The 57,671-nt window shown below is 39.5% G+C and carries 47 protein-coding genes (2 of these 47 cut by a window edge); 25 read left to right on the top strand and 22 right to left on the bottom strand.

Annotation, left to right across the window (positions count from 1 at the left end; all coding sequences use genetic code 11):
• On the bottom strand, positions 1 to 407 hold the start of the coding sequence (locus QNI15_RS15270; RefSeq protein WP_314003186.1) for an ATP-binding protein. It extends 1,702 nt beyond the left edge of the window; the window shows 407 of its 2,109 coding nt (coding positions 1-407); its start codon is at positions 405 to 407; its stop codon lies beyond the left edge, outside the window.
• Between the two features lie 218 nt (positions 408 to 625).
• On the opposite strand from QNI15_RS15270, the gene QNI15_RS15265 reads away from it, so the two are divergent.
• The gene (locus tag QNI15_RS15265; protein ID WP_313978196.1) at positions 626 to 1,321 is read left to right on the top strand and encodes a DUF4290 domain-containing protein; all 696 of its coding nucleotides are present in this window, start codon (positions 626 to 628) and stop codon (positions 1,319 to 1,321) included.
• A 194-nt stretch (positions 1,322 to 1,515) separates the two neighbouring features.
• A complete protein-coding gene (murA, locus tag QNI15_RS15260; RefSeq protein ID WP_314003188.1) occupies positions 1,516 to 2,832 on the top strand; it encodes a UDP-N-acetylglucosamine 1-carboxyvinyltransferase in 1,317 nt (438 codons plus the stop codon).
• A 37-nt stretch (positions 2,833 to 2,869) separates the two neighbouring features.
• Here murA and QNI15_RS15255 read toward each other — a convergent pair whose 3' ends face one another.
• Both QNI15_RS15255 and QNI15_RS15250 read right to left on the bottom strand, forming a co-directional pair.
• Positions 2,870 to 3,643 (bottom strand): SDR family NAD(P)-dependent oxidoreductase, encoded by a 774-nt coding sequence (locus QNI15_RS15255; protein WP_314003190.1) that lies wholly within the window; start codon positions 3,641 to 3,643, stop codon positions 2,870 to 2,872.
• 133 nt (positions 3,644 to 3,776) lie between these two features.
• Positions 3,777 to 4,607: a phytanoyl-CoA dioxygenase family protein gene (locus QNI15_RS15250; protein WP_313978205.1), complete on the bottom strand. Its 831-nt coding sequence runs from the start codon at positions 4,605 to 4,607 to the stop codon at positions 3,777 to 3,779.
• A gap of 113 nt (positions 4,608 to 4,720) precedes the next feature.
• Between QNI15_RS15250 and QNI15_RS15245 the strand changes: the two genes are divergently transcribed.
• The gene (locus QNI15_RS15245) at positions 4,721 to 5,842 is read left to right on the top strand and encodes a BamA/TamA family outer membrane protein (protein ID WP_314032411.1); all 1,122 of its coding nucleotides are present in this window, start codon (positions 4,721 to 4,723) and stop codon (positions 5,840 to 5,842) included.
• Between the two features lie 21 nt (positions 5,843 to 5,863).
• On the opposite strand, the gene QNI15_RS15240 is transcribed toward QNI15_RS15245, so the two are convergent.
• The 3 genes from QNI15_RS15240 to QNI15_RS15230 all read right to left on the bottom strand — a co-directional run bounded on the left by QNI15_RS15240 (position 5,864) and on the right by QNI15_RS15230 (position 9,101).
• Entirely contained in the window at positions 5,864 to 6,496 is a 633-nt protein-coding gene (locus QNI15_RS15240; protein ID WP_314032409.1) for a phosphatase PAP2-related protein, read from the bottom strand.
• Between the two features lie 102 nt (positions 6,497 to 6,598).
• Positions 6,599 to 7,603 carry an aspartate-semialdehyde dehydrogenase gene (locus QNI15_RS15235; protein WP_313978213.1) on the bottom strand — a complete coding sequence of 335 codons (1,005 nt, stop codon included), beginning with the start codon at positions 7,601 to 7,603 and terminating at the stop codon, positions 6,599 to 6,601.
• A 232-nt stretch (positions 7,604 to 7,835) separates the two neighbouring features.
• A complete protein-coding gene (locus tag QNI15_RS15230) occupies positions 7,836 to 9,101 on the bottom strand; it encodes an OmpA family protein (RefSeq protein WP_314032407.1) in 1,266 nt (421 codons plus the stop codon).
• Between the two features lie 179 nt (positions 9,102 to 9,280).
• Between QNI15_RS15230 and QNI15_RS15225 the strand changes: the two genes are divergently transcribed.
• The 3 genes from QNI15_RS15225 (at position 9,281) to QNI15_RS15215 (ending at position 13,360) form a co-directional block, all read left to right on the top strand.
• Complete coding sequence (locus QNI15_RS15225) at positions 9,281 to 11,596, top strand: lamin tail domain-containing protein (protein ID WP_314003198.1); 2,316 nt, start codon at positions 9,281 to 9,283, stop codon at positions 11,594 to 11,596.
• Positions 11,597 to 11,622: 26 nt separating this feature from the next.
• Positions 11,623 to 12,138, top strand: a complete 516-nt coding sequence (locus QNI15_RS15220) for a hypothetical protein (protein WP_314003200.1) — start codon at positions 11,623 to 11,625, stop codon at positions 12,136 to 12,138.
• 79 nt (positions 12,139 to 12,217) lie between these two features.
• On the top strand, positions 12,218 to 13,360 hold the full coding sequence (locus tag QNI15_RS15215) for a CapA family protein (protein WP_314003202.1): 1,143 nt from the start codon (positions 12,218 to 12,220) through the stop codon (positions 13,358 to 13,360).
• 102 nt (positions 13,361 to 13,462) lie between these two features.
• Here QNI15_RS15215 and gap read toward each other — a convergent pair whose 3' ends face one another.
• On the bottom strand, positions 13,463 to 14,470 hold the full coding sequence (gene gap, locus QNI15_RS15210) for a type I glyceraldehyde-3-phosphate dehydrogenase (protein WP_313978228.1): 1,008 nt from the start codon (positions 14,468 to 14,470) through the stop codon (positions 13,463 to 13,465).
• 577 nt (positions 14,471 to 15,047) lie between these two features.
• On the opposite strand from gap, the gene dprA reads away from it, so the two are divergent.
• The 4 genes from dprA (at position 15,048) to QNI15_RS15190 (ending at position 25,324) form a co-directional block, all read left to right on the top strand.
• A complete protein-coding gene (dprA, locus tag QNI15_RS15205; RefSeq protein WP_314032405.1) occupies positions 15,048 to 16,163 on the top strand; it encodes a DNA-processing protein DprA in 1,116 nt (371 codons plus the stop codon).
• A 121-nt stretch (positions 16,164 to 16,284) separates the two neighbouring features.
• Positions 16,285 to 17,934 carry an alkaline phosphatase PafA gene (gene pafA, locus QNI15_RS15200; RefSeq protein WP_314003205.1) on the top strand — a complete coding sequence of 550 codons (1,650 nt, stop codon included), beginning with the start codon at positions 16,285 to 16,287 and terminating at the stop codon, positions 17,932 to 17,934.
• Positions 17,935 to 18,038: 104 nt separating this feature from the next.
• The gene (locus tag QNI15_RS15195) at positions 18,039 to 24,053 is read left to right on the top strand and encodes an alpha-2-macroglobulin family protein (protein WP_314032403.1); all 6,015 of its coding nucleotides are present in this window, start codon (positions 18,039 to 18,041) and stop codon (positions 24,051 to 24,053) included.
• A 59-nt stretch (positions 24,054 to 24,112) separates the two neighbouring features.
• Positions 24,113 to 25,324, top strand: a complete 1,212-nt coding sequence (locus QNI15_RS15190; RefSeq protein WP_314032401.1) for a DUF2252 domain-containing protein — start codon at positions 24,113 to 24,115, stop codon at positions 25,322 to 25,324.
• 100 nt (positions 25,325 to 25,424) lie between these two features.
• Here the strand turns inward: QNI15_RS15190 and QNI15_RS15185 are convergent, their stop codons facing one another.
• The 4 genes from QNI15_RS15185 to QNI15_RS15170 form a co-directional block, all read right to left on the bottom strand.
• A complete protein-coding gene (locus QNI15_RS15185; RefSeq protein WP_313978241.1) occupies positions 25,425 to 26,195 on the bottom strand; it encodes an AMP nucleosidase in 771 nt (256 codons plus the stop codon).
• A 241-nt stretch (positions 26,196 to 26,436) separates the two neighbouring features.
• A complete protein-coding gene (locus QNI15_RS15180) occupies positions 26,437 to 28,155 on the bottom strand; it encodes a GMC family oxidoreductase (RefSeq protein ID WP_314003210.1) in 1,719 nt (572 codons plus the stop codon).
• Between the two features lie 106 nt (positions 28,156 to 28,261).
• Positions 28,262 to 29,983, bottom strand: a complete 1,722-nt coding sequence (locus tag QNI15_RS15175) for a GMC family oxidoreductase (RefSeq protein WP_314003212.1) — start codon at positions 29,981 to 29,983, stop codon at positions 28,262 to 28,264.
• Positions 29,984 to 30,068: 85 nt separating this feature from the next.
• Entirely contained in the window at positions 30,069 to 30,725 is a 657-nt protein-coding gene (locus QNI15_RS15170; protein WP_313978248.1) for a gluconate 2-dehydrogenase subunit 3 family protein, read from the bottom strand.
• A 370-nt stretch (positions 30,726 to 31,095) separates the two neighbouring features.
• Here QNI15_RS15170 and trxA point away from each other — a divergent pair, with 370 nt between their 5' ends.
• The 4 genes from trxA (at position 31,096) to ctlX (ending at position 34,423) form a co-directional block, all read left to right on the top strand.
• A complete protein-coding gene (gene trxA / locus QNI15_RS15165) occupies positions 31,096 to 31,389 on the top strand; it encodes a thioredoxin (RefSeq protein WP_314032399.1) in 294 nt (97 codons plus the stop codon).
• Positions 31,390 to 31,483: 94 nt separating this feature from the next.
• Complete coding sequence (locus tag QNI15_RS15160) at positions 31,484 to 31,753, top strand: hypothetical protein (protein ID WP_314003214.1); 270 nt, start codon at positions 31,484 to 31,486, stop codon at positions 31,751 to 31,753.
• A 176-nt stretch (positions 31,754 to 31,929) separates the two neighbouring features.
• A complete protein-coding gene (locus tag QNI15_RS15155) occupies positions 31,930 to 33,399 on the top strand; it encodes an arginine deiminase family protein (protein WP_313978258.1) in 1,470 nt (489 codons plus the stop codon).
• A 70-nt stretch (positions 33,400 to 33,469) separates the two neighbouring features.
• Positions 33,470 to 34,423 (top strand): citrulline utilization hydrolase CtlX, encoded by a 954-nt coding sequence (gene ctlX, locus QNI15_RS15150; RefSeq protein ID WP_314003215.1) that lies wholly within the window; start codon positions 33,470 to 33,472, stop codon positions 34,421 to 34,423.
• 44 nt (positions 34,424 to 34,467) lie between these two features.
• Here ctlX and QNI15_RS15145 read toward each other — a convergent pair whose 3' ends face one another.
• The 3 genes from QNI15_RS15145 to QNI15_RS15135 all read right to left on the bottom strand — a co-directional run bounded on the left by QNI15_RS15145 (position 34,468) and on the right by QNI15_RS15135 (position 38,356).
• Positions 34,468 to 35,745 carry an ATP-binding protein gene (locus QNI15_RS15145; RefSeq protein ID WP_314032397.1) on the bottom strand — a complete coding sequence of 426 codons (1,278 nt, stop codon included), beginning with the start codon at positions 35,743 to 35,745 and terminating at the stop codon, positions 34,468 to 34,470.
• A 66-nt stretch (positions 35,746 to 35,811) separates the two neighbouring features.
• On the bottom strand, positions 35,812 to 36,186 hold the full coding sequence (locus tag QNI15_RS15140; RefSeq protein ID WP_314003219.1) for a hypothetical protein: 375 nt from the start codon (positions 36,184 to 36,186) through the stop codon (positions 35,812 to 35,814).
• A 73-nt stretch (positions 36,187 to 36,259) separates the two neighbouring features.
• Positions 36,260 to 38,356, bottom strand: a complete 2,097-nt coding sequence (locus tag QNI15_RS15135; protein WP_314032395.1) for a ComEC/Rec2 family competence protein — start codon at positions 38,354 to 38,356, stop codon at positions 36,260 to 36,262.
• Positions 38,357 to 38,493: 137 nt separating this feature from the next.
• On the opposite strand from QNI15_RS15135, the gene QNI15_RS15130 reads away from it, so the two are divergent.
• The 6 genes from QNI15_RS15130 to QNI15_RS15105 all read left to right on the top strand — a co-directional run bounded on the left by QNI15_RS15130 (position 38,494) and on the right by QNI15_RS15105 (position 42,681).
• A complete protein-coding gene (locus tag QNI15_RS15130; protein WP_314032394.1) occupies positions 38,494 to 39,363 on the top strand; it encodes an SDR family oxidoreductase in 870 nt (289 codons plus the stop codon).
• Positions 39,364 to 39,444: 81 nt separating this feature from the next.
• On the top strand, positions 39,445 to 39,891 hold the full coding sequence (locus tag QNI15_RS15125; protein ID WP_313978272.1) for a type I restriction enzyme HsdR N-terminal domain-containing protein: 447 nt from the start codon (positions 39,445 to 39,447) through the stop codon (positions 39,889 to 39,891).
• A gap of 276 nt (positions 39,892 to 40,167) precedes the next feature.
• The gene (locus QNI15_RS15120; protein ID WP_314032393.1) at positions 40,168 to 40,683 is read left to right on the top strand and encodes a DUF1648 domain-containing protein; all 516 of its coding nucleotides are present in this window, start codon (positions 40,168 to 40,170) and stop codon (positions 40,681 to 40,683) included.
• A gap of 127 nt (positions 40,684 to 40,810) precedes the next feature.
• Positions 40,811 to 41,305: a hypothetical protein gene (locus QNI15_RS15115; RefSeq protein WP_314032391.1), complete on the top strand. Its 495-nt coding sequence runs from the start codon at positions 40,811 to 40,813 to the stop codon at positions 41,303 to 41,305.
• Between the two features lie 93 nt (positions 41,306 to 41,398).
• Positions 41,399 to 42,106, top strand: a complete 708-nt coding sequence (locus QNI15_RS15110; RefSeq protein WP_314032389.1) for a CAP domain-containing protein — start codon at positions 41,399 to 41,401, stop codon at positions 42,104 to 42,106.
• Positions 42,107 to 42,213: 107 nt separating this feature from the next.
• Positions 42,214 to 42,681 carry a GNAT family N-acetyltransferase gene (locus QNI15_RS15105; protein WP_314032387.1) on the top strand — a complete coding sequence of 156 codons (468 nt, stop codon included), beginning with the start codon at positions 42,214 to 42,216 and terminating at the stop codon, positions 42,679 to 42,681.
• A 49-nt stretch (positions 42,682 to 42,730) separates the two neighbouring features.
• On the opposite strand, the gene QNI15_RS15100 is transcribed toward QNI15_RS15105, so the two are convergent.
• Entirely contained in the window at positions 42,731 to 43,504 is a 774-nt protein-coding gene (locus QNI15_RS15100; RefSeq protein ID WP_314032385.1) for an enoyl-CoA hydratase/isomerase family protein, read from the bottom strand.
• A 100-nt stretch (positions 43,505 to 43,604) separates the two neighbouring features.
• On the opposite strand from QNI15_RS15100, the gene QNI15_RS15095 reads away from it, so the two are divergent.
• From QNI15_RS15095 to QNI15_RS15085, 3 genes are all read left to right on the top strand, one after another.
• Positions 43,605 to 43,997 carry a hypothetical protein gene (locus QNI15_RS15095; RefSeq protein ID WP_313978286.1) on the top strand — a complete coding sequence of 131 codons (393 nt, stop codon included), beginning with the start codon at positions 43,605 to 43,607 and terminating at the stop codon, positions 43,995 to 43,997.
• Positions 43,998 to 44,183: 186 nt separating this feature from the next.
• Positions 44,184 to 48,680, top strand: coding sequence for a CusA/CzcA family heavy metal efflux RND transporter (locus tag QNI15_RS15090; protein ID WP_314032384.1), 4,497 nt, complete (start codon positions 44,184 to 44,186; stop codon positions 48,678 to 48,680).
• 26 nt (positions 48,681 to 48,706) lie between these two features.
• Positions 48,707 to 49,891, top strand: coding sequence for an efflux RND transporter periplasmic adaptor subunit (locus QNI15_RS15085; RefSeq protein WP_314032383.1), 1,185 nt, complete (start codon positions 48,707 to 48,709; stop codon positions 49,889 to 49,891).
• Between the two features lie 334 nt (positions 49,892 to 50,225).
• Here the strand turns inward: QNI15_RS15085 and QNI15_RS15080 are convergent, their stop codons facing one another.
• Positions 50,226 to 50,975: a pseudouridine synthase gene (locus QNI15_RS15080; RefSeq protein WP_314003235.1), complete on the bottom strand. Its 750-nt coding sequence runs from the start codon at positions 50,973 to 50,975 to the stop codon at positions 50,226 to 50,228.
• A gap of 58 nt (positions 50,976 to 51,033) precedes the next feature.
• Positions 51,034 to 51,741 carry an NUDIX hydrolase gene (locus tag QNI15_RS15075; RefSeq protein WP_313978524.1) on the bottom strand — a complete coding sequence of 236 codons (708 nt, stop codon included), beginning with the start codon at positions 51,739 to 51,741 and terminating at the stop codon, positions 51,034 to 51,036.
• A gap of 221 nt (positions 51,742 to 51,962) precedes the next feature.
• Here QNI15_RS15075 and QNI15_RS15070 point away from each other — a divergent pair, with 221 nt between their 5' ends.
• Entirely contained in the window at positions 51,963 to 52,322 is a 360-nt protein-coding gene (locus QNI15_RS15070) for a hypothetical protein (protein ID WP_314032382.1), read from the top strand.
• Positions 52,323 to 52,434: 112 nt separating this feature from the next.
• On the opposite strand, the gene QNI15_RS15065 is transcribed toward QNI15_RS15070, so the two are convergent.
• Positions 52,435 to 53,331 carry an OmpA family protein gene (locus QNI15_RS15065; RefSeq protein WP_313978298.1) on the bottom strand — a complete coding sequence of 299 codons (897 nt, stop codon included), beginning with the start codon at positions 53,329 to 53,331 and terminating at the stop codon, positions 52,435 to 52,437.
• Positions 53,332 to 53,847: 516 nt separating this feature from the next.
• Here QNI15_RS15065 and QNI15_RS15060 point away from each other — a divergent pair.
• Positions 53,848 to 54,564 (top strand): YebC/PmpR family DNA-binding transcriptional regulator, encoded by a 717-nt coding sequence (locus QNI15_RS15060; protein WP_314032381.1) that lies wholly within the window; start codon positions 53,848 to 53,850, stop codon positions 54,562 to 54,564.
• 97 nt (positions 54,565 to 54,661) lie between these two features.
• Here QNI15_RS15060 and QNI15_RS15055 read toward each other — a convergent pair whose 3' ends face one another.
• The 4 genes from QNI15_RS15055 to QNI15_RS15040 form a co-directional block, all read right to left on the bottom strand.
• Positions 54,662 to 55,681: an aldo/keto reductase gene (locus QNI15_RS15055; RefSeq protein ID WP_314032380.1), complete on the bottom strand. Its 1,020-nt coding sequence runs from the start codon at positions 55,679 to 55,681 to the stop codon at positions 54,662 to 54,664.
• A gap of 136 nt (positions 55,682 to 55,817) precedes the next feature.
• Positions 55,818 to 56,690: a helix-turn-helix domain-containing protein gene (locus QNI15_RS15050; RefSeq protein WP_314032378.1), complete on the bottom strand. Its 873-nt coding sequence runs from the start codon at positions 56,688 to 56,690 to the stop codon at positions 55,818 to 55,820.
• Positions 56,691 to 56,747: 57 nt separating this feature from the next.
• Positions 56,748 to 57,485 (bottom strand): leucine-rich repeat domain-containing protein, encoded by a 738-nt coding sequence (locus QNI15_RS15045; RefSeq protein ID WP_314032375.1) that lies wholly within the window; start codon positions 57,483 to 57,485, stop codon positions 56,748 to 56,750.
• A 21-nt stretch (positions 57,486 to 57,506) separates the two neighbouring features.
• On the bottom strand, positions 57,507 to 57,671 hold the 3' portion of the coding sequence (locus tag QNI15_RS15040) for a leucine-rich repeat domain-containing protein (RefSeq protein WP_314002762.1). 126 nt of this gene lie beyond the right edge of the window; the window shows 165 of its 291 coding nt (coding positions 127-291); its start codon lies off the right edge, out of view; the stop codon is at positions 57,507 to 57,509.

Genomic DNA, 57,671 nt, shown 5'->3' with positions numbered 1-57,671 from the left:
TCAAAATCGCCCTCCCGGCGATAGGTATTACCCATATTATTGTATATGGTTGCAATACCTGGATAAAAATTCATTTCCTGAAATATTCGTAATCCTTTCAGAAAATTCTCTAAAGCAGCCGAGTAGTCGTTCTGGACATCATATCCAATCCCCACATTAGAATAACTGTTAGCCTCTCCTTTACAAAAATGTAACTTTTGAGATAACTGCAGTGCCGCCTGTGCATATGGCATAGCCTTTTTCACGTCGGATGCAAATAAGCTACGAAACATTGCAATATTTACATTGACACGGTTAGTATCCTGGGGCAGAGTTTTTAACAGATTCTGAAGGCTATCCAGTCTTCTGTTTTGTGCCATAACAGGCACAGATACCAGTAGTACAATTGGTAAGATCCGGAGATTCAAAGCAGTAATGTATAATTAGTAGCTCGTTGAGTCAAAGATACGAAAGGAAAATGTATGCACGTAAACCTCTTGGTACAATTTTCTCTTAAAAAGATGTCACTTTAACAGATAAAAACACAATTACAAAAATTACTATTGCTTTTATCCTATATCTTTTCTTTTATCTAATCTAAAAATAGTATCTTTGCATTGATACAAACCTGCCAATGGCACTTTGAATGGAGAACTTTGAGTATAACACCCAACTTGAGCCCCTTATTCAGAAAGAATATGGGCGTAATGTACAAAAACTAGCAGGTTATCTGCTTACCATAGATGATAAGAACAAACGTACTCGCCTGGCTCATGCACTGATTGAACTTATGCGGGAGATACATCCCAATATGCGGGAAGGTCAGGACTATACCATGAAGCTTTGGGATGATTTGTATATTCTTACAGGTTTCAATCTGGATGTGGATAGCCCATACCCACCACCAGAAAAGACCGCATTAGGAAAGAAACCTCAACGAGTACCTTATCCTACACACGAATTCAGATTCAAACAGTATGGGTATCAGGTAATTCAACTTGTGGACAAAGCAATTGCTATTACAAACCGGGAAGAACAAATCCGGGCAATTGCATATATTGGCCGTCTGATGAAGGCATTCAACCAAACCTGGACAGAAAAGAATATTGAAGATGAAGTGGTTATTCAGCAGATACAGGAAATGTCTAAGGGTAAACTAACTATTGATCTCCAAACGGTGAAGTCTGAAGGTTTATTTGAAGCAGAAGCTGTTCGCCGATTCGATAATCGCAATGACAGAAACGACCGTGATAAGAATCGGAATAATAACAATGGAAACCGCAACGATAAGAAAAACGATAAGTTCGGCAAGAAGAACAATAACAAAAAGCGTAAAAAATAATCGTCAAGGTATCAAAGTCTACATATATTCGTTCCCAATCCCCTCTCGCAGGGGATTTTTTATATATTCATACTCAACTTTTCAGGATTTTTCTTTAGTCTTGTAACCAGAAATAACCAAAGGCCGTTTGTTGAATAATAAATGGTCGCACTAGATTTTACCATTTTTACTATTCTTCATTCTTAACTTAAGATATGCTTTCTTTTCGCATTGAAGGAGGACATCGCCTCAAAGGAGATATTATACCACAGGGAGCTAAAAACGAAGCTTTACAGATTGTATGTGCCGTTTTATTAACTCCCGAACCTGTTACCATTCATAATATACCAGATATTCGGGATGTTAATAAACTGATAGAGTTATTAGGTGATATGGGAGTGGTGGTTGAAAAGTTAAGTTCGTCCTCTTATAGATTTACAGCCAAAGATATCGACCTGAACTATCTGGAGAGTGATGCCTATCGCTTAAAAGGGAGCGCACTGCGTGGTTCTATTATGGTACTGGGGCCTTTGCTTGCCCGTTTTGGAAAAAGCCGCATCCCTAAACCAGGTGGTGATAAAATAGGCAGAAGACGTCTTGATACCCACTTCCTTGGTTTTGAGAAGTTAGGAGCTAAATTTAATTATGATCCACAAAATGGGTTCTACAATATTGATGCAAGCAATTTGCAAGGCTGTTATATGTTATTGGATGAGGCATCTGTCACAGGGACAGCCAATATCCTGATGGCAGCTGTCCTATCCAAAGGCACTACAACCATCTATCATGCAGCCTGCGAGCCTTATATTCAGCAACTATGCAAGATGCTAAATCGCATGGGTGCAAAGATAAGTGGAATCGGCTCCAATTTACTGACTATTGAAGGGGTAGATTACCTGGAAGGAACTGAACATACTATGTTGCCCGATATGATTGAGATCGGTTCCTTCATTGGAATGGCAGCCATGACCCAGTCTGAAATCACCATTAAAAATGCTGGAGTTGAACATTTGGGTATTATTCCGGAAACTTTTCGCAGATTAGGTATCCGATTGGATATCAAAGGGGATGATATTTATATTCCGGCTCAGGAACATTACGAAATAGACACTTTTATTGATGGGTCTATTATGACAGTATCCGACCATCCGTGGCCAGGTTTTACACCTGATTTATTAAGTATTGTTTTAGTAACAGCAGTACAAGCGAAAGGAACAGTGCTTATTCATCAGAAAATGTTTGAAAGTAGATTGTTTTTTGTAGACAAGCTTATTGAAATGGGTTCACAAATTATATTATGTGACCCTCACCGTGCCACTGTAATAGGTTTGAATCGTGCTATTCCTTTACGAGGTATCCGTATGACAAGTCCGGATATTCGTGCAGGTGTTTCATTATTGATTGCAGCTATGTCAGCTAAGGGTGTGAGTATCATCGATAACGCGGAGCAAATAGATCGTGGCTACCAGCAGATAGATACCAGATTACGAAATCTGGGTGCAGTGATTGAGCGTATAGATGGCTCAAAATAAGACGATATATAAATAAAGCGTGATTTACACTCACGCTTTATTTATATATACTCCCTGCAATTTTCTCAATCATTGCTTTAGGAAGCAACCACGCCATAAAGGCGCCCAGTCGATTTAATCCTCCAGAGATGACTTCTGCCTTACCAGCAAACATCTTTTTGACACCATCTTTTGCAACTGCTTCAGGTGTCATATTTACTTTCTTAGCAGCTTCCAATGCCTTGGGAGTAATGCGAGCCCTTTCTACAAAGGCTGTATCTGTAGAACCAGGGCTCAGGCAGGTAACTGACACGGAAGTACCTTTTAATTCGTGCTTTAGCCCACGTGTAAAACTTAATACAAACGTCTTAGAAGCAGCATAGACACTCATACCAGGTAAAGCCTGATAAGCAGTAGTGCTGGACACATTTAAGATATAGGATTTGGGTTGTTTTTTTAACATGGGCAAAAAAATATGGCACAGCTTTACCAAAGTAGTCATGTTTAACTGCATCATATTGGTTAGTTCCTCAATAGATGCGGTATCAAAAGGTCCGCATAAACCATATCCCGCATTATTTACCAATATAGATACTTGATAATTATTCTGTCTACACCAATTATATATCTGCTCTGCAGCATTATTATCAGACAGATCTAGTGACAGATACTTGACCTGTACAGCATACAATTTCTGGATCTCTTCTGTTACAGATTGCAATAACTGCTCAGATCGGGCAATTAGCAAAAGATCAAACTTACGTTTGGCAAGTTCTATAGCAATCGCTTTTCCAATTCCTTTACTTGCGCCTGTTACTAGTGCATATGACATAAACTCAGATATAATTAGGTTTGCTCAGCTTTTACGATACAACTTCAAACATACTATTTTTCCATAAAAAAAACTGTTTGGGAAATACCGGAATCTGGCTTTCTCCAAACAGCTTTTCTAGGAGTAGAAACAATTAATTTTGAACTTTACTAGCAAAACGGTGATAGAAGGGAGTTTTGCTGTGTTCATTCTTCGGTTTATAGTCTCCTGTAATGATAGGAATATACATCACACGCCTGCGACTCTTCTCTCCATAATGAGGTGAAATGTGTACTCTGTGCCAGATTCTCCCATCATGTACAGTCAGATCTCCTGCATCTACATTCAAACCTACTTCCCGCGGGTCAGGATTGTGATCAATAAAGTACTTTTTGGAAAACAATAGCTTTAACATCCCCTGCTTATGGGTTCCAGGCAAGACCCGCAAGCCCCCGTTTTCGAACGAACAATCATCCAGATGGATGCCTACATTGAGCATAGGCATGATACGCTGTCCCATAAACAAATCTCTGGGACTGTCAGTATGCCACCCCATCTGGGAGAAGTTACTGTTGGGTGTGCGCACATAATGATTGACCACCAATCCATCTTTTTCATTTTCCCCTATGCGTCCTTCATACGGATAGAGCAACTCAACCAATGATTGCAGGCGTGAGTCTTGTAAGAATTCTCTGAGTACATCGCTATACAAAGAGGTGAAGGCCAGGCGTTGGATCATACGGTTTCCATTCTGATCCTGCCCAAATTTTAAGGGGATACCGTTTATCTTCTCAATCTTCTGATCCAGCCACTTTTTCTCAATGGCATGAATCTCTCTCAGAAACAAATTAACTGTGTCTCTGCTGATAAAGTTTTTAAACTGAATGATACCATTTTTATGAAAGAAACTCTTCTGACCTTCGGTCAGTGAGTTTTCGAGTACAAATACCGGGCTATCAAGAATTGTCGGTTTAGAAGCCATCATACTTTAAAGGTGTCTAGTTGTACTATTACCTCGTAAAGTTAAATTATTGTTAACTAATTATAAATTTTTTATTCAACGATATTTTCGTAATTATGTAAGGAATTTACTTAAACATGATCCGTTCACATTGTCACTGGTGTAGTTTTTTTTTCATCTGTTTATTTGCCACCAGCACTATTATTGCTCAAAATCAGCAGGATATAAAAAATCCTACCGATTCTTTGCCTTCCAGAAGGTCATTATTGATTTTTCCGGTAATTGCCCGTTCTATTGAGACAGACTGGGCATTTGGAGCCGCCGGCTCTTTCACTTTTCGTCCCAATCGCAAAGATACAAGTAGCCGAACTTCGAATATACAGGGGCTGGGACTCTATTCACTAAACAAGCAACTGGTGATTGCATTAAATGGGACTACCTACTTTGCTAACGAAAGATATATTCTGAATCAGCAGGTTTCCTACAGTTACTTTCCTGACTCATTCTGGGGAATTGGACCGAATACACCAGAGTCAAATAAAGAATCTTATATTTTTAAGCAATACTATATCTATCCACATCTTCAGAGACGTATAGGAAGACGCTTCTTCCTAGGTATGTTATATGAATATCAACGACTCCTGGAAGTTGATTATAAAAAAGGAGGACTTTTGGATAGAGAAGAGATTCCGGGCAAGAATGGTTATCAGATTTCTGGTGTTGGATTCAGTTTTACATGGGATAGCAGAAACCATGCATTTGTTCCAGATAAAGGAGAGTTGCTTCAGATCCAGTTTAATCATTTCAATGAAGCATTGGGTTCTGATTACAGATATACCAATTATATGGTAGACCTTCGTAAGTTTATCAAGGTTTACAGAAAACAAGTACTGGCACTACAGCTCTATGGATTCTTTAATGATGGAGTAGAAGTTCCCTTACGTAGTCTAGCTTCCTTAGGAGGATATAATAGCATGAGAGGTTATTATGATGGTAGGTACCGGGATCGTAATCAATTTGTGTTTCAGACAGAATATCGTTTTCCTATTTACTGGCGCTTTGGTGGCGTGGTATTTGGTAGTACAGGAAATGTCACCCATCGATTCAAAGACATCAGCCTTTCCCATCTCAAATACTCCTATGGACTAGGACTTAGGTTTCAGTTAAACCGTTCAGAGAAACTAAATTTACGTCTGGATTATGGCATAGGACAAGATTCCTCGCGAGGATTATATTTTCAACTGGCAGAAGCATTTTGATAATTGAAAGCTTTAGCATTACTAATAACGGGTTATCTTCCTAGCCAGGAGCCAGCACAAATATGTCAACACAGGAGCTGCCAGTACGTCTATACTATAATGGACGTGCTGAATTAATACACCCACGCCTACCAATAGTGTTGCAAGTAGACCTACTAACCGATCTACCGGACGTTGTAAGCATAGAAACATAAGAAAAACGGAAGAGGTATGTCCGGAAAAGAATAAATCTTTGGTTACAAAGCTTTTTCCATAGAAAGCATTACTGAGAGGATCTGCCAGTTCAATAAGCCCTACAGGTGGATTCAGAGGGATTGTTAGAATGGTAATGATTCGTAGAATGGAGACCAAAGTATATCCCGTCAAAAATAACAGTGTACGATCTGGCTCTTTAGCAAAACGAATCAAAGAGAGAACTGCCATACCCCAAATTACCAGAAAGACCCAAACAGAAACATCTACAGCTGGAATACTCTCCAGTAGCCAATCATGTAAAAGCGTTCCATTCCGTTTAGCAATGTATTGAAAAAATAGAGGAAAGGTGGCGAGGAGTATGAGTACACTAAGAAGGCTACCTATTAACTTTTTTCTAAAAATTGTATTCTGCCAGGCCTGATGCCAGCTTGCTTTCACTTCGGTCCAATACTTCTGCACTGATTTACTATTTCATGTAATACAAAAAACAAAAACTCCGCAAAAGTATATCTTTTACGGAGTTTTGTACACCTTTCAAGAGAAAGAAAATTTACTATTTGATTAAACCGTAGTAGGCTTCAATACATTTTCCATCAGGTATTCAGCAATCTGAACAGCATTCGTAGCTGCTCCTTTACGCAGGTTATCAGCTACCACCCACATATTTAATGTATTTGGCTGGCTTTCGTCCCGACGGATACGACCTACAAAAACTTCATCTTTTCCATGTGCATCTTTTGGCATTGGGTATTTAAAGTTAGCCACATCATCTACTACTACCACACCTGGTGCATTCTTCAACAACTCAAATACATCTTTCAGATCGTAATCTTTTTCGAACTCAATATTTATTGCTTCAGAGTGACCACCGATTACAGGAATCCGAACCGTAGTAGCCGTTACCTGAATGGAGTCATCACTCATAATCTTTTTTGTCTCATTAACCATCTTCATTTCTTCCTTGGTATATCCATTATCCAGGAATACATCAATGTGTGGTAACACATTCAGGTCGATAGTATGAGGATATACTTTAGGCACTTCAGCATTTCCTTCCCGCTCTGCAAAAAGCTGATCCACGGCTTTTTTACCCGTTCCTGTTACAGATTGATAGGTTGATACAACAATCCGTTTGATTTTATAGGCCTTGTGCAATGGATTCAATGCCACAACCATCTGAATAGTTGAACAGTTTGGATTGGCAATAATTTTATCCTCTGCAGTCAATTCATGTGCATTTACTTCAGGCACTACCAGCTTTTTGGTAGGGTCCATACGCCATGCAGAAGAGTTGTCAATTACGACAGTACCTACTTCGGCGAATTTTGGTGCCAGAGCCAGAGAAGTAGATCCACCAGCAGAAAATATAGCTATATCTGGACGTTTCGCAATAGCATCGTCAACACTTACAATCTTGTAGGAGTTTCCCTTAAACTTAATTTCCTTACCAATTGACTTTTCTGATGCAGTGGGAATTAATTCTGTAACAGGGAAATTTCTTTCCTCCAGAACCTTGAGCATTTCGCCACCTACAAGCCCGGTGGCTCCTACAACGGCTACTTTCATAAGCGTTTAAATTAAAATAAGGTAAGAAAATAAATAAGTTATGTAAAAGGATTGCAAAATTAGGAACTCTTATTTAAAAAGAGAAGTTTTCACAGACAATCTTTATAGAATTAATAGTTAATTCTACTTATTTCTTTTACTTACCAGACATTTAGCAATACAAAATCCTGAAAAAACAAAATGCAGAGACATAGTATTCTATATCTCTGCATTGATATAAAACTTCAATACATCAATTTGTCTTAATAAACTCTACGCGACGGTTATTTGCTTTTCCTTCAGCAGTAGTGTTTGGATTCACAGGCTCTGTAGCCCCTTTTCCATCTGTTGTCATTCGAGCATCTTCTATTCCGAATTCTTTTGAGAGAGCCGTTTTTACAGAGGTAGCCCTTCGTTTGGATAGTTCTGTATTTCTGGACGCATCTCCATCACTATCTGTATGTCCGATAATTTTAACCTTCAAAGATGGGTCTGATTTTAAGGCTTCCGCAATCTGCTTTAGTACTCCATACGATTCTGGTTTGATTTTATCTTCATTGACATCAAACAAAATACCATTGGTGGAAAATTTACCAGCAGCCAGTTTCGCACGGATATCAGGATTGCCAACAGCCACCCGAATATTACGAATATATACGTCATTTTCAGTCCGTTTTACAAACTGAATCGTATTGTATGCATTACTACCATTAAATGTTCTTGCGATATCCATCACCTTTCTATCATTCAGATACATACGCAAACGTTCCTTTTGTCTCCAGATAGATACTTTGATATTCTTTTTTACATTCTCTTCAAAGATACTTTTTATACTATGGTCTGTATTGGATTGAAAAGTAGGTTGATTTGGAATATATGACTCCATTTGTATCCAGTCTCCATATAAATCAATAGAGATACCATCTTTCCGATAATCAGTCCATTCTATCTGACGACGTTTCAATTCCTCATTAAAGATCTGAAAGAAAATCCCTCCGTCAGATTCTGTAAGTATCATATCAAACTCAATCGTAGCATTTTCTGGAATGTTGGTAATAAATTCAGGTAAAAAGGCTGAATAACTTCCCCCCTTTAATGCCATCCACTTACCTGGATAATTGTTCAGCGTAACAATTTCACTGGAACCATTGGTATTCCATCCTTCCGGTAAATCATCATCTGCTCCTACCCGACTAAAGTCTTCAAAGGTAATTACTTTATCACCAGGTACAAAGTCAAATTTACTATATGCTTTGAGAGGTGTTATCTCCAGCGTGTTACCATTTGTACTACTATGCTCACTACCGGATTCTTTCTCTTGACTCTCAGATGAATCTGTCGGGGCTTGCTTACTTTCAGGATCAGACTTCTCTGTTGTCTTTTTATCTTTCTTTTGAGTAGACTTATTAATGGCTTCTTCTGTCTTATCTACCACTTTATCTTCTACCTTTTTTAACATTCGATCCAAAAGCTGACTATAGGATACATAATGAATAAAAATAAAAAATAGAAAAGACATACTTACTTTCTTCATGTGCTTATCAATTAAAGGTTACTAAATGATTGTCGAGTGTTTATGACCTCTAACTTAAAAAGTAACCCTTTGTTTCAGATAGTTTACAGATGTATTCTTTCTGTATAAACTCTATAAATAATTTAAAAATTTACCTCTACTTTCGCGAAAAAGTCTTTTGCTTTATGAGGACAGGTATACTCCTGCTATTTTTATCCTTATTTTTTCCTATTACTTCCTTAAAGGCTCAATTGACAGAGCACTTTTCTGATGGCAACTTTACACAAAATCCTGCCTGGCAAGGTGACATTACCTCCTTCTGGGTCAATGCAGCTCAAAAGCTACAGAGTAGTGGATCATCGTCTTCATCCGTTATATCCTTAGCAACAACCAATACAGCTGCTGATAATACGACCTGGGAATTCTCAGTGCAGTTGACATTTGCACCCAGCAATAACAATTACATACGTATTTATCTAATGAGTTCTCAAGCTGATCTGAAGAACGATCTGGATGGATATTATATTAGAATAGGCGAAACCGGAAGTGCTGATGGCGTTGATCTATACAAACAAAGCGGGAGTACATCCACTAAGATCATTGATGGAATATCAGGTCGGGCAGCAACCAATCCCAACCTTACTATACGGGTATATAGGGATGCCACTGGGAAATGGCAACTATTTTCAAAACAATCTACCGAAACTGCTTTTGTCAGCGAAGGCACAGCAACAGACAAAACCTTTGCCAACACCAATTATTTCGGGATTGTTTGTAATTATACTTCTACGAATGCATTGGGCTTTATTCTGGATGATTTTATGATAGAAGGAACAACCCCTCCACCGGTTCAACCTATACGCCCTATCAGCTATAAAGACATTATCATCACCGAACTACTTGCAGATGAATCCCCTAGGGTAGAATTGCCACAGGCTGAGTTTGTAGAACTATACAATGTAACAGACAAAAGTCTTTCCCTAAAAGGTTGTACACTCAATGACCCTTCCAGTAAAGTTATTTTACCTGATTTTACGATAGCCCCACAAGAATATGTTATTTTATGTAAGACTACCTATGCAATAGAATTTGAAGCCTTTGGGAAAGTAGTATCACTTAGTAGCCTCCCTTCATTAAACAACACAGGAGATGAATTAACCTTACGGAATCCATCTGGTGAAATAATTGATCGGATCAAGTATGATATAAGCTGGTATCAAAGTTCTGTAAAATCGGAAGGAGGATGGACTCTTGAACTTATTGACCTCACCAATCCTTGTGGTGAAGAAAATAACTGGACTGCGTCTGTAGCAGATGAAGGAGGTACACCAGGAAAGTCTAACTCTGTTGCAGCTTCCAAGCCAGATTTCGCCCCTCCTACTCTGGCTCTAACAGAAGTTACAACCACCAATCAACTCCAGCTTACCTTTAATGAGAAACTGGATAGCATTTCAGCAAATACCATCAGCAATTATTCTCTCAATCCAACGATACAGATACAAGATATTGTATGTGAATATCCATTTCGCTCTGTACGCCTAACTCTCTCATCAGGCATTCAACCCAAACAGGAATATACACTCAGCATAAAGAATCTCAAAGATTGTAATCAGAATATACAAACCAATATTCTGCAAACAGTACTGGCATTGCCTGAAATATCAGATTCTTTAGACGTAGTGATTAATGAAGTCCTTTTTAATCCCAGAGTTGGCGGGGTAGACTTTGTAGAGATTTACAACCGATCAGACAAGTATGTCAATTTGCAGAACTGGCAACTAGCTAATATTGAAGAAGATATTCCTGCCAATAAGAAAACGTGCACGACTATTAATCGGCTGTTGCCACCCAAAAAAATTATTGTCTTTACAACAGATGCCACCATTCTAAAAGATAACTATCCCAAAGCAATAACTGAAAACTTTGTCGTGATGTCCTCAATGCCAACATTCTATGATGCCGCAGGAAATGTGGTACTAATCAACGAAAAAGGTGCTATCATAGATCAGTTTGACTATTCGGAGGATTATCATTTCTCTATGATACAGGATAAAGAAGGAGTATCACTGGAGCGACTCAATGTCAATGCAGCCACAAATCTGCCATCCAACTGGCATTCAGCAGCAGCTACAGAAGGTTATGCCACTCCAGGGTATCAAAACTCTCAGTTTATTGCAGCAACCTCCACGACCGCCAATATTCAGGTTACACCCAAAATAATTACCCCTAATGAAGATGGTTATCATGATTTTACGTCCCTGCTCTATCATTTTAATACACAAGGCAACATAGCTACTATCACCATTTTTGATATGCTTGGAAGACAGGTCAAACAGATTGCCTCCAATCAATCCCTATCTACTGAAGGATTCTTTACCTGGGATGGTACTAGTCAAACAGGAGACAAAGTGAGATCAGGCAGATATGTAATTGCCTTCTCTCTTTTTAATCCAACAGGAAAAACACAATTGTTCAAGGAAGATGTAGTCGTAAGCTGGTAAATACAAAGATTTGAATCCAATACTATATGTCCAAATTCACCGAATTAGTACAGATCTATCAAACAGATCGCCAATTTTATCATAACTACGAACAAGCGGGTTTCCAGTTCGCACAGTTATTAACAGAAGCTGTAAAAAACTATTACCAGATACCTGAAGAAAATTTTTTCTTCATAGGAGGAGAAGATCAGCAGAAAACAGTTTCCAGTTTAACAGAGGCCTTATTGATGGATGAAAAAGGTTTCTGGCACGTTCGATATGGCCTTAATATTCCCTATACAGACACACCTCCTCAGGGACAAGGTTTTCTTTTAATTGTAGAAATACTCTTTAAGAAACTCAATGGCCGGTTTATAGTACGTCTTCCGGAAGAAGAAGATTTCTTTATTCATTCTGAAGAATCAGAAACAGACTTTTCTTCCTTTCTACATTATCTGCATGATTACTTATGTCGGTTTCTTGAAAATCGTTTTGAGCGGTTTCTCAATGGTGAACAAACTGAACGGTCAGCAATAGGCTTTCGTATCCATGAAAAAGAATAGGCTCTTTACTTTTGTTGGATTACTCCTTTTCTGCCAGCCTCTGGTTTGGTATCTTTACGGCTCGCCAGAACAAAACACCATGTATAAAAAACTGATTACCATTGCTTTAGGAGTAAGCTATACAGCCACCATTCAGGCCCAGGACACATTAAAGATCAAACAGGATACTGTACAGATCTCATCAGATACGCTTTCGCATAAGGCAGACACACTTACAATCATTGGTGTAGGAGACATTATGATGGGTACTGATTATCCGGATTCTTCATTTTTACCTCCCAATGATGGAGCTACTATCTTTCCAGATTCAATCAAAACGATACTGCGTAATGCCGATGTAACCTTTGGCAATCTGGAAGGAACCTTACTGGATAAAAACAAAGGTGGCAAGGTAAAGACTTGTTCCAATCCTGCTATCTGCTATGCATTCCGGACGCCTACGCGTTATGGAAAATACCTTGTAGATGCAGGCTTTGATATGATGAGTCTGGCCAATAACCATAGCGGAGATTTCGGACCTGTAGGAAGACAAAGTTCAAGGCAGACACTTGAATCCAATGGAATACTTTATGCAGGGTTACAGGTAGCTCCCACTACTGTCTTTGTAAAGGATAGTACCCGGTATGGTTTAATCGCTTTTGCGCCCAATGAAGGGACTCTGGATATACGCAAAATCAAAGAAGCTCAGGAGATGGTTCGTCAACTGGCAGATTCCGTTGATATAGTAATCGTCTCCTTTCATGGGGGTGCAGAAGGTCGTGGAGCACAGCATGTTACAAAAAAGACAGAGCTCTTTGTAGGAGAAAACAGGGGCAATCCGTATGATTTTGCACACAAGATGATCGATGCAGGTGCGGATGTTATTTTAGGCCATGGACCACATGTTACCCGTTCAGTAGACTTATATAAGGATCGGTTTATTATCTATAGCCTGGGCAATTTCTGTACTTATGGCCGTTTCAGCCTGACGGGTGAAGGAGGAGTAGCACCTATTGTAAAAGTTTCTATTAACAGAAATGGAGAGTTTATAAAAGCCGAAGTCACACCAATCAAACAAACAGGAGAAGGAGGTTGTCAGCTAGACCAAGATAACAAAGCAATTAAGACACTCCAGCGTCTTCTGACATCAGACTTTCCAGGAGTACCTCTTTCTATAAGTGCAGCAGGCCTTATTGAACGAAAAGCTAAAATAGAAGCCATGCAGGATGAACAATTAAAATAACTATTGTTTCTGTACCTTATCTAATTCAATAACTCACATAAAAAGCACCCTACCAATAACTGGCAGGGTGCTTTTAGTATATACTATGCTATTATTTACAAATTAGATTTTAGCAGTATAAGTGATTAACTCAACCAGTTTGTTAGAGTATCCCCACTCGTTATCATACCATGAAACAACTTTAACAAAAGTTGGGCTTAACTGAATACCTGCTTTTGCATCGAAGATAGATGTACGAGCATCTCCAATAAAATCAGAAGAAACCACTTCGTCTTCAGTGTATCCCAGGATACCTTTCAGTTCCTGCTCAGAAGCACGTTTCATTTCTGCTTTAATTTCTTCGTAAGTAGCAGGAGTTTTCAGACGAGCTGTTAAGTCTACTACAGAAACGTCAGCTACAGGAACACGGAAAGACATACCAGTCAGTTTTCCTTTCAATTGAGGGATAACCAAACCTACTGCTTTAGCAGCACCTGTAGAAGAAGGAATGATGTTCTGATAAGCACCACGTCCACCTCTCCAGTCTTTCATAGAAGGTCCGTCTACAGTTTTCTGAGTAGCTGTCACAGCGTGTACTGTAGTCATCAAACCTTCTTCAATACCCCATTTATCATTCAATACTTTAGCGATAGGAGCAAGACAGTTAGTAGTACAAGATGCGTTAGAAATGATAGTCATTTCTGGCTTATATGATTCGTTATTTACTCCCATTACAAAAGTAGGAGTGTCATCTTTTGCAGGAGCAGAGATAACCACACGTTTTGCACCAGCTTTCAAATGCAAACCAGCTTTCTCCTGATCCAGGAATAAACCAGTAGATTCTACTACGTATTCAGCACCTACTTCATTCCATTTCAAGTTAGCAGGATCTTTTTCGGCAGTAACACGGATTGCGTTTCCGTTTACAACCAGTTTCCCATCTTCCACCTTCACATCCCCTTTAAATAATCCATGAGTAGAATCATAACGAAGCATATATGCCATATATTCTACATCAATCAAGTCATTGATACCTACTATTTCGATTTCAGGGTGGTTAGTAACGGCTGCACGAAATACCAGTCTACCGATACGACCAAACCCATTGATACCTACTTTTATTTTTGCCATGAGTAATATGAGGTTAAAAGGTTTCCAATTGAGACAGCAAATCTGAATAATCTTTTGAATACAAACAAGGAGGTTTTTTATTTTTTGCCTTCCAATGCTATTCAAAGCAGATTTTTGATGCCTCTATTTAGATAACTTAAGTGTCTGTAAAATAATTCCGTATATCTACCTACAAAAGTAATGAGTAACAAAAAAGATACAACAAAACAATAAAATCCACATATCCGGCCAACTCAATAAGGCTGTAAACAACTACAAATCAACACAATAGAATTTCATATTATCATTCACCAACAGCATATAGTGACAGAAACATCTACACTTTAAACTATCTTATTTTATCAAAAAATCATTTTGCATAATCTCTCAATATACTTCATTTTACTACAGAAAATTTTTAGTTTCTATTGAGATATTTACTAGAGATATGCTCTCTCTCAGGTATTTCACATTTACTATCTCCATTAAATTTACAATTTCATACCTCTATATCTTCACACAGAAACAAAAAACCATTACATAAACATTTACCTACACCATTGAAACTGTATAAAATCAAAAATATTTTTTAGTCTAAATGGAAGAAGAAATCATACATCAGATTGCACTCAGTCTTACACCAGGTATAGGCATTGCTCTTTCCAGACAATTGGTAAGTTATTGTGGATCTGCCCAGGAAGTATTCAAAGCTTCAAAAGGAAAACTAACCCGAATTCCGGGAATAGGAGACAAGACAGCCGAGATTATACATGCCAGAGAAGGCTTTAGTGTAGCAGATTTTGTCTATGAACAAGCACTTAAGCAGAATGTTCGAATACTTTTCTATACAAATAAGGATTATCCTACTCGCCTTAAGCAACTGCCGGATGCTCCTATGTTATTGTATTACAAAGGCACAGCAGATCTAAATGCGAAGAAGGTTGTTGCCATTGTGGGAACACGTAATGCAACTACCTATGGAAAGAAAATAACAGAAGAACTAATAACAAGTTTGTCTGTATATCCGGATGTATTAGTAGTGAGTGGTTTGGCTTACGGCATAGACATTACAGCACACAAAGCCTCTGTCAAACATAGTGTTCCAACTGTAGGCGTCTTGGGAAGCGGAATTGACACAATTTACCCGGCTGCACATAAAAATACAGCTCAGCAAATGTTTAATAACGGTGGATTACTTACAGAATATACTTTTGGAACCAAACCTGATGCCCCTCATTTTCCGGATAGAAACCGCATTGTAGCTGGAATGTCAGATGTAACCATTGTGGTTGAAGCAGCCATTAAAGGTGGTGCTTTAATAACAGCACAGATTGCCAATGATTATAATCGTGATGTGATGGCAATTCCTGGCAGCCTCGACCAACCCTACTCTGCAGGTTGCAATCGACTTATACGTAATCATCAGGCACATATTTATACATCATTATCTGATCTTGAGTATCTGATAGGTTGGGCAGAAGAAACTGGCGAGAAAAACAATCCATCAGTACCTATTCCATGGATGCAACAAGAGGGTTTATCTGAATCTGAAAAAAGTATTTTGACTCTGCTCACAACACAACCTGATATACTAATTGATGACCTCAGTTGGAAATCGCAGATTCCAGTTAATCAGATGGCATCCATACTTCTTACGCTTGAACTACAAGGATTAATTAAATCTTTACCTGGCAAACGGTTTTCTTTAGCCTGATTAGTAATAGAATACGTTTACCCAAAAGAAGTTTTTGCACCAATAACGTAATACTTAATAAAGAATTAATTCAAACCATATTCAATTCTGTTTTAATTTGCTGCAAAAACCAACAAACCCAATGAAAAAAATACTAATCCTACTGCTTGTCACACTTTCTTTACAGGCACAACATAAATCTGCAAAGAAATCTCCAGCGATAAGCAAAGCTACCACCAGCTCACAACCTAAGCTGGTAATTGGTATTGTAGTAGATCAGATGAGTTATGATTTTCTGATCCGCTATAACAGTAAATTTAGTGAAGGTGGATTTAAAAGGTTGGTACGTGAAGGATTTTCCTGTAAAAATGCTCACTACAATTATGTACCTACCTATACCGCTCCAGGTCATACATGTGTATATACAGGTTCTGTTCCAGCTATTCATGGTATAGCTGGCAATGAATGGTTTGATCAGCGCACAGGCAAAGTGGTATATTGTACAGAAGATAGTACAGCACATACTATAGGCAGTGAATCTCAGGCAGGTCTGATGTCCCCACGTAATTTGCTGGTAACTACAATTACAGACCAGTTACGTTTGTCAAACAATATGCAGTCCAAGGTTGTCGGCATAGCGTTGAAAGATCGGGGAGCCATTCTGCCTGCCGGGCATCTTGCCAATGCAGCCTATTGGTTTGATTCGTTCAGCGGTAACTGGATTACAAGTGATTACTACATGAAGCAGCTACCAGAATGGGTACAACAGTTTAATGGGCAGAAGCTGGCTGCTAAATATCTTTCTCAGGTATGGACACCTCTCCTAAATGCAGCTCAATACAGCGAAAGTACCTCTGACGATCAGGCTCATGAGGGTCGTTTCCGGAACGAAACAAGCTCTTCTTTCCCCCATGACCTGCCTAAGTTAAGAACAGCCGATTTTGAATTAATTCGTTCTACACCATCAGGCAATACAATCACGAAAGACTTTGCACTGGCTGCTATAAAAGGAGAAAATCTGGGTAAAGGCAAAGTAACCGATTTTCTGACAGTTAGCTTCTCTTCTACAGACTATGTAGGACATCAGTATGGACCATATGCCATCGAGACAGAAGACACCTATCTTCGTCTGGATCGTGATATTGCTGAATTACTAACTTATTTGGATACCTATATCGGAAAAAACAACGTACTGGTATTTTTGAGTGCAGATCATGCGGTTGCTCCTGCAGCAGAACATATGACAAAAATGAATGTTCCAGCAGGAGTATTTGATGGCAGAACCATGCTTACCAACCTGAAAAAACAACTGAACACACAATTTGGCGAAGGTGACTGGATACGTAGTTACGAAAACAATCAACTGTATCTAAACTATACTTTGCTACAACAAAAAGGAAAAACAGTTGAAGACATTTATGAAAGCATCACACCTTCCCTTCTGCAATTAAATGGGGTAGCGAATGTGATCAATCTTCACGAAATCAATGAAAGTATTCTGCCTGAGCATTTTATCAAAATGATCAAGAATGGTATACATCGTAAACGTTCTGGAGATATCTACATTGCGCTGGAGCCTAACTGGTTTGAAGGTCGCAAACAAGGTACTACGCATGGTTCATTTTATGCCTATGATACGCATGTGCCTGTGATCTTTTATGGAGGCCCAGTAAAACATGGCAGCAGCATAGATGAAGTTTTTGTGACAGATATATCTGCCACAATAGCCCAACTGCTCAATATTATGGAACCTAGTGGTTGTATTGGCAAACCGATCCCTGTAGGAAAATAACCTTTTAAAAAGTTATCTGATTACCAGGTATCTGATAGTAAAGGTAATTTATTTTTTATGGAATTTAACAGCTTGCGGCATCTGAAGAAAAACCGCAAGCTGTTATGAAAACACTTTTTCTACTCCCTTTTTTTGTTTTTCTCTCCTTTATATCAATAGGCCAGAGCTTAGTCCATAGTCGGACAACAAGCTTCTATACTTATGTTTTTCAAATTACTAATATAGAAGCTCGTACCATTTATAAGAAAGATTTATCATCTGTCACAGATAAATTCTTTCATACTGTTATAGATTCCTTTCAAACAGCCAAAGCATACACTCGTATACTTCCACAAGGTCACTATTTGTTGGCTTATGCTTCAGAAGATCGGTTGGTTTATGAATTAAAGTCAGTCGGGCAGTTACAGATAAAGCTTCTGAATAATAAAAATGACTTAGCCATCCATCTACATGACTCGTTAGGCAATCGCATTTCTGCTGCTAATGTGTTTCTCAAAAAACGTAAGATTCCCTTTGATACCAAAACACAGTCGTATCGCATTCGAAATACTAATCGGAAAGGGTTTCTGGCTATTGACTATAAAGGATTTACTTCCTATACATCGGTCACCACTCAATATGGTAGTAACCACTTAGCCAATACTATGCGTAGGGTCTTTTTGGGACGGCCCGGATTAGGGTATATAACCATGCCCTTTTACCAGGTTTATGCATCTGTCAGAAGTGGTTATCCCCAAGGCTGGATTAAGGACGTAACACATCTGTTTGATGGAAACTGGTGGGAAACAAATTTTTCCGGCTTTCAGAGAGATGTTAGAGTTGCCCGACGTCACCAGGGACTAGTTATCTTCAATAAACCTCGTTACAGAGCTGGAGACACGGTTCGATTGAAAGCATTTATTCGTAGAAGAAGGTCAGGACATCCTATCCATAAAGAACTGGAGGCATGGCTTTACAAAGGACATACACAGGAAAAGCAAATTAAATTAGGTATTATACAACCTTATCAACCTGGCTTATATGAGTTTTCATTTATTCTTGCAGATAGCCTTCGTATAAAGTTAGGCACTACCTGTCAGGTTATTTTCAAGGATAAAAAAGAGGGAGAATATGTGACAGGAAATTTCACCTATGAAGATTATGAGCTTAAGTCCAACACATTTACAATCCGCATCGACAAAAAAGAATATACTACAGGCGAAAAAATACAGCTATTTGCCAAAGGAATAGATGAGAATGAGTTAAATGTAATGGATGCTCGTGTACAACTCAGGCTCTACCCACAGTCTACAGGAAACTTTCCTCAATCGCAGGTGATTGTTCCAGATACAATCTGGAGGCAGGATCAGAAACTGGATGCAACAGGCGAAACCCGAATCATAGTACCCGACTCTATTTTTCCCAATGCCACGATACAATACCAACTGGATGCGGCATTTCTTAATAGCAACAACGAACGTCACAACCACACACTAACATTTAGCCGAGCATATAGTTCTTCCACTTTAAAATTGTCTATACAAAATGATTCACTGGTTGCGGATTATCTGGTAGCAGGAAAGTCCCAATCCCATCAGGCGATGCTTACTTTATATGCAAATGCTGATGAAGAAGGTGAAATCGTACACAAAGATGTTTCTTTACCTTACAAAGAACTTGTCAATCCCTATACTAAAACCTATTCACTGGAAGATTCCTCTCAAAGTGTATCCTTAGAACTACAATCTCAATCTTCCGGTTTCCAGGTCTTTACAAACCGAACAATTGACTCTGTATCAGTGCAGATAGTTAACCCCAAACACCTTCCATTCTGGTATACACTCCATCATAAAAACAAACAACTCACTTCCGGACAAGATCATACAGACTTACAGATTAAACGTAAAGCGTCACTTCGTCAAAACTACTCTGCTTCTGTACAATACATCTGGAATAATAAGGTATATGAGAATGAGTATGAAATACCATTGGCAAATAAACAATTACAGATTGAAACTACTCAGCCTGCTACCATATCTCCTGGGCAGGCTATTCCTATACGTGTGAGTGTACGGGATATCAAAGGCAAGCCTGTTGCTAATGCTGATGTGACAGCCTATGGGATTACGCGCAAATTTACAGAACTGAGAACTCCCAACATACCTGATTTCAGCAAACGTTATCATAGCCGTAAAATCAAAAACAGCTTTCAATTAAGAAATAAGTTTGAGGGTAACCAGGCAGAAACCAATCGCAAATTGCAATGGAATCGCTGGCATAAAGAGATGGGGTTGGATAGCCTCGCCTATTTTCAGTTTCTCTATCCCAAAAACGGTATCTATAAACAATATCTGTCAATGCCAAACCTCATGACTCAAATAGCTCCATTTGTAGTAATAGATGGCAAAATCCAGCAAATTCACTTGCTGTTTATTGATGAACAACCTGTCTATTTTCAGGTGGCAGATGTAGGTCAGCGGTATAGCTTTCATGTCGACTCAGGGTATCATCATATAAAGATCCGTACTCAAACCTTACAAATTGAGCTGGATAGCGTGTACCTGAAAGCACAACATAAGCTAATTCTAAGTATTGATCCACAAAGTTTCTATAAACCTAAAAAAAGAGAAAAAATACTACCTTTCATCCGAAATGCATCTGATACACTTCATAAACAAACAGAGATAGACACTCTGAAGCCCTACCTGTCTCCTACAGAGCTAGCTGTTTTAAATCAACATCTGATGCCAGTAAAACAAAACTTTTTTGGTAGCAACTATGTGTATATTCATCAGGGTAAACAAATACTTACTATTCATAATCCTTCTCAAAATAGGTCTTCCTATTTCATTGGTCCTGTAAAACCCAATCTGACTCATTTTGTATCGAAAAAAGTATTTTCTACGGACTTTATCTTTGAGCCTTCGTTTGAATACGACTTTCAACCTCAGCTACTCAAAATGCGTACATGGACTGGTTTTAAAGACTTATTCTTAGCCAATAACAACATTAGTAAGCCTAACTTCGCAGAAAGAGCATGGACTGTGGAGGAAATAGATTCACTTACCAAAGCCTATCAGGCAGTTCCCTCCTATCCTACTGAATACTACAATAATCCAAATCATACTGCTTCCGGACACGGAAGATTAGAGATACGGCATTCACAACCAGACACAAAGTCAAAAATTATCCAGTATTTTGTCTTATATCAGGATAATAATCCATCATTCTTCCGCATATACCCATCTTATTCCCAATTAATGCATAACATGGAAGCAGGTACTTATTGTATGGCAATTCTCCTCGATAAGAATGAATATCTACTGGCATCACCCATCTATATCCAGAAAAATGCGACAACCTATTATCAACCTGATTGGAATGCTGTTCTACCAGCAGATGAGTACAGCAATACTCTCTTTGAACAGATAAAAAAATCTGTACAGGTCAAGATAGATCTTGCTTACCAATTACAGGACAATAAGCCTGTCATAAAATCCTATTATCCATCTCAGGTCTCTTCTGAAGGCTTTACACATTATGTACAAGGCAAAATACTGGATGAAACTGGTTCACCTCTGTCAGGAGTATCTATATCTGTAAAAAACACCACTCGTGGTACAGTTAGTGACACCAATGGGTTTTATAAGCTGTATGTTCCAGCAGATGGGATTCTAAATTTCTCTTTCATAGGATACGTGACAGAAGAAACATCAATTCGCAATCGCTCTGTGATAGATGTCCAGTTAATTGCAGATGTAAAAGCATTGCAGGAAGTAGTAGTTATAGGTTATGCAACACAACAAAAAAAATCCATCACAGGTGCTATCTCAACAATAAATCAATCTCTGCAAGGTAGAATAGCAGGTGTGATTATCAAAGAAGACAAACGCATCAGACTACGTGGTTTGTCAAGTATACCTGCTACACAGCGTCCGCTTATTGTTATTGATGGAGTTCCCTATGATAACTTAACAGACATAGATCCTGCCCTGATCGCATCAGCAGAAATCCTTCAGGCTGATATGGCTACAGGACTGTATGGAGCACGGGCAGCCAATGGAGTGATACTGATAACCTCCAAACCTAATAGTATTTTACCCAAACCCAACGATTCACCTTTTCCTGAAATAACCACCATTCCTGCTGAAAATGCGATCCGGAGCCGATTCTCTGATTATGCATTCTGGGAACCTCAGCTCACTACAGATAAAAAAGGTGAAGTTTCCTTCACGGCTACATTTCCGGATGATATTACCAACTGGCGTACATTCTTTGTTGTCATGGGAAATAAAAAACAAACCGGGTTTTCTGAAAGTTCTGTCAAGGCATTCAAGAGTCTGGCTGCTACATTATCTGTTCCTCGTTTTCTGATTCAGGGCGATAGTACACAGGTAATTGGCAAGTCTCTCAACTATACTCCAGACACGATTGCCTTACAAACCAGTTTTGAAGTGAATACTAAGATCCAATCCAGAAAGCAAATACAAGCTATCAATGCTACTGTTGATTCGTTGATACTTTCAGCTACGACCTCAGATTCACTACAGCTCAAATACTACCTGCAAAAACCAGATGGTTATACAGATGGAGAAATGCGCTCTATTCCTATATTTCCAGTAGGTGTAACAGAAACCAAAGGTCAATTTTGGAATCTGGAAAGAGACACCACCGTTCAATTACGTTTTGATACGACTTTAGGTAAAGTAAAAATATACGCCCGTGCACAGGTACTGGATATCTTACTGGATGAGATTGAGCATCTGCATCGATACGAATATCTGTGTAACGAACAAATTGCCTCTAAGATTAAAGCCTATCTCGCCAGCAAACGTATCTGTAATCAGCTACATAAATCCTTTGCATTTGATCAGGACATACAAAAACTTATCCGGAAACTGGAACAGGCACAATTAAAAGAAGGAGCATGGAGTTGGTGGAAAGAAGGCCCTGTGGCTGTTTGGGTAACTACCCATGCAACAGAAGCCCTACTTGATGCACAGACAGCAGGATATACTGTATCGTTTAACAGACAAAATCTTATTAACTATTTCACCTACCAACTGGAGAAAGAAAAGGTATCTTTTGACGATCAGATACGCATGTTACAGATTCTCAAACGTCTTCAGGCAAATAGCAACTTTACCAAGTATATTACAGGACTTGATATCTTCTTTATTACCAAAAAAGAGAGTATAGTAAAAAATAAACTGGGGTATCAGAAAGTAATTAAAGAATCTAAACCTTCTTTGTATCAGTATTTGCAACGAATGGCCTTACGTCAGCAATTTGGACTTACTTACTCAACAGATACACTGTTTCGTATCCGACAACAAACCCTATTTGGCAGTAGCTACTGGGGAGAAGTTCAATACCATCCCTATTTGAATGAGATACAAACTACGCTTCTTGTATACCGGATTCTGAAAGTACAAGGAGGGCATGAAGCAGAACTTAGTCGCATAAGGAATTATTTTTTCGAGAAAAGAGCAACTGGCTACTGGCGTAATACCTATGAGTCTTCTCAGATCATTGAAACGATACTGCCTGATGTGTTAGGAAGTGATACCACAATACAGAAATCACAGCTACTTATAAAGAATGGTTCGGAAAGCAAAACCATTACTTCATTTCCATTTGAAACAGAAGTGGCAGCAAAAGATATTCTGAGAATTCAAAAAAGCGGTACATTACCAGTATACCTGACCAGCTACCAACAGTTTCACAATGCCAGCCCTACTAAAGTTGAAAAAGACTTTATAATCAAAACCAGTTTTAAAGGAACTGGATTAACACAGCAAGTATTAAAACAGGGAGATCAGATAACATTACATGTTTCGGTCAATGTAACCAAAGATGCCGATTATGTACTGGTAGAGGTACCCATTCCGGCAGGATGCTCATATAGTGATGAGTCTCAAAAAAGCTGGGCACAAAACTGGTATGAAACGTATCGAGAGCCATTCCGGCAAAAAACTTCCATTTATTGTACTAAGCTGAATAAAGGGATATACACTTTTGATATACAACTGGTTGCCCGCTATGCAGGTGCCTATACACTAAATCCAGCTAAAGCAGAACTCATGTATTTTCCAACATTCTTCGGACGAAATGAATTAACAAAAATTCGGATAAAATAGGAATATGAAGGATATTATAGCATTTTAAGGGCCTGTTTTTGTATCTAACAAACCCTTTTATGCTGAATATTCCAGAAACTATCCATCAGTTCAATAAGGATAGAGATGCCCGTTTGCTACCCAGAAAGTATGCTCAGATGGCAGCCAACCCTCTCAGTTTTTTCAGAGGTTGCTGCCATCTATTTTATCAGACTATTCAACAGGAGTCATTCTTACACCAATCTCCAATTGTATGGTCCTGCGGGGATCTGCATCTGGAGAACTTTGGAAGTTACAAAGGCCATAATTCGCTCACTTATTTTGACATCAATGACTTTGATGAATCTTTACTGGGTCCCGCTTTATGGGAGTTAGTACGTATCACGAGCGGAATATTTCTAGCTACAGATCTATTGCATTTCAAACGTACAGAACAACAACACTTTGTCAAATTATTTCTGAAACAATATACATCTACCCTACAAACAGGTAATCCCAGATTACTGGAAAGGGATTTTGCTCAAGGTCCTGTCAGAGATTTTATGAAGAAATTAAGTGGAAGAAAACAAAAAGATATCTTTAAAGGAAGAGTAAAAAAACAGAAAGGCAAGCTGGTACTGGATACCAACTCAAAAAAAGCGTTACCAATTAATCCAATTAAGAAAGAATCTTTAATGCATGATTTGCAAAACTGGCTTGATGCACATCATTATCATGGCAAGGTTCTGGATATAGCTCATCGTATTGCAGGTACAGGCAGTCTGGGAATGGAACGTTATATTGTATTATCAGAAAGCAGTGCAAAAGACAAGAAAAAGAAATACCGTTTGTGGGATCTGAAAAAAGCAGTTTCATCAGCTACTGCCAGCTTCACAACAGTAGCTCAACCCAAATGGGACAATGAAGCACATCGTATTGTATCCATCCAGCAACGGATGCAAGCCTTTAGCCCAGCATTCCTCACAGCTATGGAGCTTGATCAAACAGCCTTTGTTTTGAAACAACTACAACCCAGTGAAGACAAAATAGATTTTGCATCATTAGGCCATAAACCCAAGAAAGTCATCAAAATATTGGAAAATATAGCCCAGTTGCTGGCATGGGCACAGTTGCGAAGTGGCGGAAGGCAAGGATCTTCGATAACAGACGATCTGATTACATTCTCACAGGAAAAAGGATGGCAAAAAAATCTGATGGCATATACAGAGGACCTATCTGAGCAGATGAATCAACATCACCAAAGTTTTACCAAAGCCCACCAGGATGGCTTCTTTATCAACAGGATAAGATAATCATTTAGACATAAAAAAAGCCACAAGGTATACTTGTAGCAGCCACTCACAGCATCATTGGAATCAAGGGATTCCAATGATTTTTGACACAAAAATCAATTTACTCAAACTTCAGGTGTTTCACTGACTCACCAGAATTGGCTAATTCAACCAACGCATCAATACCAATTTCCAGATGTTTCTTGGCAAAATTAGACGTTACTTTTTTGTCACTCTCAGAGGTTTTTACACCTTCAGGTGTCATAGGGTTATCCGACACTAGTAATAGTGCACCATGTGGAATGGAATTGGCAAATCCTACAATAAAGATGGTTGCTGTTTCCATATCAATAGCCATGGCTCTGACATCTCTCAGGTATTCTTTAAACTTTTCATCATGCTCCCATACGCGGCGATTGGTAGTATAGACCGTTCCAGTCCAATAATCAAGTTCATGCTTTTTGATCATAGACGAAACCGCCCGTTGTAAACGAAACGATGGTAACGCAGGAATTTCCGGAGGCATGTAATCATTTCCGGTACCTTCTCCTCTGATAGCAGCAATAGGCAGGACCAGATCGCCCAATTTGGTTTTCTTTAATCCACCACATTTTCCTAAGAAAAGAGCAGCTTTAGGTTCTATGGCCGATAAAAGGTCCATCACGGTAGCCGCCATCGCACTTCCCATCCCAAAATTGATGATGGTAATGTTCTCGGCTGTAGCTGTTTGCATAGGCTTCCCATGTCCTTTGATCTCTACGCCAAACTTTTCAGCAAACATCTCAACATAATTGTGAAAATTGGTTAGTAGAATATACTCACCAAACTCGCTCAAAGGCACCCCCGTATAGCGGGGTAACCAATCTTTTACTATTTCATCTTTTGTATTCATGCCCGCAAAAATAAGCAATTTCTACGATCTTTCAGATGAAGGCTATGTTAAACTATATATAGGCCTACATAACAATCTATTGTAGGTCATCAGCATTCTATTTACCTATTTACATTTGCCCATATTTCAGTCCAAATGTAGTCTTCCAAATAGAAAGTATCTGTTAATTTGGAATCATGAAAGACTTCCGAATGATATTATAAAAAAGAAAGGCGATGAGTTATCTTCATCGCCTTGTGTATTATATATTTTGCTTATTGAGTTCCTTGACAGCAAAGTCAACAGCACGGGCAGTCAATGCCATATACGTTAATGATGGATTCACACAGGAAGAAGAGGCCATCGCTGCTCCGTCTGTTACGAAAACATTTTCACAACCCCATACCTGATTGTTCTTGTTCAGAACGGAATTCTTTGCACTTGTGCCCATACGAGCTGTACCCATCTCGTGTTTGCTTTGTCCAGGTACTCCTCCTCTATCGTATCCTTTTACCTCTTTCAAACCTGCGGCCTCGAGCATCTCAGCCGCATCATTCATCATGTCGATACGCATTTTCTTTTCATTATCCCGATACTCACAGTCAATCACCAACATAGGCAAGCCGTAAGGATCTTTCTTATTTTTATCCAGATACACATAATTTCTATGATCTGGCAAGTGCTCTCCAAAAGAAGACAATCCCATCGTCCAGGGACCTGGTTTTGTGAGTTGCTCTTTAAAATCGGCACCGAAGTTCATTTCGGCAATTCCCCTTGCCCAACCTTGTCGACTTGCATTGCCTTGATAGCCAAATCCACGCAAGTAATCCCGTTTGTCGCTACCCACATTCCGGAACCGAGGTATGTAAATACCATTTGCCCGTTGTCCATAATAATATTTATCTTCGAATCCTTCCATCACTCCGGAAGCCCCCACACGTGAATGATGATCCATTAGATTATGCCCCAATTCACCACTTTCATTTCCCAAACCATTCGGAAAACGATCAGAGGTAGAGTGTAAGAGAATATAGGCACTGTTAATAGCAGATGCATTTACAAAAATGATCTTTGCAAAATACTCGGTAGACTCCTTGGTTTGAGCATCTACAATACGTACTCCTTTTGCCTTGCCTAGTTTATTATCATAGATAATAGAATGTACAATAGAAAAAGGTCGTAAGGTTAGCTTACCTGTTTTCATCGCAGCAGGTAAAGTAGCAGCATTGGTACTAAAGTATCCACCATAGACACATCCTCTGCTACACTGATTCCGATACTGGCATTGCGAACGTCCCAAGTCCAGTTGTATCTTTCCAGGTTGAGTCAGGTGGGCAGCCCGTCCCATAATCATCTTTCGTCCGGCAAAATTTTTCTCAATGCGTTGTTTTACTTCCTTCTCTACACAGTTCATCTCCATAGGAGGCAGAAATATACTATCTGGAAGCACATCCAACCCTTCAACAGCCCCACTAATACCTACAAACTTTTCTACATACTCGTACCAGGGAACCAGATCTTTATAACGGATTGGCCAGTCAGTACCTATACCTTCCTTTATATTTGCTTCAAAATCCAGATCACTCCATCTGTAACATTGTCGCCCCCAGGTTAGTGATTTACCACCCACCTGATAACCCCGATACCAGTCAAACCGTTTTTCCTCTATATACGGGTTAGCCAGATCATCAGCCCAGAAATTACCATTCTGCTCATTAAAAGGATAACTTCCTTCTCTGGTTTGTACAGGCCGTCCTTCTTTCTGATCAAGAGTCAAACGTCCTCTATGCGGAAATTCCCAAATCTGTGTATTGGCAGTGGTATAATCTTCAATATGTTTGACATTCTTACCCCGTTCCAGTAACAGTACCCGAAGTCCTTTCTCAGTTAGTTCTTTCGCTGCCCAGCCTCCACTGATACCTGAACCTACAACAATGGCATCATAGGTATGCTGGTCTTCTGCTTTCAGATTAAGATTCATAGCTCAATTATGAATAGATTATAGTCCTGTGGTAGATTGAAAAAGCATATGAAATAAAAAAACCCTGATACCGGAGTTCCAGGGTTCTTTCAAAAATAGTGTATGCTTACAGATTTTGTTTTTTAAGTTCCTTAACAGCAAAATCAGCAGCACGCGCAGTCAATGCCATATACGTTAATGATGGGTTTACGCAAGAAGCAGATGTCATCGCAGCACCATCAGTCACAAATACGTTTTCACAACCCCATACCTGATTATTTTTGTTCAGTACTGAGTTCTTTGCACTTGTGCCCATACGCGCTGTGCCCATCTCGTGAATACCAATACCCAGGTGTTTAGACTCATCATTGTATGGCGTCACATCTTTCAGTCCAGCAGCTTCGAGCATCTCAGCCGCATCATTCATCATATCGATACGCATTTTGCGTTCGTTTTCACCATAGGCTGCATCAAAATTCACCAATGGAAGTCCCCATTTGTCTTTCTGATCAGGAGATAATGTCATCCGGTTGTCTGGATTAGGTAACACTTCACCAAATCCTCCGATGTTCATTCCCCATTCTCCTGGTTCTGTCAGACTTTCTTTGAACTCAGCTCCAAATCCTGCCATACCTGTTCCACGGCCCCAGCCTCCACGGCTAGCGCCGCCCTGATAGCCAAATCCACGCAGATAATCCCGTTTGTCGCTACCCCAGTTGCGGTAACGAGGTATATAAACACCATTGGCTCGACGTCCATAGTAGTATTTATCCAGCATACCTTCAAAGCGTCCGCCTGCACCTACAGCCAGATGGTGATCCATAACATTACGTCCCAACTGGTCACTTTCGTTTCCTAATCCATTCGGAAAACGCTTGGATTTAGAGTTCAGAAGGATGGCAGTAGAAGCAATAGCAGAGGCATTCAGGAATATGATTTTCGCATAATACTCCTTCACATCTTTAGGATCATGTTGATTGATTACCCTAACTCCTTTTGCTTTCCCAGAAGCCTCATCATAAATAACTTCAGAAACGATAGAATCTGGTACAAGAGTCAGGTTACCCGTTTTCATGGCAGCAGGCAATGTTGCTGCCTGTGTACTGAAGTATGCTCCAAACGGACAACCTCTCATACATAGATTACGGTATTGGCACTGTGCTCTTCCTAACTCTGTGTGAAACTGTTGTGGTTGGGTCAGGTGAGCTACGCGACCAATGATGATCTTACGTCCGGCAAAATTTTTCTCTACCAAACCTTTTACCTCTTTCTCTACACAGTTCATTTGCATAGGGGGTAAAAACTTGCCATCAGGCAATACATCCAAACCTTCCATAGAGCCGCTGATACCAGCAAATTTTTCTACGTAATCATACCAGGGAGCCAGATCTTTATAACGGATTGGCCAGTCGGTACCTATACCTTCTTTTGCATTTGCCAGAAAATCTTCTTCATTCCAACGGTAGCTCTGACGTCCCCACATCAGTGAACGACCGCCTACATGGTATCCACGAATCCAGTCAAATGGACGTTTTTCCAGATAAGGATTTTCTTTATCGTTTTCAAAATGGTGGCGCCATTCTTCATTAGCAGTATACCCTGTACGCACATTAGCCCAATACTCTTCTTTAGCCAGATTGGTTAATCTTCCGCGATGCGGAAAATCCCATGGATTTTTCATGGCTGTTTCATATCCAGATACGTGCTTAATATCCCGGCCTCGTTCCAACATCACAACTTTCAAGCCTTTTTCAGTTAATTCTTTGGCAGCCCAGCCTCCACTAATACCTGAGCCTACAACAATGGCATCATAGGTAAACTGACCATCTGCTTTTATATTTAAGTTCATATTTTCTTTAAAACAATGTTAAGATGATTAGGAAATGATTAGATCGGAGCAACAATGATTCCTTATTTAACTAATACAGATAAACTTAGATCACCCAGGCTTTCTGCCCTGGTTTCAGGTCAACGCAGCCATCGTATCTGCCAGGAATAGCCACATACGCCAATGCTTGTGTTGCACCTACCTCTGATGTGAAATAACCTAACAACGTCAGGTCTTTCATGGTAAAGTAGAAAATAGGAGATTTTGGCTTTGGAGACTCACTTTTCTCTTCACTAATCTCTTTGTCCAATCCTTGTTTTGGACGTTCTTTTTCTTTTTTAGCTTCCTCATCCCGTTTGGTTCTTTCGTCAAGTGCGTCCTTTTCTACCTGTTTGAATACTTCATTACGTTCATTGGCAGCCAGACTTACAAAGGATTTGCTATACGCTTTCTGACTTTTGTCATCTACATCCTTTAATCCTTCAAAAAAAGCCTGACGATCATCATCCGTGTAGCAATCGGTTAGCATCAGCTTAATAAAGTCTGCAACTCCTGCTTCTTTTGCACCAGGTGTACCTGTTTTAGGAATGATCGTTTCTGCAATTTCACCGATCAACGCCAACGTATCAGGAGTAAAAGACAATGCGGCAGTTTCTTTTGTGGCAGCAGAATTGCAGCCTTCCATTACTGCCAGTAAAGTAGGTGCCGAAAGTGTTGTACCCATAAGGGCAGCCACTCTGGCAATGGCATCTCTTCTATTCAAGGTTTTGTATTGTTAAATGATTAAATTATGAAAGGAATGAAAATTTTACTGACCAAAATACAAAAAATATCTTTTCGTATTCAAGTAAATTATTCTATATAGATTGTTTCTAAATAAGAATAGCTTGTTTTTTAAAATCTATGTTTGATTATCAATATGTTTGGGAGAATCCCAATAAAACCAAATGAAATTTTATCTGGAGGCTTTTACAAATTTGTGAAGATTTCTGCTATACAGAACGTAACTAGTTAAGCAAATAGTATATCTGGTGCTTAACTTTCTGTATATCTAATTCTGATTCCCATTTATAGACTGAACCTTTTTTATAGTTCCCATCGTTCTCACACTAAAACAACTAATAAAAAATTGTATGAGCTTTCAGGAGATAATTAATGCTGAGACACCTGTACTAGTTGATTTTTATGCAACCTGGTGCGGTCCGTGTAAAGTACAAGCACCTATTTTAGAGGATCTGTCAAAGCGAGTAGGAGATCAGGCACGTATTCTTAAAATAGATGTAGATAAAAATCCGGCAGTAGCCAATAAGTATGGGATTCAGGGGGTGCCTACTTTGATGATATTCAAACAAGGAAAAGTAGTATGGCGTCAGTCAGGTGTTATGCAGTCTAATCAATTGCAAAAGGTACTCCAGCAGTTTACATAGTATACCAAATGTATAATAGTCTCAGATATTCAGAATTTTGTATTCCCATCAAATGGCTTTAACTTGCAGAAAAGGTTAAAGCCATTTTTCGTTTATGGGATTATTTGATTTTTTTAAAAGTAACAAAGATCAATCTAAGAAAAAAGAGGATGTAAATAAGCCACTCATGGCAGATTTGGAACAAAATCCTCTACAGGTAGGAGATATTGTGGATGCACTCCGGTATGACCTGGGTCGGTGTAAACTTGTAGAAGGCCAATCAGGATATGAATACGAATCATTGGAAACAGGTACACGTGTCAGCTGGCTGCGTATGATAGATGCAGCCACACAACTGCAAAAAGTAAAAAAAGTTACTTCCTAAAAAACCGGATTGAAGAACCCATCAAAGAGCAATATGCAGTCTTTGATTTTTTGTTTCAAACCTCTAACAATCTGAAGAATAACTGCCAGCTAATCTGTGATCATAAGATTACATACTATTCTGGCATTTTATGCATTGCCTCACATCAGCAAACTACATATAAGCATTTTCCATTTATGTTAGTGACTACATCACATTCACAGAAAACCAGCCATCAGGTTAATGTATCATCCGAGATAGGAACACTTCGTCGTGTTATTGTACACAGCCCTGACAGTGGTCTGGGTAAGGTTGTACCATCAAAGGCTCAGGATTGGTTGTTTGAAGATATTGTTCATCTGGACACTATGCGTCGTGAAGAATATGATCTATATATTAAGATATTGCTTTATTTTCTCGATCCACAGAAAGTGAAAGGAAAGATTAGTACGATTGATGCTCCGGAAAACAGCAGAAATTTTTATAAGCCTGAACACCCTGATTACTTTAACTCCAATAAGGTTATAGATCCTCAATCTCTCCTTTCTCATATACTGGAAGATGAAAAAGTAAGAATCCGTTTGCTTGCAGCGATATGTGCAGTTGAAAGATGCTCATATACCACACAAGAGTATCTGACAACACTGCCTTCCAAAGAATTGTCCAAAACACTTATATCTGGGACATTACCTGATAAATCTATGATTTTTGCCCCTATCCCTAATTTCATTTTTACAAGGGATATTGGCATTACTATTAATGATCATATTCTCTTGAATAAACCTGCAAAGATAGCCAGAACACGGGAAGCCTTATTGACCCAATACATTTTTCACAATCACCCCATTTTTGTTCATCTGAAAGATAAGATAATAGAGATACCTGAAAGCGAACATCACTTCCTGCTTCCTGATGGTGAAAAAGACTACAAAAGGGCAACTCTTGAGGGAGGTGATGTAATGATGGTTAGCCCCAATCATCTCCTTATCGGTCTTAGTGAACGAACCTCACCCTATGCAGTGAACCAGGTTATCAAGATCTTGTTTGAAAAAGAGGTGGTGGAGAAAATTACGGTTATTAAAATACCTAAGAAAAGAGATTTTATGCATATTGATACCATCTTTACTCAGGTAAAACAAAATGTCTGGGTATTGTTGGGGACATTGTCCAGAGAAGGGGAAGAACTGGAGAAGCGGGATTTTATGGAAAGTCTGCAGGAAGTAAAGCCGTCAGAGAAACTCAAAATTATGCAGTTTGTCAAAGGATATGGAGATAAACCTGTGCACTATGAGTATCTGGAGGATCTGCTGGATGACATTAGCCAGAATGATCTGAAGTGCAAGGAACAAACCGTTTTTGTATATTCGGGCAACAATGAGTTTCCGTTTGGAGCCAGGGAACAGTGGACTGACTCCTGTAATCTGTTAACTATCAAAGAAGGGGTTTCTATCGCCTACGACCGGAATGATAAAACCATAGAAGCCTTTAAACAAGCTGGCTTTGAAGCAATAGGAGCAGCAGAATTACTCGATCAGTTTGAAAAGGGTACTATTACACCCGAAGAAGTTGAAAATACTATTATTTTACTTCCCTCAGCTGAGCTTTCACGAGCCAGAGGAGGATCTCACTGTATGAGTATGCCATTGTTAAGAGATCCCATTCAATAATAAGTATTGTAACAATAATTTTCAGGGTATATAAGTGCATCTTTCATTTTAAAAGTATAGATAAATCACTATGACAAACGATTCCATCCATAATTTCCAGCAAACTACTTCTCATATTCTGATGATTCGTCCGGTGAGATTTGCATTCAATGAGCAAACAGCTGAAAGCAATGCATTTCAGGATGCAACAGCTACAGAAGATCCGGAAACTATTCAGTCTAAAGCTCTACGGGAGTTTGATATGATGGTAGACAATCTGCGTGGATTTGGAATAGATGTCACGGTCATAGAAGATACCCCTGATCCTCATACACCTGATGCTATATTTCCCAATAACTGGATTTCGTTTCATCAGGCTGGCAGTGGCACTATTTATTTATATCCTATGCAAGCTCATAACCGTCGGCTGGAGCGACGTATGGATATTATTGAAATACTGAAGCGTCGTTTTCATATATCTCAGATTGTGGATCTTTCTCATTTCGAATCAGAAGATAAATTTCTGGAAGGAACCGGAAGCCTTGTACTGGATCGAGATTATCGTATTGCCTACGCCTGTCTCTCACCTCGTACCCATGAAGAATTACTCAAAGAGTTTGCACAAAAGATGGACTACCGTGTAGTATCCTTTCATGCTACAGACGAACATAACAAACCAATCTATCACACGAATGTTATTATGTGTATTGGAGAGCAGTTTGCTGTTATTTGTCTGGAATGCATTCAGGATGAGAAAGAACGGTATCACGTCAGAAAAACCCTGGAAGAAACTAATAAAGAAATCATCGAACTGAGTATTGAACAGGTAAATCGGTTTGCAGGAAACATGTTGCAATTACGTTCCCGTAAAGGTGAAAGATTACTGGTTATGTCAACTCAAGCTTATCAAGCCTTATTACCGGATCAGCTTCGACGCCTTGAAAAATATACTCAGATTACGTATACCAACCTAAACACCATTGAACGCAATGGTGGCGGTAGTGCCCGCTGTATGATAGCAGAAGTTCATTTGTCTCCATTATAGTATATTTACTCAGCAGGCAGAGGTTTTACTGAGTTTCATTGCTGTCAGGCAACCAAAGGTCTACCCAAATTAGGAATGCTTATCATAAACTCTGAGCCTATACCTTCCTGTGAAGTGGCAGAGATTCTTCCCCCGATGCGTCCTGCTGTTTCACGGGCGATGTATAGTCCTAAGCCAGAACCTGGTTTGGTTACATTGGATCGGTAAAACATAGTAAATATTTTTTCCAGATCTTCACTGGCAATACCAATCCCATTATCTTTTACACGGATAACAACATGAAGTTGTGATAAATGACACACAACCTGTATGCGAGGATGTGAAGTATCTGGTTTCTGGTAATAAAAGGCATTGAAAAGTATCTTGGACAAGACTATCTGCAAACGATATCTGTCCGTATAGAAAGCATCCGGGGTTTGGGGTTCTATCTCAATCTCAACATCTACCAACGAGTTTTCTTCACGCTGATAACAATTCTTTATAATAGCATCAATCTCTTGCTTTATATCAATTTCTTCCTGCTTCACTGCCAGACGGGTATTACGGGAATAATCCAGAATATCTAGAATATAACTATCCATACGAAGTAAACTACGCTTCATAAGATGCGTAAATTCCTGCATTTCTGCAATATCTTCTTCCTGTTTACCCAGATTTGTTAATCCAAGAATGGATGCAACCGGAGAACGCAAATCATGGCTTACACTGTAAATAAACTTATCCAGTTCCTGATTACCCTTTTTCAAATTCTCATTTTGTGCCCGTAACTGCTGCTCAGAAATAACAATGGCACTTTCTGCCTTACGGCTCGCATTCACAATCTGAAACACAAAAAACTGGCAGAAAAATACAGACAAAACCATATTTACCTGACCAATGATTTTTAATTGTGAAGGCGGCATATCCCCTACTATGTAATACGAATTGTCATAGAAAGTCAGGAGTAACCAGAAAAGGGTAATATGCGAAACATGGATCAGCAATAGCTTCTTGTTTCGAAAATCTATCAAAAAAGGCAATCCTATCACAAAGGGCAAATAGAACAGATAGGCATTGCTTTTACTTGAGAGTGTGACTGCCGAAAAAAATATAACCAGGCTAATACCGAATGCAAAAATATTACCTGCCAGCACACCTCTACCTTTTCTGTTCAAAAAGTAAGCAATGACACATACAGGCAATCCAGGCACCAGATACCACAGAGTTCCCCAAGACCCAAAGATTATATCAGGAAGCCCACTAAGGATAAATACAATAAATGCAGCCTTAGTTGTCCTCTCCAATAATGCACTCCTACCCTCCTTTAAATCCAGGTATGCCATTGTTTTATTGCCTGTTGATTAATGTAAGAAGAAGGAGCCTACTACTTAGTAACTCCTTCTATAAAGTTATTGTCTGGATTGACGTCTCTGCTGGACTTTATCCATTTGCTCTTCCTGTAAGTCTAAATACTTTTTGTACTGCTCAGGTGACAACACTTTTTGTATGCTGGCATCTCCTTCGTCTTTTATGGCCTTCAATTGCTGCATACGTTGTGATTTGTCCATTGTCTGGTCAGCACGCAAACTATCTACTTTTACTGCCCTGTTTAGCAAAATACTTTTTACCTGTGTTTGCTGATCGGCAGTCAATGTAATCTCTTTTGTTAAACGTTTTGTCTGCATTTCAGCACGTTGCTCGGGTGTATGAGGCATACGTTGTTGTGCCATAGATAATCCTATAACCATTAATCCCATAAGTGCACTTAAAATAACCTTTTTCATTGCTTTTAAAGTTGTTAGTTCTAATGGCTTAGAAAACTATTTCACAAAAAGGTTTAAACAGACATTGCGAATTTTATAGGGTAAGTGTAAATGCACCCTGCTCATGCACATTATGACATATAATTTTTTGCATCCTTAACTCATTGCTCAATCGCTTTGATAAGTAATATCGATTTGAAGCATCCAGAATAACTGTCGTAAATGATTGTGCAGGAAATTTTTTAATATTTTTCAGACTGTTGTTCTGGATAATCAGATAGTCAAACTTTTGTTTCTGAAACAGTTGCAGATTGACAGGCTGATGCAGGATACAGAAACGTTTTCCATGCCAGGTGAACAGAGAAAACTGTTTGTTCTGATGAATAGCCAATAGGGTAGAATCTACGTTTGAGAAGATCATAGAACGTACATCCAGAATTTGTCGTCTTGTCCAATGGTTTTGCAAATGGTAGGAAATCTGGCTCTTATTCTGAGACAAGGCTGAGTCTGCAACAAACACATGTTGATGATGATCCACAACATCCAGGGCAGAGTGACCCGGTATAACATATACAGCTACAAAATGTTGCTTCGCATAGTTGATATTATTATAGAGCTGGCTTGTGATTAAACAAAGCATTAAAACACATATAACACTCCATACTCTGAGTTTTGGTATATACAAAAACCATAATACCAAAAACAGCAAGATATACATTACACCTAGTTCCCATAATTCTAAATAGCTTCCATGCATCAAAGCCCCAGGAATATGTTCTGTCCAAAAGGCAATCTGGTTCATCAGCCAGGTCAGCCATTTGAGTAGAAAGCCAATGGCATCTGAAACATAAGGTATCCAGGCAACCGCCAACAGCGCCAGTCCTCCATATAACAACACACCTGAAAGAGGGATCATCAATAGATTGGCGATCAGGAAATAGGTTGGAAACTGATGAAAGTAAAAAAGAGAAAGAGGCAACACAGCTATTTGAGCAGCAATACTACCACAAACAAGTTTCCATAACTTATCTAGCCAGGTAGTCTCAAATTCAGCCCAAGCATAGATACGTGGATATAAGTATATAATTCCGGCTACAGCCAGATACGATAACTGAAAACCAACATCCTGTAACAAATAGGGATCGTAACATAAAAGTATAAAGGCAGAAAAACCCAATGTATTAAATAACGTACCTTCTCTACGTAATGCCTCACCCAATACAACTAAAGAAAACATCACAACTGAACGCAATACAGAAGCTGATAAACCAGTAATAAAAGCGTAAAACCAAAGGAGTAATAAAGCCACGACCGCAAAAAACCAGTTTCCGTACCGTACTTTTTTAATTCTTCCTACTACCAGCAGGATTAGTTCAAAGATAACAATCACATGAGCTCCGGAAACAGCCAGAATATGCATAGCCCCAGCAGCGGCATAAGCACCCTTCAGTTCATCGTCCAACCCACTTCGAAGTCCAAGCACTAATCCGGAAATAATAGCATACTCATTCTCAGCAGTAATATACTTGCGAAAAATCTGATCTGCCCAGGCACGCCCGCGTAAAGAAGCAGAAATGACAGCATTACCTTCAGTATGTTCATATACAAGGAACTTTCCTTTCTTAACAAATTGCTGGTAGTAAATCTGTTGGAGAGCAAGATATTTTTTGTAATCAAATTCATCCGGATTGGGAGGAGGCTGTACAGGTAATGGGGTACCATAGATAATCAGTTTATCTCCATATAAAGGTACGGGGGCGTCTTTGGGAGTGTATATCAGTACTTTTCCAGTTGCAGGAATAAGCTTTTTGTCAGATACCACTTGCTCTATCTCTACAACAGTCCTGTAATTTTTAGCTTTGGATTGAACTTCTGCGACTACTTTTCCAGTATAATATGTAACTTCGCTCAGGTGTGAAATGTGATTCGGGTGATTGGTATCGGTTTGCTCATAGGTGCATAACCATCCAAATGCACTTGTAACAATGAAAGCCAACAGACCAAACCAAAGCGACATTCGCACTTTTCGCCTTTGCTGTATCAGCCATAAAACCAGATACCCAACAAAGGAAACACTAAAAACAGATACAACAACCAATAAGTGAATGCCAGGAAAAGCTCTATATAGCAGTATACCTGCCAGTAGAAAGATCGTAAAACGGATAAAGACATACGGAGTCCACCTGAACATAAAATCTGGTATTGGGTATCTGACTTTGGAGAAGCACCACATCCACGAAAAAATAGCTTTATCTGGTTGCAATGTAAAGCTACTATTCTGTTGTAACTCTGTTTTGTATATTCTTTTACAAAAACCTACACTTGTGTATGTCTAACAAAATTTGTCTTATTACAGGCGCTAACTCCGGAATAGGAAAGGTAACAGCTAGAGAACTGGCTAAAGCAGGAATGGACATTATTCTGGTTTGCAGAAATGAAGCAAAAGGAAAGGAAACGCTGGCAGAGCTACGTCCACTGGCAAAAAGCAAACTAGATCTGTTCGTTTGTGATCTGGCAAATCAGGAATCCATTGTGCAACTTGCACAGCAGATATATGCATCCTATGATCATCTCGACTTGCTGATTAATAATGCAGGCCTTATTTTGGATAAACCCAGCCTGACTCCCGAGGGATTTGAGAGTACGTTTGGCATTAATCACCTGGGTACCTTTCTGCTTACCAATTTATTGCTGGACTTATTGAAGAAAGGAAATGAGGCACGTATTGTTACGGTATCATCTGATGCACACAAATGGAGCAAATGGAATCTGAATGAAGTAGCTCATGCTGCCCATTTTAAAAGTTTGACTGCCTATGCTAACTCCAAGCTTGCCAATATCCTGTTTACAAGAGAGTTAGCCAAACGGGTCAAAGAATTTGGCATCACAGCCAATAGTCTTCATCCAGGTGCAGTACAAACCAACTTTGGCGCAGGTACACAAAATGGATGGTTCGTTTCGTTATTCAACCTGGCCCGTCCGTTTTTCCTTACGGCGGAGCAGGGGGCCCAAACCAGTATTTATCTGGCAACCTCACCGGAAGTCAAAGATGTCAGTGGCCTGTACTTTGTCAAAAAGAAACCTAAAACACCATCCAAAGAAGCTCAAAGCGATCTGAATGCGCAACAGCTCTGGCAAAAAAGCGAAGAATGGACACAGCTTCCCCAAAGGTTAAAAGAGCTGCAAAAAGTATCCTGAACAAATATAGATAGCTGTTATTCTAACGTTTATATACTATATATCACCTGATACTATTGCAGAACCCAATTGTTATAAAACATGCTTGAGTTAAATTTGCCTCCTTATAAACATGAGGTAATTCGTAAGAAAGATAAACTGTATATCTTTGATATTCTACGAAAGAAATACATATACCTGACACCTGAAGAATGGGTGAGGCAACATTTTGTACACCTTTTGCTGAATCAATATAGTTATCCGAAAGCTCTTATTAAAGCGGAGAGTGCAGTTATTTATAACCAATTACCCAAACGTGCTGATTTATTGGTTTTTGACAGAAATGGAAAACCCTTCCTTTTAATAGAATGTAAAGATACATTAGTGCCATTAGATGATCTGGTATTACAACAGGCAGCCAGATACAATCATATTGTGCAGGCTCCCTATGTGATTCTGGTCAATGGGTTGGAGTGGTTTTGTTATCAGGCAAACTCCGAAAGTGGGCCATTTCTTTTGCTGGAAGATATTCCTTTGTTTCCGGATTGAGTAGTTTTCTTGGTTTCAGGAAAGCTTACCCAATTGCTATATAAAAAAACCAGTCAGACAAATCCCCTTCACATTACCATTACTAAGTTATTCTCCTCTCCATCTGAACAAGAGTATCTGTATTTCATAAGTCTTACCAAAAAGATAGTATTTTGCTGTGATTTGCCTTTCACAGACGCTACCTTTGCAACCGCAAATTTCGAAAGGTGATTATCTTCCTGTTGCAATCAGCTATTTGCTGACTTAAAAACCATTGCTCATCTATTTATTTCCTTTATGCGTCCACTTTTCCTGATTGTCCGTTTACTTAAAATATTGTCATGGCTGGGTGCTCTAGCATTTCTTTTGTATTCCTACTACTATCTTCCTGACCAGATTGCCATTCATTATAACCACGAAGGTGTTCCTGATAATTTTCTTTCCCGCGAGTCTTTCTTTTATATAGCTGCCGGGTTTATTATTCTGGTTAACGTAATTCTATCTTTGATTGGTCGATTGGTGTTAGGTCTACCCAATCAGGCGATCCTGGTTCCCAATGCTAATCACTGGCTCGCCAATAAAACAAGTAGAAAACAGTTAATGTACATTCTTCGTAACTGGATCAATGCCCTGGCAGTGATTCTGAATGTATATACAATGGCAATGCTCTTTATTACCCTGCGTTTACATACCAATCAACGTGTATTTCTGAGCGATTTTACCTGGATTCTTTTTGCAGGCGTCGCGTTGATTGTGGTATGGGTTATCTATCTGCCAATACGTTTGCGATTCAAACAAACGGTTGAGATATAATCTTAGTTAACTACTTTAGCATAAAAGAAAATCCCATCAGACAATAAATCTGATGGGATTTCGTATCTAAGAGGGAATAAAAACAGACAACAGTCAAAATACAGATTTAACAAACCATTATTCATTCATGCAAAAAAAGGTATTATCCTCTCTTTTTTTTATCCTTTTTGGTATAGCCATATCCTATGCACAAAGTGCAGATCTGGGTAGATTATTGCAGGAACGTGATCAACTCTATCATGCGTATGACTCTCTGGGAAAAGAAAAAAATGCATTCTTTGGTGGACGATCCAAAAAAGATCTCCAGAATATGATTCTGGCCCTACACAGGATTATTTCCAAAGACAATGAGATCATTCGGGAAGTGAGACGTACCTCCTATCAGAAAGAAAGCAATCTGTTTGGACAAAACAGAGCCTCTTCGGATCGTATTTATGATCTGGATCAACAAGTGACCAGCCTGACCAATCAGCTAAAGCGTAAAAATACCGAACTACAGGATCAGCAAGCAGCAATGGGTGATCTTCTGGGAGCTATGCGCAAGTTGCAAATTGGGGTAGTTGTACTCACCGCATTGGTTATCGGAATTGGTTTTTATATGTTTCGTCAGCGCAGAAAATAGAACAAGGTAGTTATCATTGTCTTCTATTTCATTTATAGTATGTCTGTAAAAATATTTTTCTACTACATGCGTTTTTAAAAGAAAGGTATTTTCATGGAAAGAAAACATATTCTTAAAACTTTAGTATTAGTTCTGTGTGTAATGGTCGCTAGTGTATCAGCCTATGCACAGAAGTATTATCAGATGACATGGCGAGAATTTTATGCTCTCCCGGAAGCTCAAAAACCGATTGATCCTAAAAATCCAGAGTATGAGTTGATTGATGCTGCCTTCTTTCATGCCACCAATGAAGCTCGCGAAAAGGAAAAACGTAAAACGTTTCTGTACTCCGAGGTGTTGTATACAGCGGCCAACGAGCATTCAACTTCTATGATTAGTAAAAATTACTATGCACACGAAGACCGTACAGACAAAAAGCGTTACCTGCCTGGTCAGCGTATTACACTGGCTGGCGGGAAATTTATGGCAACAGCCGAAAACATTGCGCAATATGAAGTCATTGCTACACCAGGACAGTATTGCCCTCGCAAACAAGGCAATGGAGAATACCGATATTTTGACTGCAACACAGACAAGATATATCCGGCCCATACGGCTGTCTCCTTTGCACAGAAGGTAGTAAAAGGCTGGATGAACTCTCCAGGTCACCGTCGTAACATTCTCAATACTGATTATCAGTATATGGCTTGTGCCATTCAGATTATAAAAAATCCTTATAAGTCAGAGAATACACCCTTTGCCAGAATAACTCAAAACTTTGGTGGAGGGCTCATGCAATCCAGTCAGGCTTCTACTAAATAAACCGCAAGATTGTCAGAAAATCGTGGCTACATCTTTCTGACAATTCTAAAACGTCCATTTTTTGCTTCAACCAAACCCAATATGGGAGCAAAATTTATATTTTTTGTATGCTGATTGAGAATTGCACCATTGATGATTTTAATCAAATAACCCGTGATATCATTGATTTTTGGGGAAGTGATAGAACGTTATCAATGCATCATCCATACTTAGTGCATGAATTTGGGAATACTGCATTTGTGATTAGAAATAACGGGGTTGTAATCGCCTATCTCTTCGGCTTCTTCTCACAAACCGAGAGTGTTGGATATGTCCATTTGATTGGTGTTCGGGAACAATATCAAAAGCAAGGATTAGGTGAGTTGTTGTATGCTAATTTTATACAACTATCCAAATCCAAAGGAATACAAAAGCTAAAGGCTGTAACAACACCAACAAATACCAAATCAATAAACTTCCATCAGAAGAAAATCGGAATGACATTGCTTGGCTTACCTAATTCGGAAGGAATCAATGTAATTCGGGGTTATTCCGGACCTGACAAAGAAACAGTTGTATTTGAAAAAATACTATAAATAGGGTGATTACCTTAAATCCAGGTTTAGTAGAAATATGCCCTGACATCTACCAGGTAAGGTCCTTTTTATCCAGAAAGGCAGCTATGCCTTTCTGGCAATCTTCAGAGGCACGTGCATGAGCATTAGCCTCTGCCGCATAGACCATTGCGTCAGCCAGCGTTTTTTGCCGGATGTCCGCCAGTAGTTTTTTAGTCCATGCCATAGATTGAGCAGAGTTTTGCTGACACAGTTGTTCGGCCAATCCCATAATCTCGCTATCTAGTACATCTGGTTCTGTGACAAAGTTAATAAGTCCATACTCCTGAGCCTGTGAAGCCGGAATCAGATTTCCGGAAAGTAATAGTTCACGGGCTTTGCCATCTCCAATTTTGTTAGCCAGGAAATAGCTTACAATAGCAGGAATGAATCCGATTTTCACTTCTGTATACCCAAACTTGGCTTCTGGTACGCTAAATGAAAAATCACACACAGTTGCCAGTCCACATCCACCAGCAATAGCATGTCCCTGAATCCGGGCAATTACCACTTTTGGCATTGTATAAATCAACTCAAACAACTGAGCCAGTTGTCGGGAGTCTTCCAGATTTTCTTCATAGGTATTAGTTTGCAATTGCTGCAAATATTCCAGATCTGCCCCGGCACAAAACACTGGGCCATTTGCCTGGAGGATAATCACTTTTACATTCTGGTCCTCAACTGCCTTGGTAAGTAATTCGGTTAATTCCTTTACAACTATATGATTGAGTGCATTGCGTTTTTCAGGTCTATTGAGTGTTACCAATGCAATACGGTTCATAACAGCATATTCAGTCCAGCTCATTCTAGTTCAAATTAGTCATATTCTAAATTGAAAGGAAGAATTGAAAAAATCAAAAAAAAGTGCGTTTTTTACGGGATAAAAGTCTGAGACTATTTTTTCTATGAAATCAGGCATTGCACTTCTTCTCTCTTTTGTATTTTTCGCCGGTAGCCTGTTTCCGTTTACCGACGTCGAGGAAGCGTTTAAGATACCGAATCTGATTTCCCACTACTTTGAACATACAGAATCCACAACCAAGGACTTAAGCGTCTGGGAATTTCTGCAGCTGCACTATGGGTTAAATTCATCACATGCCAAAAGCCACCACACAGAGACTGACCACAGTCTGCCAATGTTTCATTCGCATTGTATAGGGCTGACATTTGTGATGCCACGTTTTCTTACTTTTCCCAGAATTCATCCCATAGCATTAACCCAATTTACGTATTCTTTCTATCAGAATACCTACGCGTATCTGTTTTCTATCTCATTTCTCCGCCCTCCCCGGTACTAAAAACACATATCTTTTTTGTATCTGTCTTATTTTCAGACACACTATTTGCTTCATCTTAGTCAAATCAGTTCTGTGCATGCAATTATGTATCTACACAAATCTGATCAACTATATGGCCTTCGTATGCTTCTGAACTTTGCAGGATACAGTCCTACCTTTAGTACACTATTCTAAATCATTCTTCTAATGTTAGACAAAATCATTCATTTTTCCATACATAACAAACTCATCATTGGACTGCTGACATTAGTACTGATCATCTGGGGTGGATGGTCACTTACACAGCTTCCGATTGATGCCGTACCGGATATTACCAGCAATCAGGTACAGATCATAACCCGAACACCTTCCTTAGCAGCACAGGAAGTAGAGCGGCTCATTACGTTTCCGATAGAGCAAACAATGGCCACCATTCCGGAAATTCTTGAAATCCGCTCTTTTTCACGTTTTGGGCTATCCGTTGTAACCATTGTCTTTCAGGAACAGACCGACATTTACTGGGCACGTCAGCAGGTATTTGAACGCTTGCAACAAGCCAAAAATGACATTCCTGCTGGTGTTGGAGCACCTGAACTCGGTCCTGTAACTACAGGGCTTGGAGAAATTTATCAATACACCATACACCCTAAAAAAGGCTATGAGAAGATGTACACGCCTATGGAACTACGTACTATTCAGGACTGGATTATACGCAGACAGCTATTGGGTACGGAGGGGGTAGCCGAAGTAAGTAGTTTTGGTGGTTATCTAAAACAATATGAAATAGCTCTTGACCCTAACCTGCTAAACAGTTATCATCTAAGCATTAACGATGTTTTTACTGCCTTAGAAAAAAACAATCAGAACACCGGAGGAGCGTATATTGATAAAAAGCCCAATGCTTATTTTATCCGGAGCGAAGGTCTCATTGGCGATACCACCGACATCAAGAAGATTGTAATAAAGCAGAATGAGAATGGCATTCCGGTACTGATTGGAAATATCGGCAGGGTCACTTACGGACATGCTACCCGGTATGGTGCTATGACCTATAACGATCAGGGTGAAGTAGTAGGAGCTATTGTGATGATGCTAAAGGGCGAAAACTCATCCAAGGTCATCAACAATGTAAAAACGAGGATTACGCAAATCCAGAAAACACTACCAAAGGGATTGGTTATCGATGCCTATCTGGATCGTACCCGACTGGTTGATAGCGCTATCAATACCGTAGAACAGAACCTATTAGAAGGAGCACTAATTGTGATTTTTGTCTTGGTTATTATGCTAGGCAATGTACGGGCTGGTCTGGTTGTGGCATCTGTTATTCCGTTATCTATGCTCTTTGCTGTTTCTTTGATGCATCTATTTGGTGTATCAGGTAACCTGATGAGTCTGGGAGCTATTGACTTTGGATTAATTGTCGATGGGGCTGTGATTATTGTCGAAGCCACTTTACATCATATAGTTCAGCAAAAATACAGCCATAGGCTTTCTCAGGAGGAGATGGATCGGGAAGTATATCAGGCTGCCATTAAAATCCGCAGTTCAGCGGCCTTTGGAGAAATTATTATCCTGATTGTATACCTGCCTATTCTAACACTGACAGGTATTGAAGGTAAAATGTTCAGACCTATGGCTCAGGTAGTATCATTTGCTATTCTGGGAGCTTTTATTCTTAGCCTCACCTATGTGCCTATGGTATCGGCTTTATGGCTCAGTAAAAATAGCGGACACACCAAGCCCACCCTGGCTGACAGGTTAATGAAATATCTTCATCGCGTATATACTCCAGTACTTCATTTCGCCCTTAGCCGAAAAAAGCTCATATTAGGTATTTCAGTTATAGCGTTAGTCGCCTCTCTATTTTTATTTACTACACTGGGAGGGGAATTTATTCCTACACTTGAGGAAGGTGACTTTGCTGTAGAAACAAGGCTGGTAACAGGTAGCTCAGTGTCACAAACTATTGAGACAGCTCAAAAGGCTGCAGCTATCTTGTTAAAACAATTTCCAGAAATCAAAGAAGTGGTCGGCAAAGTAGGATCTTCTGAAGTTCCCACTGATCCAATGCCTATTGAATCCTGTGATCTGATGATTATCCTCAAAGATAAATCCGAATGGGTCAGCGCATCCAATCGCGAAGAATTGGCTCAGAAAATGCAGGAGGCACTCAGTGCACTTCCAGGTGTTTCTTTTGGATTCCAGCAACCTATTCAGATGCGGTTTAATGAATTGGCAACTGGTGCCCGACAGGATGTGGTTTTAAAGATTTATGGAGAGGACCTCAATACACTGGCAGAACAAGCAAGAGTATTGGGAAAACTGATCCGAAAAGTACAGGGGGCTGAGGATCTTTATATTGAACAGATTACAGGGCTACCACAGATTGTAGTGAACTATAACCGGGATAAGATTGCAGAGTATGGTCTTGCCATTGAAGATATAAATAAAGTCATACGGGCAGGATTTGCAGGGGAAACAGCCGGATTAGTCTTTGAAGGAGAACGTAGATTTGACCTTATGGTACGTCTGGAACAAGGCAAACGGCAATCTATAGAAGATGTAACAAACCTGTATATTTCCACTCCAGCTGGCAATCAGATTCCGTTATCACAGGTAGCTACGGTAGAATTAAAAAACGGACCGAATCAGATCCAACGAGACAATGCCCAAAGACGAATTACTGTCGGTTTTAATGTTCGTAACCGGGATGTACAGAGTATAGTACAAGAAATACAAGATCGGATTGAAAGGGAAATTAAACTTCCTACAGGCTATTATGTGACCTACGGTGGTACATTTGAAAACCTTCTGGAAGCACGCCAACGGTTGTCAGTAGCGGTTCCGGTAGCATTGGCTCTTATCTTTATTCTGCTCTATTTCACCTTCAGCTCCATTATGCAAAGCATTCTGATATTCACAGCTATTCCCCTTTCAGCTATAGGCGGCATTGTAGCTCTCTGGTTACGCAATATGCCTTTCAGTATATCAGCAGGCATTGGATTTATTGCATTGTTTGGTGTGGCAGTTTTAAATGGTATTGTCTTATTGGGAGAATTTAACCGGTTAAAACAAAATGGCCTTACCAAACTGCAGGATATTATTCTTCAGGGAACAGAAACACGGCTTCGACCCGTACTCATGACTGCCCTGGTTGCCTCACTGGGATTTTTACCGATGGCTCTTTCGCAAGGAGCTGGAGGAGAAGTACAGAAGCCTCTTGCCACGGTAGTCATTGGTGGACTAGTATCTTCTACCTTGCTTACATTGTTGGTATTACCTGTATTGTATATGCTTTTCGAAAAGTCAGCAAATATAACAGAGCATAATCTGCCAAACAACACCTATGACTCTTCTTCTGAAGATAAACCTGATGATGAAAGTTCATCTCCCATTCGAAAAATACTGGCAGTGAACTGGCCCAAATCAGGCGTACGTCTATCTGTTCGTTTTTGGCCTTTTGTTTTTGTAATGTTTTTGATCAGTATTCTGGTTTATCAGACAGGTAATGCACAAACGTCTCCTATGTCTCTCAGTCTGGAAAAGGCTATCGAGTTAGCTCTGCAAAATAACCTGGAGGTACAGTCTGGGCTTTATGAAATAGATGCACAAAAGATGCTGCAACGTACAGCATCCGATATTGGCAAAACCAACATCAACTGGATGGGAGGCCAATACAACAGCGTTAACTTTGACAATAGCTTTACAATTACCCAAAACATCCCCTTCCCTCTCCTATTGAGTCGGAGAGCCAACTACCAGGAAGCCCAAACCCAAACGGTGGAAAGAAGACTGGCTGTGACACAAAATGCGTTGGTACATCAGGTAAAATCAACATACGAGTTGTTGGTACTAGCCAAAGCCCGGCATCGCTTGTATCAGGAACAAGATAGTATATTCAGCCAGTTTGTACGTTCGGCTCAGGTCCGTTACCGTACAGGGGAAAGTACCTTTCTTGAACAATCCACTGCCGAGAGTCAGTTACAGGAAATCCGGTTGCAACTGTCACAAAATGAATCAGATATTCTGATTGCCCAGTCCCAATTACAGACACTTCTCAATCAGACACAACCTATCACAGCAACCGACGAGGCTCTACAAAAACAAACTTTGTCTATACAACTGGCAGATACCAATGCATTGCTCCAAAATCCAACTATTCTGTATTATCACCAGCAAGTGATTACAGCCAGACAGTTTACCCGTGTAGAAAGAGCATTGGCACTACCAGATTTTACTATTGGGTATTTTAATCAGTCACTTATTGGGACTCAGGTCATTAATGGACAGGATCGTTTTTTTAATGGTAGTAAACGTTTCCAGGGCATAGAGGCAGGAATTTCTTTGCCCTTGTGGTTTCGTCCGTTTCGGGCAAGAACACAAGCAGCCTCTCTCAATGAAAAAATTGCTCAAACTCAGGTACAATACTACCAGAAAGCCATTGGACAACAATGGCAACAGGCAATCCAGGAATATACCAAGTATCTGAAAAGTCTGGAATACTATGAAAAAACAGCTTTGCTTACTGCAAAACTCATTCTGGAAAATGCCCAAAAAGCATATCGTGCTGGCGAAATAGGCTATCTCGAATATAGCCAGGGTCTGAACCGATCATTAATGATTCGTATGCAATACCTGGAAACGTTACACCGCTTCAATCAAGCTGTTATACAAATTGAATTCCTTGCCGGACAAAAATAATCACCTTCTAACTGACACTATAGTTTATGTATATATATTCTTTCGCCTTGTTCTTAACCAGAATAACCAAAATAGCGAGTCTTTTTCTTTTGCTTTGTATTTTCGGATGTAGTAATAAAACCGAACCAGTTTCCAAAGAAACACCAAGTGCGGATAGTACAGACGAGAATGTGGTTTTCCTGACAAATCTTCAATACCAAACCGCTGGTATTCAACTAGGCTCTATAACCATGCGTAACATCAGTGGTACACTCAAAGTTAATGGTGTGCTGGATGTTCCTCCACAAAATCTGGTTAGCATCTCACCACCTATGGGAGGGTTTCTAAAAAGTACTCCTCTATTGCAGGGAATGCAGGTAAAAAAGGGACAGGCCATTGCTGTGATTGAGAATCTGGATTTTATACAACTACAACAGGAATACCTGGATACGAAGAGCCAACTGGAGTTTCAGGAAGCAGAATACCAACGTCAGCAGGAGTTAAGCAAAGAAAATGTCAATGCACTAAAAACGCTACAACAGACCAAAGCACAATACCAGAGTACACTGGCTCGCTTTAAAGGATTACAGGCCAAACTGCGGTTTATTCATTTGAATCCGGAAAATGTAGGCAAAGGGCCTATTCAAAGTACTATCTCGTTACACTCTCCTATCAATGGCTTTGTCACACAGGTTCATGGTAATTTGGGGGCTTATATCAATGCTACAGATGTTCTGTTTAAAATTGTTGACCCTGAACATCTTCATGCCGAACTAACTATTTTCGAGAAAGACATTCCCAGTATCAAGATTGGGCAGAAAGTACGGTTTGTACTGGCCAATGAGACAAAAGAACGAACAGCTACTGTTTATCTGATCCGAAAAGAGATTGCTGAAGATCGAAGCATTGGTGTACACTGCCATCTGGACCAGGAAGACGACAATTTATTCCCGGGCACTTATCTTTCCGGCTGGCTGGAAACCAGTGCATTGGCAGTTCCTACCTTACCTGAAGAGTCAGTGATTTTGTCAGGAGAGAAAAAGTATATCTTTATATTGAAGAAAAGGACCCAAGAAGGCGTATACTTTGAACGCAAGGAAATCCAGACTGGCAATACCGAACTATCCTATAGTGAAATCAAATCGATGACCTCTGCCGACTCTCCTAATGCTATTGTAGTAAAAGGAGCATATGAGCTATGGGCTGCTATGACAAATACAGAAGAAGAATAAAAGTACAGTACTGTCATAACTTTACAGTGCGCATAGTTACAGGCGAATAAGTATTTTACCCGAACTATGCGCATTAATTTTTTTGCGGTGAATTGTAATCAAATACAAAACTTGCGGTTTATTCTATGCAAAAACTTTTTTGCGGTGTATTCAACACATTAGCAAATTTGCAGTAAACTCCAGGCAAAATTGTTTTTGCCCAAACAAACCAGAGAAGCTCTTCAATAGGTTGCATACGTTGAACTCAACGCATCAAACTGTTTTAAACTACACTATGCTCAACTAACAGATAAGCAAAACTGTACAATGGAAAATATACCGAATGAAAATGCTTTTACTCTGGTAAGATATTTTCTAATGCGGTCGTCCAGCCAAGCTTTGTAACAACGTCTGAAAATGAGGCATCCAAAGGTGCAGTAATGGCTAGTGACTGCCCTGTTACCGGATGGACAAATTCCATTTTTACAGCATGCAATAAGAGACGATGGCAATCAAACTGCTGGCGAAAAAAAACATTGTGTTTCCCATCTCCATGGGTTGTATCTCCTACTACATGATGAAAGATATGTTTCATATGCCGCCGGATTTGTCGGTTTCGTCCGGTTAATGGTCTCACCTGAATCAGCGAATAACGTGTGGTCGGGTGTTTGGCAACCTGAAAGGGCAGTTCCACTGTTGCCAACCGTTTGTATTCTGTAATGGCACTTTGTGCAGGAGCATCTTTCACAGCTTGCTGGTCAGTCATCTTATCCCACATTTTGGTTAAGGGATAATCTATGACTTCCTCTTCTGCTGTATATCCTCTTACCACCACCAGATAGGTCTTGATTGTCTGTTTGTCTTCAATAGCTTTACTCATCTCACGGGCAGTATCTCTGTTCAGAGCAAATAACAGCACCCCTGAGGTAGGTTTATCCAATCTGTGCAATAAATAAATACGTTTTTTTAACTGCTTGCGAAGCACCTGTTGTGCATTAACCAATTCATACTTATCCATCTCACTTTTATGAACCAGCATGCCCGCAGGTTTATTTACAGCCACTAACCACTCGTCCTGATAAAGAATTTCCAATGAATCTGCCACAAAAGAAATAAGCTTGTCTGTATAGGGACTACTATACTGATAGTAGTTTTTAGATATACTAAATAAAGCTGTTGGGAATAAAATTAAGAAATGAATTAAACTGTTTCTGATACTTTTCAGTATCTACACTATACAAGAAGGCTCCCTTTTTGGAATATCCTTTCTGTTTCTCTTTCAGCTTTACAAGCAAACTGGTAGAAAGTATCTTTCGGCTAAAGTTTCGTTTGTCAAATGAGGTAGCGAAGATCGCTTCGTATAGCTTTTGAAGTTGCGGAATGGTAAATTTTTCAGGCAACAATTCAAATCCAATAGGATGCTGGGATGCCTTATACCGTAGTTTCTCAATAGCCAGTTCAATCATAGCTTTGTGGTCAAAGAGTAAATCCAAGCCATCGAGTTGATTGAGAGAGAACCAGTGCGCATCATAAGTGTGGGATATTTTCTGTTCATAGTCAGCCACATTGATTAGAGCAAAATACGCTATTGAAACAGTTCGCTCTACTGGGTCACGTTGTGGATCACCAAAGCTATATAACTGTTCCAGATAGATATTAGTCAGATTAGTTAACTCATACAAAATTCGGGAAGCTGCCTGTCCCAATCCTTCTCCAGGTTGTAACCACCCTCCCATCAACGACCATGTTTCCCTATTGGCTTCAACCCCACGACGGACCAGTAATAATTTAAGTTCATCACCATCAAACCCGAAAATAATAGAATCAAGAGCTACCAGGCATCGGGTTTGATAACGGTATTCTTCCAGCATTTTGTTTTTGAGTTCTTCCTGCATTGTATAGGTAAGAAAGCCTAGGTTGGATAAAGTGAGTGTAAAATAGCTTCTCAACTACAAAAGAATAGATTTCACCCAGAAAAACAAAACTATCCTGCAGGACTCATCTGCGGTTATTTAAAAGTAATACTTGAATGGTATCATTTTTTATATTAATTTAATGTTAATCAAATTGATCATTAGTTAACATTAAATTAATGAACACTTCCAACATACCATCCGACTCACACGATGCGAAACAATTAACTGTGATTGATGGCACGTGTTATATCTGGCATAAGAATGCCTGGAAGAAGTATGACAAGTATCGTATAAAACACCGTCGCAAGAAATTTGTCCGATTAGTTAAACGACTGGTAAGTGGCCCTATTGCAGGTATGGCAATAGGTATTCTGACCTATCGTCTTTTACAGGTACCTTTGTTTGTGGCTATTTCCATAGCCCTTAGTATTGCAGCAGCGGGTTTATATCTGCGATTTCGCTATGTGAAGTATTTCTACCTCGGCTTTGTAGGATTGCTGTATGTGTTCCTTTTTCTACGAGTCCTTCTACGTTAAAATACTGTTCCATATTACAAATCATTTGTTCGTATAACATAGTATAAAACAAAAAGTCCTTTCTGTTTCCAGAAAGGACTTTTTGTTTTATAGACTAACGTCTTGATTAATTTTAATAATGGTAAATCATTTCTACACGACGGTTTTTCGCACGACCTGCATCTGTATCGTTCGTATCTTTTGGACGAGCTTCACCAAAACCATCAGTTGTAATCCGGGCAGCATCAATACCTTTTTCAGATAGATATCGTTTCACCGATTCTGCACGACGACGTGATAGATCCAGGTTTGCTTCATCTTCACCTACGTTGTCTGTATGTCCTTCCAGGTGTAGAAGAGAATTAGGATTCTGCTGCATGATGCCAGCCAGTTCATTCAAAGTAGCGAAAGAAGAAGGTTTGATTACATCTTTGTTTGTCTCAAACAACAGATTGTCAAATGCACGTTTTAAGGCTTCTTTTTCCTCTTTCTTGATTTCAGGACAACCATGATTAGCAATAATGCCTGGTACATCCGGACATACATCATCTGCGTCATAGATACCGTCACCATCCTTATCTTTCTTCACAATCGGACAACCCAGGTTATGAGGATCTCCAGGTACGTCCGGACATTTATCCACGTTGTCAGTTACTTTATCATTATCACGGTCACCCCATGGACAACCATGATTTTCTTTAGGTCCGGGAATCGTATCACAATTATCTTCATAGTCATATACTCCATCAAAGTCAGTATCCGGAGGACAGCCAAAAGGAGTTACTTTCTCTCCTATGGGTGTATGAGGACATTTATCCCGATAGTTAGGTACACCGTCCTTGTCATCATCATAGGAATAGTACGGGGAAACATAAGGTTTCACCTCCTTTTTTCCTTTTTTAGTTTCAGTCTTTTTACCAGACATTGCATCTGCTGACTCATTGGTTGCCGACGAAGCGGTTCCCTGAGCAAATGCTCCATAACCAGCTAAAAAAATGAGGCTGGTTGTGAGTAAAGTTGTAAAACGCATAGATCTTATCTTATTAGTTGTGTTAAACTGTTCTTCTGTCATCACTGTATGCGCCCTACTGAGAAAAAGTAATCGACCAAACCTCCCTATTCCTTCGACGAAATGAAATATTGAGCAGATAAAAATTTAAAATAGTGAATTTACGCCATTGAAGTAGGCAAACAACGGGATGACTTTACAGGGCATATAGTATTGGTAAATGTTTTTCTACTTTGAAACCACACTCCCTGAAATCACTTCTAAAGCATTGACACAAAGAGAAATAACTACTTCCACCCACCTCATTTAGATGATTTTCCACCTAAGTATCCAGAATTAAAATTGCGACAAAGTCTCAGATTTATTACATAAAAAAGGTAATCTCTAGTTTGTTACCTATACATAAGATCTATTCTTTTAGCATAAGGGCATCTCTGCTCTTTTCGCTTCTTTAAAAATTATTTCAGACAACTTCAAAAATTTCTACCTTTGCAGCACTTTTCTCATTTATACAATCATTTATTCATATATAGATTCATGGGACGCGCATTTGAATTCCGTAAAGCCCGCAAAATGAAACGCTGGGGCATGATGGCTAAAACTTTTACCAGAATTGGAAAAGACATTGTTATGGCTGTAAAATCCGGTGGTGCAGATCCTACAACCAACTCACGGTTACGGGCTATTATGCAGAATGCAAAAGCCGTAAACATGCCGAAAGACAATGTAGAAAGAGCGATCAAACGGGCTTCTTCAAAAGATGAGGCAGACTACAAGGAGATGGTTTATGAAGGATATGCGCCACATGGTGTAGCCATTCTGGTAGAATGTACTACAGACAACCCTACACGTACCGTAGCTAACGTTCGCAGTTACTTTAACAAAACTGGTGGTAGTCTGGGCACATCGGGCATGCTGGACTTTATCTTTGAACGTAAAAGTATCTTCAAAATCACAGCTGACCCTAAAATCGACATTGAAGAACTGGAACTGGAACTGATTGACTTCGGTGCAGATGAAATATTTCTTGACGAAGAAGCAGGTCTTATTAACGTCTATGGTGAATTTACTGCTTTTGGTGCGTTACAAAAACACCTCGAAGAAAAAGGATATGAACTCAAAGGTGCGGACTTTGAACGTATTCCGAATGATACCAAGCAACTCACAGAAGAGCAGGTAGCAGATGTTGAAAAACTGATCGAAAAGCTGGAAGAAGATGATGATGTACAGAACGTATATCACAATATGGGATAGTACTTACTCACATAGTCACATATAGAAAAACCGGAACGTTGGATATAAACGTTCCGGTTTTATTTTAATTTTAATACATATTAATCTTAAGTTATCCTTATATCTTCCGGTCTGCGCCTGTTCGGTCTAGCATCCAGCCAGGGTATTCAGGGGACAGCCTACTTACTTCGTCCAGTTTCTGCAATTCCTCAGCACTAAACTGTACATTACCAGAGGCAATATTGTCATTCAGTTGATCCAGTGTCTTTGCACCTATAATCACAGAAGTGACTACTGGCTGATGTAGCAACCATGCCAGGCTAAGTTGTGCTACAGATACTCCTTTCTCTTTCGACATAGGATGTAGAATATCCAGTATGTCATAAGCTTTGTCTTTATTAACAGGTGGAAAGTCGAATGTTGACCGACGTGAGCCTTCTGCACCTTCTATAGTACGACCATATTTGCCACTCAACAGTCCTCCTGCTAATGGACTCCATACCATTAAGCCTACCTTCTGATCCTGCAGCAATGGCACAATCTCCCGTTCCAGATCACGCCCGGCAATGGTGTAATAGGCTTGTAGGGACACAAACTTTGCAAGTCCTTTGTACTCAGAGATAGAAAGAGCCTTCATTAGTTGCCAGGCAGCTACATTGCTGCATCCGATATAGCGCACTTTGCCACTTTGCACAAGTGAATCCAGTGCCCGAAGTGTTTCTTCTAAAGGTGTCATCGGATCATAGGAATGAATCTGATACAGATCTATATAGTCCACATTAAGCCGTTTCAAACTTGCTTCTACCTGTTCCATGATATGTTTACGAGTAAGGCCAATCTGATTGGGCAAGCTCCCCATCTTGCCTCTCACCTTTGTAGCAATCACTAATTCCTCTCTATTCAGGCCCAGTTCCCGAATAGCCTTTCCTGTCATCTCTTCGGATACTCCTTCGGAGTAGACATTGGCCGTATCAATAAAGTTGATACCAGCCTCTACCGATTGTTTGACTAAATCATTTACCATTCCCTGATCCAATTGTCCAATCACATTCCAGAATCCTTTTCCACCAAAAGTCATTGTACCTAAACAAAGATCCGAAACCAGAAGTCCGGTATTACCTAGCATTTTGTACTTCATATGTATCTATTGGTTTGTGTGATAAAATTACTGCTTCTGATCAATTTATTTCACGAAAACAGCCTGCACAAAGGTATAAGCAGGTCAATAGAGCAGACTAACGATTTTCAAAGGAAAAAGTATACTTTTCAAACAATTACTTTCGCAGGGAAAGTGGAGTTGCACCAGTCTTCTTTTTGAAAAAGTTATTAAAATAGGTAGGATATTGAAACCCCAGGCTATAAGCAATCTCGGAAATACTCCAATCGGTATGCAGAAGCAAAGCTTTCGCTTCATTAACGATCCGATTGGTAATATGTACTGTAGTAGGCTTACCCGTTATTTCACGCACAGCATAGTTGAGATGGTTCACATGTACAGATAAGTTGACAGCATAATCACTGGCATTGCGCAACTTTAACACTTGTCCTGGAGAGTCTATCGGAAACTGCCGTTCCAGAAGTTCCAGAAAAAGACTGGCTATTCGGGATGCGGCATTCTGATGTATGAAGGCAGAAATTTCAGGCTGCATTTTCAGCGCTTCATGAATCAGCAGATTCACATGATTGCGTAAAAGATCGTATTTGTAAACATACTCTGTCTCAATCTCTTCCAGCATTCGCTGAAAAAGACTTTCCACATACAAAACCTGTTTATCATTCAGAAAAAACACAGGCGTTCCTCCTATTTTAAACATAGGTACTTCGCGTACATTATCCATCCGATCACCGGATTTCAGAAACTCTTCGGTAAAGATACAGAAGTAGCCTTCCTTTACTTCAGAGATATGTTCAAATGCATAGGGCACAAGCGGATTGGAAAAGATCAGGGCAGGTTGAGTAATCTCAATGCTTCTGCTGGCATAATGTAATATACAGTGATTGGTAAGCAAGGTTACTTTATAAAAGTCCCGCCGACTATAGGGTATCGTTTTTCCCTTTGACCTCTCTATCGAATACACATTAAAATGCCTGACCGGAGACTGGATTTGGGCACTATTTTCGGGTGTTTTAGTTTCCTTTGTGATCATATCACAAAAATAAGAATATCAAAGAATTTTATTGTGTAGTCTTATAAGCAGATCGATTCATTTTATAGCCTTTGCTCTACATAATTCGAATAGTACCTGGCACTTGGGTAGCTCCTCCCTGATTCGTTCTTTTTCTTCTACGGAAAACGAATTATTTACCAAAATCAGGAAAAGTAGCTTAGAAAGACTTTTCACTTGAGTAGGTAAAGATTGCAGTTTGTTATCAGAAATGAGCAAAGTGGACAATCGGCTTAGATTCAGAATTTCATCTGGCAAAGACTCAAGATCATTATGATCAAGAAATAAGGATTCAAGACCATGAAGCTTTCCTATTTCCAAAGGCAGCTTCACTAATTGATTATGGCTTACTTTTAATTCCATTAACTGAGAAAGTTCTCCGATTTCAGCAGGCAATGATGTTAGCTGGTTATATGAAAGTTCCAAATGTGTCAAGCCTTTGAATTGACTGATATCAGTAGGAAGCACTTTAAGCTTATTATGAGCCAGATTTAATTTTTCTAAATGTCTGAAGTATTTGATTTGAGAAGGCATCACCGTTAAATCCCCTTTAGACAGATCTAATTCCTTCTTAAAATAAACTCCGTACAGCTTCTTATTAAATGGATAATGGGCACTTTTTGAGAAAAAGCCAAAGGCTATTTCAATATCTTGTTTAAAATCTTCTATGTCAATTTGTGATGCATGGGCAATCTCTATTCCAAGTTGAATGCTCTCCATCTGCCCGGAAAGCAATAGCCGCATTACATTTTCTTTTTCAATCTGATCTTCCGCCATAGTGTTTTCTTGATAAGATGATTAAAACCAGATTCGACAATTAGGTAGCCAGGCCCGAATCTTTTGTTGCTCGGCCTCTGAAATGGGATTATTTTTTAAAGATAACTTCTCTAAATCCTGTAGAAAACGTATTTCAGAAGGCAGTGACTGTAATTGATTATTCCCCAAATACAAAAAGTTTAGACC

Origin of the sequence: Xanthocytophaga flava, assembly GCF_030068545.1 — a bacterium.
In the GTDB taxonomy this organism is placed as follows: Bacteria; Bacteroidota; Bacteroidia; order Cytophagales; family 172606-1; genus Xanthocytophaga; species Xanthocytophaga flava.
This window is presented reverse-complemented; position numbering and strand designations above follow the sequence as displayed.

What these genes read in the sequence shown, in the direction of transcription:
- QNI15_RS15265 (WP_313978196.1), top strand. Translation starts at nt 626, where the DNA reads ATGGAGAACTTTGAGTATAACACCCAACTTGAGCCCCTTATTCAGAAA.
- murA (WP_314003188.1), top strand. Translation starts at nt 1,516, where the DNA reads ATGCTTTCTTTTCGCATTGAAGGAGGACATCGCCTCAAAGGAGATATT.
- QNI15_RS15255 (WP_314003190.1), bottom strand. Translation starts at nt 3,643, where the DNA reads ATGTCATATGCACTAGTAACAGGCGCAAGTAAAGGAATTGGAAAAGCG.
- QNI15_RS15250 (WP_313978205.1), bottom strand. Translation starts at nt 4,607, where the DNA reads ATGATGGCTTCTAAACCGACAATTCTTGATAGCCCGGTATTTGTACTC.
- QNI15_RS15245 (WP_314032411.1), top strand. Translation starts at nt 4,721, where the DNA reads ATGATCCGTTCACATTGTCACTGGTGTAGTTTTTTTTTCATCTGTTTA.
- QNI15_RS15235 (WP_313978213.1), bottom strand. Translation starts at nt 7,603, where the DNA reads ATGAAAGTAGCCGTTGTAGGAGCCACCGGGCTTGTAGGTGGCGAAATG.
- QNI15_RS15230 (WP_314032407.1), bottom strand. Translation starts at nt 9,101, where the DNA reads ATGTCTTTTCTATTTTTTATTTTTATTCATTATGTATCCTATAGTCAG.
- QNI15_RS15225 (WP_314003198.1), top strand. Translation starts at nt 9,281, where the DNA reads ATGAGGACAGGTATACTCCTGCTATTTTTATCCTTATTTTTTCCTATT.
- QNI15_RS15220 (WP_314003200.1), top strand. Translation starts at nt 11,623, where the DNA reads ATGTCCAAATTCACCGAATTAGTACAGATCTATCAAACAGATCGCCAA.
- QNI15_RS15215 (WP_314003202.1), top strand. Translation starts at nt 12,218, where the DNA reads ATGTATAAAAAACTGATTACCATTGCTTTAGGAGTAAGCTATACAGCC.
- gap (WP_313978228.1), bottom strand. Translation starts at nt 14,470, where the DNA reads ATGGCAAAAATAAAAGTAGGTATCAATGGGTTTGGTCGTATCGGTAGA.
- dprA (WP_314032405.1), top strand. Translation starts at nt 15,048, where the DNA reads ATGGAAGAAGAAATCATACATCAGATTGCACTCAGTCTTACACCAGGT.
- pafA (WP_314003205.1), top strand. Translation starts at nt 16,285, where the DNA reads ATGAAAAAAATACTAATCCTACTGCTTGTCACACTTTCTTTACAGGCA.
- QNI15_RS15195 (WP_314032403.1), top strand. Translation starts at nt 18,039, where the DNA reads ATGAAAACACTTTTTCTACTCCCTTTTTTTGTTTTTCTCTCCTTTATA.
- QNI15_RS15190 (WP_314032401.1), top strand. Translation starts at nt 24,113, where the DNA reads ATGCTGAATATTCCAGAAACTATCCATCAGTTCAATAAGGATAGAGAT.
- QNI15_RS15185 (WP_313978241.1), bottom strand. Translation starts at nt 26,195, where the DNA reads ATGAATACAAAAGATGAAATAGTAAAAGATTGGTTACCCCGCTATACG.
- QNI15_RS15180 (WP_314003210.1), bottom strand. Translation starts at nt 28,155, where the DNA reads ATGAATCTTAATCTGAAAGCAGAAGACCAGCATACCTATGATGCCATT.
- QNI15_RS15175 (WP_314003212.1), bottom strand. Translation starts at nt 29,983, where the DNA reads ATGAACTTAAATATAAAAGCAGATGGTCAGTTTACCTATGATGCCATT.
- trxA (WP_314032399.1), top strand. Translation starts at nt 31,096, where the DNA reads ATGAGCTTTCAGGAGATAATTAATGCTGAGACACCTGTACTAGTTGAT.
- QNI15_RS15160 (WP_314003214.1), top strand. Translation starts at nt 31,484, where the DNA reads ATGGGATTATTTGATTTTTTTAAAAGTAACAAAGATCAATCTAAGAAA.
- QNI15_RS15155 (WP_313978258.1), top strand. Translation starts at nt 31,930, where the DNA reads ATGTTAGTGACTACATCACATTCACAGAAAACCAGCCATCAGGTTAAT.
- ctlX (WP_314003215.1), top strand. Translation starts at nt 33,470, where the DNA reads ATGACAAACGATTCCATCCATAATTTCCAGCAAACTACTTCTCATATT.
- QNI15_RS15145 (WP_314032397.1), bottom strand. Translation starts at nt 35,745, where the DNA reads ATGGCATACCTGGATTTAAAGGAGGGTAGGAGTGCATTATTGGAGAGG.
- QNI15_RS15140 (WP_314003219.1), bottom strand. Translation starts at nt 36,186, where the DNA reads ATGAAAAAGGTTATTTTAAGTGCACTTATGGGATTAATGGTTATAGGA.
- QNI15_RS15135 (WP_314032395.1), bottom strand. Translation starts at nt 38,356, where the DNA reads ATGTTCAGGTGGACTCCGTATGTCTTTATCCGTTTTACGATCTTTCTA.
- QNI15_RS15130 (WP_314032394.1), top strand. Translation starts at nt 38,494, where the DNA reads ATGTCTAACAAAATTTGTCTTATTACAGGCGCTAACTCCGGAATAGGA.
- QNI15_RS15125 (WP_313978272.1), top strand. Translation starts at nt 39,445, where the DNA reads ATGCTTGAGTTAAATTTGCCTCCTTATAAACATGAGGTAATTCGTAAG.
- QNI15_RS15120 (WP_314032393.1), top strand. Translation starts at nt 40,168, where the DNA reads ATGCGTCCACTTTTCCTGATTGTCCGTTTACTTAAAATATTGTCATGG.
- QNI15_RS15115 (WP_314032391.1), top strand. Translation starts at nt 40,811, where the DNA reads ATGCAAAAAAAGGTATTATCCTCTCTTTTTTTTATCCTTTTTGGTATA.
- QNI15_RS15110 (WP_314032389.1), top strand. Translation starts at nt 41,399, where the DNA reads ATGGAAAGAAAACATATTCTTAAAACTTTAGTATTAGTTCTGTGTGTA.
- QNI15_RS15105 (WP_314032387.1), top strand. Translation starts at nt 42,214, where the DNA reads ATGCTGATTGAGAATTGCACCATTGATGATTTTAATCAAATAACCCGT.
- QNI15_RS15100 (WP_314032385.1), bottom strand. Translation starts at nt 43,504, where the DNA reads ATGAGCTGGACTGAATATGCTGTTATGAACCGTATTGCATTGGTAACA.
- QNI15_RS15095 (WP_313978286.1), top strand. Translation starts at nt 43,605, where the DNA reads ATGAAATCAGGCATTGCACTTCTTCTCTCTTTTGTATTTTTCGCCGGT.
- QNI15_RS15090 (WP_314032384.1), top strand. Translation starts at nt 44,184, where the DNA reads ATGTTAGACAAAATCATTCATTTTTCCATACATAACAAACTCATCATT.
- QNI15_RS15085 (WP_314032383.1), top strand. Translation starts at nt 48,707, where the DNA reads ATGTATATATATTCTTTCGCCTTGTTCTTAACCAGAATAACCAAAATA.
- QNI15_RS15075 (WP_313978524.1), bottom strand. Translation starts at nt 51,741, where the DNA reads ATGCTGGAAGAATACCGTTATCAAACCCGATGCCTGGTAGCTCTTGAT.
- QNI15_RS15070 (WP_314032382.1), top strand. Translation starts at nt 51,963, where the DNA reads ATGAACACTTCCAACATACCATCCGACTCACACGATGCGAAACAATTA.
- QNI15_RS15065 (WP_313978298.1), bottom strand. Translation starts at nt 53,331, where the DNA reads ATGCGTTTTACAACTTTACTCACAACCAGCCTCATTTTTTTAGCTGGT.
- QNI15_RS15060 (WP_314032381.1), top strand. Translation starts at nt 53,848, where the DNA reads ATGGGACGCGCATTTGAATTCCGTAAAGCCCGCAAAATGAAACGCTGG.
- QNI15_RS15055 (WP_314032380.1), bottom strand. Translation starts at nt 55,681, where the DNA reads ATGAAGTACAAAATGCTAGGTAATACCGGACTTCTGGTTTCGGATCTT.
- QNI15_RS15050 (WP_314032378.1), bottom strand. Translation starts at nt 56,690, where the DNA reads ATGATCACAAAGGAAACTAAAACACCCGAAAATAGTGCCCAAATCCAG.
- QNI15_RS15045 (WP_314032375.1), bottom strand. Translation starts at nt 57,485, where the DNA reads ATGGCGGAAGATCAGATTGAAAAAGAAAATGTAATGCGGCTATTGCTT.